The sequence below is a fragment of the Edaphobacter sp. HDX4 genome, assembly GCF_036877565.1.
GTDB lineage: Bacteria > Acidobacteriota > Terriglobia > Terriglobales > Acidobacteriaceae > Edaphobacter.
This window is the reverse complement of record NZ_JAEDXW010000007.1, coordinates 1-57,671: the sequence shown is the minus strand read 5'-3', so window position 1 is coordinate 57,671 and position 57,671 is coordinate 1. Positions and strand designations below refer to the sequence as shown.

General features: G+C 56.3%; 39 protein-coding genes and 3 tRNA genes (1 of these 42 running past the window's edge). 19 read left to right on the top strand and 23 right to left on the bottom strand.

Translation table 11 applies throughout. The features are described from left to right. The 4 genes from JAO29_RS08990 to JAO29_RS08975 form a co-directional block, all read left to right on the top strand. A protein-coding gene (locus tag JAO29_RS08990) for an FAD-linked oxidase C-terminal domain-containing protein (RefSeq protein WP_334267868.1) crosses the window boundary here: on the top strand, nt 1-376 show its 3' portion. The gene continues 1,088 nt to the left of window position 1, outside the view; the window shows 376 of its 1,464 coding nt (coding positions 1,089-1,464); its start codon lies beyond the left edge, outside the window; its stop codon occupies nt 374-376. Further along, nucleotides 376-1,596 (top strand): FAD-binding oxidoreductase, encoded by a 1,221-nt coding sequence (locus JAO29_RS08985; protein WP_334267867.1) that lies wholly within the window; start codon nt 376-378, stop codon nt 1,594-1,596. The genes JAO29_RS08990 and JAO29_RS08985 overlap by 1 nt, the downstream gene beginning before the upstream one ends. Before the next feature lie 4 nt (nt 1,597-1,600). Continuing rightward, complete coding sequence (locus tag JAO29_RS08980; RefSeq protein ID WP_334267866.1) at nt 1,601-3,001, top strand: heterodisulfide reductase-related iron-sulfur binding cluster; 1,401 nt, start codon at nt 1,601-1,603, stop codon at nt 2,999-3,001. Between the two features lie 157 nt (nt 3,002-3,158). Next, a tRNA-Asp gene (locus tag JAO29_RS08975) sits at nt 3,159-3,235 on the top strand. Nucleotides 3,236-3,271: 36 nt separating this feature from the next. On the opposite strand, the gene JAO29_RS08970 is transcribed toward JAO29_RS08975, so the two are convergent. Together JAO29_RS08970 and JAO29_RS08965 are read right to left on the bottom strand one after the other, a co-directional pair. Then, nucleotides 3,272-4,003, bottom strand: coding sequence for a tyrosine-type recombinase/integrase (locus JAO29_RS08970; RefSeq protein WP_334267865.1), 732 nt, complete (start codon nt 4,001-4,003; stop codon nt 3,272-3,274). 130 nt (nt 4,004-4,133) lie between these two features. After that, nucleotides 4,134-7,439 (bottom strand): carboxypeptidase regulatory-like domain-containing protein, encoded by a 3,306-nt coding sequence (locus JAO29_RS08965; RefSeq protein WP_334267864.1) that lies wholly within the window; start codon nt 7,437-7,439, stop codon nt 4,134-4,136. Between the two features lie 757 nt (nt 7,440-8,196). Between JAO29_RS08965 and JAO29_RS08960 the strand changes: the two genes are divergently transcribed. From JAO29_RS08960 to JAO29_RS08950, 3 genes are all read left to right on the top strand, one after another. After that, complete coding sequence (locus JAO29_RS08960; protein ID WP_334267863.1) at nt 8,197-8,877, top strand: response regulator transcription factor; 681 nt, start codon at nt 8,197-8,199, stop codon at nt 8,875-8,877. Beyond that, nucleotides 8,874-10,277 carry a sensor histidine kinase gene (locus JAO29_RS08955; protein ID WP_334267862.1) on the top strand — a complete coding sequence of 468 codons (1,404 nt, stop codon included), beginning with the start codon at nt 8,874-8,876 and terminating at the stop codon, nt 10,275-10,277. The genes JAO29_RS08960 and JAO29_RS08955 overlap by 4 nt, the downstream gene beginning before the upstream one ends. Nucleotides 10,278-10,354: 77 nt before the next feature. Then, a complete protein-coding gene (locus JAO29_RS08950) occupies nt 10,355-11,368 on the top strand; it encodes a YncE family protein (protein WP_334267861.1) in 1,014 nt (337 codons plus the stop codon). Between the two features lie 198 nt (nt 11,369-11,566). Here JAO29_RS08950 and JAO29_RS08945 read toward each other — a convergent pair whose 3' ends face one another. From JAO29_RS08945 to JAO29_RS08930, 4 genes are all read right to left on the bottom strand, one after another. Further along, entirely contained in the window at nt 11,567-13,096 is a 1,530-nt protein-coding gene (locus tag JAO29_RS08945) for a Do family serine endopeptidase (RefSeq protein ID WP_334267860.1), read from the bottom strand. 32 nt (nt 13,097-13,128) lie between these two features. Beyond that, nucleotides 13,129-14,445 (bottom strand): M56 family metallopeptidase, encoded by a 1,317-nt coding sequence (locus tag JAO29_RS08940; protein ID WP_334267859.1) that lies wholly within the window; start codon nt 14,443-14,445, stop codon nt 13,129-13,131. Beyond that, nucleotides 14,446-14,838, bottom strand: a complete 393-nt coding sequence (locus tag JAO29_RS08935; RefSeq protein ID WP_334267858.1) for a BlaI/MecI/CopY family transcriptional regulator — start codon at nt 14,836-14,838, stop codon at nt 14,446-14,448. It abuts the gene before it with no gap. A 77-nt stretch (nt 14,839-14,915) separates the two neighbouring features. After that, nucleotides 14,916-15,884: a LysR family transcriptional regulator gene (locus JAO29_RS08930; protein ID WP_334267857.1), complete on the bottom strand. Its 969-nt coding sequence runs from the start codon at nt 15,882-15,884 to the stop codon at nt 14,916-14,918. Between the two features lie 482 nt (nt 15,885-16,366). Between JAO29_RS08930 and JAO29_RS08925 the strand changes: the two genes are divergently transcribed. The 6 genes from JAO29_RS08925 to JAO29_RS08900 all read left to right on the top strand — a co-directional run bounded on the left by JAO29_RS08925 (nt 16,367) and on the right by JAO29_RS08900 (nt 27,747). Beyond that, nucleotides 16,367-19,399: a TonB-dependent receptor gene (locus JAO29_RS08925; RefSeq protein ID WP_334267856.1), complete on the top strand. Its 3,033-nt coding sequence runs from the start codon at nt 16,367-16,369 to the stop codon at nt 19,397-19,399. A gap of 81 nt (nt 19,400-19,480) precedes the next feature. Further along, nucleotides 19,481-22,537: an amidohydrolase family protein gene (locus JAO29_RS08920; RefSeq protein ID WP_334267855.1), complete on the top strand. Its 3,057-nt coding sequence runs from the start codon at nt 19,481-19,483 to the stop codon at nt 22,535-22,537. A gap of 217 nt (nt 22,538-22,754) precedes the next feature. Further along, on the top strand, nt 22,755-23,543 hold the full coding sequence (locus JAO29_RS08915) for a c-type cytochrome (RefSeq protein WP_334267854.1): 789 nt from the start codon (nt 22,755-22,757) through the stop codon (nt 23,541-23,543). A 29-nt stretch (nt 23,544-23,572) separates the two neighbouring features. After that, complete coding sequence (locus JAO29_RS08910) at nt 23,573-25,123, top strand: acido-empty-quinoprotein group A (RefSeq protein WP_334267853.1); 1,551 nt, start codon at nt 23,573-23,575, stop codon at nt 25,121-25,123. A gap of 488 nt (nt 25,124-25,611) precedes the next feature. Continuing rightward, entirely contained in the window at nt 25,612-26,571 is a 960-nt protein-coding gene (locus JAO29_RS08905; RefSeq protein WP_334267852.1) for a sugar phosphate isomerase/epimerase family protein, read from the top strand. A 30-nt stretch (nt 26,572-26,601) separates the two neighbouring features. Further along, nucleotides 26,602-27,747: a Gfo/Idh/MocA family protein gene (locus JAO29_RS08900; RefSeq protein ID WP_334267851.1), complete on the top strand. Its 1,146-nt coding sequence runs from the start codon at nt 26,602-26,604 to the stop codon at nt 27,745-27,747. 67 nt (nt 27,748-27,814) lie between these two features. On the opposite strand, the gene JAO29_RS08895 is transcribed toward JAO29_RS08900, so the two are convergent. Next, on the bottom strand, nt 27,815-30,145 hold the full coding sequence (locus JAO29_RS08895) for a GH92 family glycosyl hydrolase (protein WP_334267850.1): 2,331 nt from the start codon (nt 30,143-30,145) through the stop codon (nt 27,815-27,817). Between the two features lie 182 nt (nt 30,146-30,327). Continuing rightward, entirely contained in the window at nt 30,328-33,786 is a 3,459-nt protein-coding gene (locus JAO29_RS08890) for a TonB-dependent receptor (RefSeq protein WP_334267849.1), read from the bottom strand. Nucleotides 33,787-33,959: 173 nt separating this feature from the next. Here JAO29_RS08890 and JAO29_RS08885 point away from each other — a divergent pair, with 173 nt between their 5' ends. Then, a complete protein-coding gene (locus JAO29_RS08885) occupies nt 33,960-35,000 on the top strand; it encodes a LacI family DNA-binding transcriptional regulator (RefSeq protein WP_334267848.1) in 1,041 nt (346 codons plus the stop codon). Between the two features lie 59 nt (nt 35,001-35,059). Here the strand turns inward: JAO29_RS08885 and JAO29_RS08880 are convergent, their stop codons facing one another. The 4 genes from JAO29_RS08880 to JAO29_RS08865 are packed head-to-tail and all read right to left on the bottom strand — an operon-like array spanning nt 35,060 to nt 39,844. Then, the gene (locus JAO29_RS08880; RefSeq protein ID WP_334267847.1) at nt 35,060-36,886 is read right to left on the bottom strand and encodes an FUSC family protein; all 1,827 of its coding nucleotides are present in this window, start codon (nt 36,884-36,886) and stop codon (nt 35,060-35,062) included. An 11-nt stretch (nt 36,887-36,897) separates the two neighbouring features. Next, nucleotides 36,898-38,079, bottom strand: a complete 1,182-nt coding sequence (locus JAO29_RS08875; RefSeq protein WP_334267846.1) for an efflux RND transporter periplasmic adaptor subunit — start codon at nt 38,077-38,079, stop codon at nt 36,898-36,900. A gap of 18 nt (nt 38,080-38,097) precedes the next feature. Further along, nucleotides 38,098-38,361, bottom strand: a complete 264-nt coding sequence (locus JAO29_RS08870; protein ID WP_334267845.1) for a YtcA family lipoprotein — start codon at nt 38,359-38,361, stop codon at nt 38,098-38,100. Next, a complete protein-coding gene (locus JAO29_RS08865; RefSeq protein ID WP_334267844.1) occupies nt 38,354-39,844 on the bottom strand; it encodes a TolC family protein in 1,491 nt (496 codons plus the stop codon). Before JAO29_RS08865 ends, JAO29_RS08870 begins: the two co-directional genes overlap by 8 nt. A 123-nt stretch (nt 39,845-39,967) precedes the next feature. Here JAO29_RS08865 and JAO29_RS08860 point away from each other — a divergent pair, with 123 nt between their 5' ends. Together JAO29_RS08860 and JAO29_RS08855 are read left to right on the top strand one after the other, a co-directional pair. Continuing rightward, the gene (locus JAO29_RS08860) at nt 39,968-40,567 is read left to right on the top strand and encodes a TetR/AcrR family transcriptional regulator (protein WP_334267843.1); all 600 of its coding nucleotides are present in this window, start codon (nt 39,968-39,970) and stop codon (nt 40,565-40,567) included. A 776-nt stretch (nt 40,568-41,343) separates the two neighbouring features. After that, entirely contained in the window at nt 41,344-42,351 is a 1,008-nt protein-coding gene (locus tag JAO29_RS08855; RefSeq protein ID WP_334267842.1) for an SDR family oxidoreductase, read from the top strand. Nucleotides 42,352-42,443: 92 nt separating this feature from the next. Here JAO29_RS08855 and JAO29_RS08850 read toward each other — a convergent pair. From JAO29_RS08850 to smc, 8 genes are all read right to left on the bottom strand, one after another. Beyond that, nucleotides 42,444-42,518: transfer RNA gene (locus tag JAO29_RS08850), tRNA-Cys, on the bottom strand. Nucleotides 42,519-42,586: 68 nt separating this feature from the next. Next, nucleotides 42,587-42,661 (bottom strand) — tRNA-Gly (locus JAO29_RS08845). Between the two features lie 83 nt (nt 42,662-42,744). Beyond that, nucleotides 42,745-44,691, bottom strand: a complete 1,947-nt coding sequence (locus JAO29_RS08840; protein ID WP_334267841.1) for a hypothetical protein — start codon at nt 44,689-44,691, stop codon at nt 42,745-42,747. A gap of 32 nt (nt 44,692-44,723) precedes the next feature. Then, entirely contained in the window at nt 44,724-45,026 is a 303-nt protein-coding gene (locus JAO29_RS08835) for a helix-turn-helix domain-containing protein (RefSeq protein ID WP_334267840.1), read from the bottom strand. A gap of 50 nt (nt 45,027-45,076) precedes the next feature. Beyond that, nucleotides 45,077-45,613, bottom strand: coding sequence for a CvpA family protein (locus JAO29_RS08830; RefSeq protein ID WP_334267839.1), 537 nt, complete (start codon nt 45,611-45,613; stop codon nt 45,077-45,079). Further along, a complete protein-coding gene (locus JAO29_RS08825) occupies nt 45,610-46,506 on the bottom strand; it encodes a phosphoribosylaminoimidazolesuccinocarboxamide synthase (protein ID WP_334267838.1) in 897 nt (298 codons plus the stop codon). The genes JAO29_RS08830 and JAO29_RS08825 overlap by 4 nt, the downstream gene beginning before the upstream one ends. 42 nt (nt 46,507-46,548) lie before the next feature. Beyond that, nucleotides 46,549-47,178, bottom strand: a complete 630-nt coding sequence (locus JAO29_RS08820; protein WP_334267837.1) for a hypothetical protein — start codon at nt 47,176-47,178, stop codon at nt 46,549-46,551. Nucleotides 47,179-47,236: 58 nt separating this feature from the next. Next, on the bottom strand, nt 47,237-51,115 hold the full coding sequence (smc, locus tag JAO29_RS08815) for a chromosome segregation protein SMC (protein WP_334267997.1): 3,879 nt from the start codon (nt 51,113-51,115) through the stop codon (nt 47,237-47,239). Nucleotides 51,116-51,645: 530 nt separating this feature from the next. Between smc and JAO29_RS08810 the strand changes: the two genes are divergently transcribed. Together JAO29_RS08810 and JAO29_RS08805 are read left to right on the top strand one after the other, a co-directional pair. Beyond that, the gene (locus JAO29_RS08810) at nt 51,646-52,980 is read left to right on the top strand and encodes a hypothetical protein (RefSeq protein ID WP_334267836.1); all 1,335 of its coding nucleotides are present in this window, start codon (nt 51,646-51,648) and stop codon (nt 52,978-52,980) included. A 349-nt stretch (nt 52,981-53,329) separates the two neighbouring features. Next, on the top strand, nt 53,330-53,845 hold the full coding sequence (locus JAO29_RS08805; RefSeq protein ID WP_334267835.1) for a GNAT family N-acetyltransferase: 516 nt from the start codon (nt 53,330-53,332) through the stop codon (nt 53,843-53,845). Nucleotides 53,846-53,856: 11 nt separating this feature from the next. Here the strand turns inward: JAO29_RS08805 and JAO29_RS08800 are convergent, their stop codons facing one another. Next, nucleotides 53,857-54,651, bottom strand: a complete 795-nt coding sequence (locus tag JAO29_RS08800; RefSeq protein ID WP_334267834.1) for a TIGR00282 family metallophosphoesterase — start codon at nt 54,649-54,651, stop codon at nt 53,857-53,859. A gap of 184 nt (nt 54,652-54,835) precedes the next feature. Here JAO29_RS08800 and JAO29_RS08795 point away from each other — a divergent pair, with 184 nt between their 5' ends. Next, nucleotides 54,836-55,213 (top strand): RrF2 family transcriptional regulator, encoded by a 378-nt coding sequence (locus JAO29_RS08795; RefSeq protein ID WP_334267833.1) that lies wholly within the window; start codon nt 54,836-54,838, stop codon nt 55,211-55,213. Nucleotides 55,214-55,336: 123 nt separating this feature from the next. Here the strand turns inward: JAO29_RS08795 and JAO29_RS08790 are convergent, their stop codons facing one another. Then, a complete protein-coding gene (locus JAO29_RS08790) occupies nt 55,337-56,527 on the bottom strand; it encodes a hypothetical protein (RefSeq protein ID WP_334267832.1) in 1,191 nt (396 codons plus the stop codon). Between the two features lie 130 nt (nt 56,528-56,657). Beyond that, nucleotides 56,658-57,671: amino acid--tRNA ligase-related protein (locus tag JAO29_RS08785; RefSeq protein WP_334267831.1), on the bottom strand; the 1,014-nt coding region annotated here is incomplete at its 5' end.

Genomic DNA, 57,671 nt, shown 5'->3' with positions numbered 1-57,671 from the left:
AGCGCATCTGAGAGTTACGAATGTATTTCATGCCGGCGATGGCAATCTTCATCCGATTGTGCTGTACGACCGTGATCATCCGGGAGAAGAGGAAAAGGCGATTCAACTTTCTCTTCGCATTCTGGACGTATGCGTGGAGGCTGGAGGATCCATCACGGGCGAACATGGGGTTGGGCGAGAAAAGCAATGCAGCATGAGTTACATGTTCAGCGATCCAGATCTTGAGACGATGCAACGCGTGCGTCGTGCGTTCGACCCCCTTAATCTTGCGAATCCCGATAAGATTTTCCCGACGCCAAGGCTATGCGGCGAAAGATCGCGTGGGGCATATGCACCGCATCCTATAGAGGCCAGCGGAATCGCCGAGGTGTTTTGATGCCACTCTCTTCAATGAGCTGGAGGCAGGAGGCTCAAAACCAATTGGGTCGGATGCTTTACACCTTGACTGGCCATGAAGGCGAGAGGGTTGTGGCGACTCCACAGAGTGCCGAAGAGGTGGCGAGTGTTCTCGTTTTTGCGAAGGCACATCACCTCAACATCTGCCCGCTCGGAGGTGGCACGAAACAACAGTGGGGAAGGGGAGCCACGCCGCAGATATATCTTTCGCTGGCTCGTCTGAACCGGCTTGTCGAACATCCATGGCAGGATCTCACCTGCACGGTCCAAGCGGGGTGCACATGGTCCAGTCTTCAGCGCTCACTTGCATTGCACGGCCAGTTCATCGCAATGGATCCTCTTTTTCAGGATCGCGCCACCGTCGGGGGCATCCTTGCTACGAATGACTGTGGCTCGCTGCGGCAAAGGTATGGCAGTCTCCGGGATCTCGTGATCGGGATGACTCTGGTGCTGGCAGACGGGTCTATCGTCAGGACAGGCGGCAAAGTCGTCAAAAATGTCGCTGGGTATGACCTTCCAAAGCTGTTGACGGGAAGCTTAGGAACGTTGGCAGTTATCACGGAGGCGAGCTTCCGATTGCATTCTCTACCAAAATGTGTGCAGGCATTTACGGTAGATGCTCCTCGAGCTTCCACGCTTGCACCGCTGCTGGCGAAGATTCGTGCAAGCCACCTTCTGAGCCAGGCACTGCAGATCTCCTGTATTGAGAGACAGTTTCGACTCAGCATTGCTCTGACTGCCCACGCTGAAGCAGGTCAGGTGGCGATTCTCAGAAGTATGGTGGCGGAGGAGGGCCTTTCTGCTCAAGAGGATTCTGGTCCGGTAGGGGCAGCCCGAGAGTCATTGTTCAGGTCGAGTGCAACGGTACTGCGAGTTGCAACACTTCCGTCCCAGGTTTGTGAATTTGGAGATGGCCTTCAGGATTCGTTCTCTGGAATTGAGATCTCATCGGTCTCGGACGCGGTGGGTTCGCATTGGATTGCACTACAAGGCTCTGCGAGAGCCGTATCAGATGCGGTCAACAGGATTCGGACTCGTTCTGGCTATCCGGGACTTACGGTGTCGGCAGTTCAAATTGATGCGGAGGTTGATATCCCGGCGTTTGATATCCCCTCACGTACTTTCCAGTTGATGCGCGCCATCAAAGATCAGTTCGATCCGGATCATCTTCTTAATCCAGGCAAGTATTTAGGTATATAGCAAGATGGCTAACCTTACACAGATCGCGTCAGGCAATCAGCTTTCGAAGCGAAGCAGCTTCGATGATGACAACCCACCTTCGAAGGATCTCCTCGCGGATTGCGTGCATTGCGGATTCTGTCTGCCCGCTTGTCCTACCTATGTGCTTTGGGGCGAGGAGATGGATTCTCCACGCGGACGAATCTACATGATGGCGAAAGCGCGTGAGGGCGAAGCTCCTCTAGATAAACTATTTGGATTGCACATGGACAACTGCCTGGGATGCATGGCTTGCATGACCGCGTGCCCCTCTGGAGTTCAGTATGACAAGCTGATAGAGAATACGCGTTTTCAGGTCGAGCGGCATATCCAGCGACCGGCAGATGAACTGCTGTTCCGGAAGCTGCTTTTCGCAATCTTTCCTCATGCTGAACGCCTGCGCCTGTTGGCAATTCCTGCTCTGATCTATCAACGTTCAGGGCTCGGAAGGCTGGTTAGAGCGAGTGGAATTCTCAACCACCTTCCGAAGCGTTTCGCCGCGATGGAGGCTCTGCTTCCGACGGTTCCCGACAGCGCTTTCCATGGCCTGCTCTCGAGGACGCCTGCAATGCGAAGCGAGGCTGGCGAGACAAGGACGACGAAGCCGATCCGTGTAGGAATGCTTGCAGGATGCGTACAGCAAGTGTTCTTCCAACATGTTAATGAAGCAACTGTCAGAGTACTGGCGGCAGAAGGATATGAAGTCATCGTTCCTCCTGAACAGGAATGTTGCGGAGCACTGATGGTTCATTGTGGCGTGGAAGAAGAGGCACGCTCTCACGCTCGTCAAATGATTGCGACCTTCGAGCGCGCAGGGGTGGACTACATCGTCATCAATGCTGCCGGCTGCGGATCGACTATGAAAGAGTATGGTCATCTGCTGTGCGACGACCCTGAGTGGGCGGAACGAGCGAAAGAGTTCTCATCCCGTTGTCGCGACATCTCGGAGATTCTTCTTCTGCATCCTCCACGGCAGACAAGACATGCGCTGCCGGTTCGCGTGGCTTACCAGGATGCCTGCCACCTTCGGCACGCACAAGGAATCTATCAGGAGCCGCGATCGCTGCTCCGGCAAATTCCTCAGCTCGAGATTGCTGAGATAGCAGAGCCAAACTTGTGCTGCGGGTCAGCCGGTGTCTACAACCTGATGCATCCGGAGGCCGGTGAAGCTCTGGGAGATAGAAAAGTTGTGAACCTGCTTGCGGCTAAAGCGGAGGTTCTTGTCAGCGCAAATCCCGGCTGCCTGCTCCAGCTGCAGGCTGGTCTGCGCCGTCGGGGACTTCCAGAAGTGCCAATCTTCCATATGGTGGAGTTGTTAGATGCGAGCATACGTGGTGTGGACTTTCGTGCAATCCTCGCCCGGTGGAAGAGGAATTCGCAAAACTAGGGACCAGATGTCATCGCCTAGAGTTACCGCGAGGCCATATTGCCCTCTAGAGACAAAAGCTATTGGGACGGCTCCAGATTACGCATTTCTTATCATCTTCTGATAAACTCAAACCTATCGGCGAGTTGGTCCTGTTTTTTCAGTGTATCGACGAGCTGGGGACGTAGCTCAGTTGGTTAGAGCGCTGCCCTGTCACGGCAGAGGTCGCGGGTTCGAGCCCCGTCGTCCCCGCCACTAAACCTAAGAAATGCAAGGGTTTAGAGGCCATAACTAAGAATGACAATTCACAGCAAAGGGATGATTCCCGATAGCTGCTCCTCCAAGCAGCATTTGAGTCTGGCGTCCGCTTGCATTCCTTTTATCCGCGCTCACAGCCCTGGTGTAGATATCCATAGTGATGCGGCTGTTGGCGTGACGGAGAAGTTCTTGAGCGACCTTCACGTCTACCCCAAGTGACCGCAGGTTAGTCGCAAGAGAATGGCGAAACGAGTGAAAGCCGATGACTTTGCCCGTAATGCCAGCAGCTTTCAATGCAGGGCGGATGATCTTCTTTAACACCGTATCCGGCGAGACTGGCGCTTGGCCGTTCAATCTGACGGACGGAAAGAGGAAGTCATCATCTGCCCGGTACGCAGATTGTTTTCTCCAACGCTTTAGTTCATCTGCTACCGATGCGTGAAGAGGGACTGGCTTCCTGCTGGCCAGTGTCTTTACTTTACCGAAGCGATTACGCACGACGGCACGTTGAACCTGCACCTCCAGAGTAGTGAAGTTCACATCGCGCCACCGAAGCGCAAACATCTCAGAGCGGCGTAGTCCTGTACTACCTGCAAGGAGAACCATCGCCCGCTCTCGAACTTCGAGTTGGGGCAGAAGAGCTTGGAACTCCTCAGGGGTTAGGACATCAGGCTCACGCTGTCGAATCGCAGAACAGCGAACCTTGCTAATCGGGTTGAAGTGAATCCACTGATGGCGGATACCGTGCGAGAAGAATGCGGACATGATGTTCCGTATCTTGGTGCGCGTTCCTGGTGCCAGTGGAAGGAAATCGAGCTTGAACAGGGGTTCGACCCAATCGATAAGACGATAGCGGAAAGATACCAAATGACAAATTTCAGAGTCGTGACAAAAGTTAGAAGTGGATACGAAGGACGAATTCCATGGTGCGAGGATCGGTTGTGCTAGTTACCTGTCCAAAGGCGTTCTGGAAAGCACCGGTGGTCGGGTTGAAGTTCGCTTGATAAGAACCGTCTGCCTGCTGAGCGCCGAGCACAGCTCCGCTTGTAGCGCCGATCACGAACGGCGAAAGATGGTTCGGAGCGTTGAACATTTCAGCGCGGAACTCCAGTCCGATCTGTTCGTGGATGGCAATGTTCTTCTGCAGCGCTACATCCCAGTTGTTGAAGAGAGGGCCCTTGATGGCATCGTAGCCAAGATTGCCATAGGTTCCTGGCGCCGGAGCCTGGAAGGCGGCGGGGTTCAGATATTGCTTTCCCTTCTTGGCGTAGGGATTTCCCACCAGGTTAGGACGTTGCGCGACGTTGGCCGTCGTTACCAAGTTGCCCGCGACCGACAGACCGGAGGGTTGAATCACGTTAATCGGCAAGCCGCTTGAGATCCGGGTAATGCCGGAAAGCTGCCAACCGCCAAGGGCCTGCTTGTACCACTCGTGCTCATGCTGCCAGAACGGAATGGGATAGACATAGCTTGCGACGAAGATCTTCGGCTGGTTGTAGCTGGCGGGACCATAGTCGGCGTGGATGTTCGTGCTGTCCTGCGGCTGGTAGTCAAAGCTGGAACCGTTCGTCAGCGCCTGGGACCAGGTGTAAGACACGGTAGCAAGGCCGCCACTGCTGAAGCGGGTCTGCATGCGTACCTGCAACGAGTTATAGTTGGAGACCGCGCCGTTGGTGTACTGGTAAATTTCACCATAGCCCCTATAGGGACGCAGGGCATTACGCTGCTTAATCGTTGGATTGGCCTGCTCAGTACCCGCGGGTGCCTGGTTGAGGTTCTTGCGATAGGTGAGGTTAGTGGAACGCGAGCCTACATAATTGATCTCGAGCGAAGTATTGTTGAACAGCTTCTGTTGTATGCCCATGCTGTAGTTGTGAATCCGGGGCGGTGCAAGGTTGCGAGCCGCCGAATTACCGATGTTGGTCGGGGCCGACGAGGTACCGATACTTCCCAGACTATCGGCATTGCCGGCGCTGGCGAGTGAAGCGACCGCGGTGAACGGCAACTGTGAGGCCGCACCGTAGATGTAGTTGCCTTCCACACGCTCATAGGACATGCCGTAGCCGCCATGGAGAACGGTCTCCTGCTTGCCGCTCAGATCATAGGCAAATCCAAGTCGTGGAGCGAAGGTGTTGTAGACGGTGTTTACGATGCCTGGAGGAAGGTTGTGAAACAACGCCAGCACCTGGGGATTGTTGTAAACGGCCGGCGCGACGACCTGCTTCGCCTTGCTGGAGAAACCGGTGCCGGGTAGCACAAGACCATTGTAAGGTGACGGGTTGGAGGTGATGGATCCGTTTGCCAGGCTGATGGTTGCGGCTTTTGATTGGTCGAACAGGCTCGGATCGAAGAAGGCGGTGTTGTTGGGCCAACTGGAGATTGGCGGCATGTACTGCCATCGGAGACCAAGATTCAAGGTAAGTCGGCGGCTCACCGTCCAGTCATCCTGCACGTAAGTTTCGAACTGGAGAAAGCGAGCTTGAATCTGCGGAATGTTGCTGCCTTCGGTATAGCTGACGAAGTTGCCTCCTACAAGACCCGCCAGGTTGGCGAACGTAAAGGCTCCGTTTAACTGTGGCGGAGCGGTCTGATTTTTGCGAGCGCGCCAGAAGTACGCACCTGCTTTGAGAGTGTGATTGCCCAGTACGCGAGAAAAATCGTCCTTCATGGCGTAAATGCGTTGGTAGTTATCGAATTGTCTCGGTGTTACGCCGGGATTGCCATAGCCTGTAATCGTGATCTGCGGGATCACGCTCGATGCGTTGTACAGGGTCGCATAATTCATCCCATAGTCAGAACGGTTGATCGACTTGTTTCCAAACTGTGGATTTGCCCGGATGTTTCCGCCTTCATTAATGATGTTTCCAGAGTAGGAACCAGTTGCGGTGTTTACCGTTTTAGCGTTAAAGGTGTGAGTCCAGGACAGAGCGCTTGTGAGACCGGGGATGGTTCGGTCATAGATGACGAAGTTGGTTGGATTACCGATGTTCAGGACGTTGTCGTGAACGAAGTGTCCACTGATAGTGTTCTTTTCGTTCAGGTTGTAATCGATCTTGACCAGATACTCCGACTGATTATTGTTTCCCAGACTTAGATAACGGTAGTTGCCGCTAGGATCCTGCAGCACTGAGGCGGCCAGAGCGCGGCCGGTAGCGGTCGACGGGCCGGTGGCGATAGCGTTCGCGATGGCTGCTGGAGTTGGAACGGTCACATTCGTTACGGTTGAGGTACGCAGACGCTTGAATTCTTGCGCGGCGAAGAAGAAGAGCTTCTCTCGATTCTGGTTGAAGACACCGGGAATCCAAACGGGTCCACCGATGGTATAGCCGAAATCGTTATAGCGCAGAGGCGCCTTGATCGGAGCCTGGCTATAAGAGCTGATTGCACGGAAGGGATAGGCCTGAATCGCATCGTTGCGGATGTACTCGTACGCACTGCCATGAAAATCGCGTCCCCCGCTCTTGATTGCGACAGAAACGGTCGCACCGGCGGTGCCGCCATAGCTGGCGTCATAGCTGGATGCCACATTACGGAACTGCTGCAGTGAGTCTGGCGAGATGTTGACGAAGTTGTTGCCGCCGCCGCCGTTATCCTTGTTGTCGACGCCATCAATGAAATAGTTCGCCGAGTCGGTCCGGATACCGTTGACTGACTGCGAGTTGCCATTGACACCGTAGGTACCGAAGATGGCGAAGCCGCTCGCCACGGTTTGCGAGACGCCAGGCTGCAGAGTCAGGAGTTGGACATAGTTACGTCCGTTCAACTGGATCTGTGTGGCTTCCGTACTCGTGATAACGCCACCTATCTCGGCGCTTGTGGTCTGGATCGCGACCACCCCGGCTTGCACTTCAATGGACTCGGTAGCCTGACCGACGGCTAGTTGCACGGGAACATCCGGCTTGCCACCGATGTCAACATTGACTCCAGCCAAGACAGACTTTTTGAAGCCACTCACGGTTGTTGTAATGGTATAAACGCCTACCGGGATGTTAAGGACGGTGTAGTTGCCGTCCGCGTTCGATTTCACAGTTCGACTAATGCCGGTAGCTTCGTTGGTGACAACTATTTCTGCCATTGGCACCGCAGCTCCGGTGGAATCAGTGACGATACCAGTGATCTGCTGCCTATCCACTGACTGGCCCAGCGCCAGACTGGTCAGAACACAAAACAAGATCAAACAAGAATAAATGGCACGCTGCATATGGCTCTCCTGTAGTGCAATCCCCGATAATTACCGGAGCATTCGGTCCGACAATGGCAAGGCGTTCAGACACATGAGTAAATATCGTTCCCACGGATTCGGGGAATTTTTCCAGTTCGCTAAACATGAGGATTTATTATGCGGTGCAAAATATAGTTAGCTGTTTTACCGCTGTCAAGGAATCTTCCAAATTTATTTGGAACGTCTCAGTCTATCTGTGCACCTCATAATGAGGATGCCTGCGAGTGCAAAGAACCCACTTAATTCACATGGAGGGTTTGATGAGGCGGTCAGCAGAGAGGCACGCACGCCAAACTCATGACCTACGTGACGACGTGTTGACGTTGCCTCCCAGGAACGACCCGCTGTAGCCAATTCGCTCCGGTCGATAGAGGCTAAGTCTAACGAGATACGCCGGCCTTCGACTGGTCTAAATGTCGGACTTGCAGCGACCCTCGCGTTCGGATGAAATCGGGCCTAACGGCAATCGACTAATTGTGTCTTATTTCTTGTCGCGAACAAAACGGAAATCGACTAATATGCTGGCCCTTCATTCTGCCTTAACACGCGTCGCCCGGCAGCTTTACGAAGACACTAGAATTCCGTTCTATGGATTTCATTGATAGCGCTCAGGGTGCCCATCAATTGCTCGGAAAGCTTAGCATTCTCGTCTGATATGAGAGCCGCCAACGGGTTCGCCGAATGAGATCTTCCATTTTCAGCGACACTTAAGGTTAGGAGACGAAAATAGCGTTCTATGAGAGTGCTTTTGGTCGAAGATGAAATGCGGCTTGCGGCCAATATAGTCGCGGGCTTGCGCGAAGCTGGGTTCGCGGTCGATCATGCGGCTGACGGGCTCGAAGGGTCGCAGTATGCCGAACAGGACCTCTTCGATCTCATAGTTCTGGACCTCATGTTGCCGGGCCGCGACGGCAAAGGAGTTTTGCGGTCACTTCGGCAGAAAGGCATACTCACACCCGTCCTCATCCTGACGGCCCAGGAAGGCAAGACTCCAATCATTGAGCTGCTGAACTGCGGAGCCGATGACTATCTCGCCAAGCCCTTCGATCTTGGGGAACTAATAGCTCGCATCAAGGCGCTAATCCGCCGTTCCAAGGGAGCTGCCTCTCCGCAAATCCATGTTGCGGATCTGCAAATCGATACGGTTCGGCAGACCGTTACTCGGGGCGCTCAGGTGATCGATCTGTCTCCTACGGAGTACCGAATTCTCGAATACCTGGCCCATAAGCCCAGGGCGATTGTGTCCAAGAAGCAACTCCTGGAACATCTATATGACTATGACTGGGAGCATCATTCCAACGTAATTGAGGCACACATCTCTAATCTTCGACGCAAACTTACACAGCCGGGCAGCGAACCGATCATCGAGACATTGCGGTACCGCGGTTATCGTTTGCGAACAGAGGATTGGCGATGACAACAAACGCCTCTATTACTCGGCGACTCACGGTATCCATTCTCCTGTTGGAGTTGTTTGCGGCGCTTGCGCTGATAACCACCGTCACGAATCACGAACGCCATGTCAGATTTGAAACCTTCGATGCCAATCTTCGAGGCACATGCAACGCACTTCTTGGCGCCGTGCAAGAGGCGGATAGCAAAGACGGAAGCGTTCAGCTCGATCTCACAGGCATGAGCTTCCCATCGCGTGCGATTTACAGGGTAACTGTCGATAACGGTCAGATCCTTGGAGCGAGGGGCACTCTCCCATCAATCTCCGTCATCCCTGGCTCAGTCACCAGAACGAAGGTACAAGATCGTCCGTTCCGCTTCTATATGTTGAAGGGCGAGCGAGTGATCGACCCGGGGAGCCCAGGTGCGGTAAACCATCATGTTACGGTCATTTACGGAGTTCCAGAAGGTGATACCTGGCACGCTGTCTTCGAGGAGGCCCGATTTTTCAGTATCGCCACGGTCGCGCTGCTTGGCATCACAACTCTTCTGATCTCGTGGCTGATTCGACGCTTCTTGCTTCCAATTCGAGAACTAGCGCACGAAGCCGAGAAGGTTAGCGCAGAACGCTGGACGTTCCACGCACCCGATAGCAGCAAACGATTTGTTGAGCTACGTCCTTTGGCATCAGCGATCGAAAAGGCGCTCGCTCGCCTGGAAGGATCATTCCAACAGCAGCGGCGTTTTACGAGCGATGCGGCGCACGAAATAAAGACCGATTTGGCGATCATAAAGTCGTCTGTGCAGCTACTGAGCATGCGCCGCAGAACCGTCGAAGAATACGAGCAAGGCCTCATTTTGGGCTTGGAAGACATCGGCCGTTTGGAGAGCACAATCCAGAAGATGTTGGCTCTAGCGCGGCTCGAACAAGGGCCGAAAGCGGACAGGGAAACGAGCGATCTCGCCGAGATCGTTGAAGATGTTATTGTTCAAAGCCAGCCCTATGCGGACATCAAGGAAGTTGAGGTTATCACTGAAAACCTGCAAATTGGCGTAGAGGTCCTGTTGGATCGTGAAGATGCGATGATGCTATTTTCTAATGTCCTTCTGAATGCTCTCCAACACTCTTCTACCAACGGGCTTGTCAAAATCTCGATGATGACGGATAGAGAGACTGTTGTCCTGCGTATTCGCGATTATGGTGAAGGCATCTCTGAAGAGGATCGCCCTTTTCTCTTCGATGCTTTCTACCGTGGAGACGCATCACGCAGTCGTAAGAGCGGTGGTACAGGTCTGGGGCTTTCTATCTGTAAAGCCATTTGCGATCGCGCTGGAGGAAGCATCGGTATAGCGAACCATCCGGATGGTGGGGCGGAGGTGGAGATTCGGTTTCCCATTTTTTCACGGATCGCGAGGGCAACTTAAGTTCTGCTTAAGGCGCAACAACGAGACTTAGAGACTCCGGTGCATTCCGGCCGAGACTTAACCTGCGGAGTATTGTCATGCGTCCCAGCAAACTTGGATTAGGGATCTGTTTCCTCAGCATCGCGCTTGTATCGCATGCGCAAACTTACCATGTGACGGATCATTGGAAAATCGGTGGTGAAGGTGGCTGGGACTATTTGCTGAGTGATGATGCCGCCCAGCGCTTGTACGTGACACACGGCCCACGAGTGGAAGTGCTGGACACCGAGAACGGAAAGCCCGTCGGCGCTATTAGCGGCCTAAAGGGTACGCACGGCGTTGCGCTCAATCCAGACGGCAAGACAGGCTATATCAGTGACGGCGGCGGCAATGCGATTGTGGTGTTTGACCGTAGCTCGCTTGCGATTAAGGCGACCGTTCCTGCAGGCACGAATCCGGACGGCATCACCTATGAGCCATTGACCAAAACGATTTGGGTCTTCAATGGTCGCAGTAAGAACGTATCCGTGATGGACACCGCGACCAATCAGATTGTGGCGACGATTGCATTGCCGGGAAAGCCCGAGTTCCCGCAGGCGGATGGGAAAGGAAATGTCTTCGTAAACATTGAGGACAGGAACGTGGTTGTGAAGCTGGATGCGAAGGAAAAGAAGGTCATCACAAGCTGGCCCCTCACCGGGTGCGACTCGCCATCAGGAATGGCCATTGACCGAGCACAGCATCGCCTTTTTTCGGTATGCGACGGCAATAAGATGGCGATCTCCGATTTTGTCGGGGGAAGAGTGATTGGACTTGCGACGATCGGAGATTCTCCGGATGCGGCGGGCTACGATGCGAAGATGCACCTCGCGTTCTCCTCGAATAGACAGGGCACACTGTCGATCATCGACACTGCCAAGCCGGGATTCCCTACAGTGCAGACGGTGACAACTATGCCGGGGGCTCGGACGATGGCCTATGACGCGGTCACCGGCCGCATTTTTCTTTCCACTGCGAAGTTCGGAGCACCACCGGCTCCCAGAGCTTCGACGCCGCATTCCCGACCTGCCGCTCTCCCGGGTAGCTTCGAAATTCTTGTCGTCTCGCGCTGATTGGATCGGTGGGAAAAGAGGCTCCCGCTGGCGGCATCTTCTCTTTAGCTTAGGGATTCAGCAGAGCTCCTTCAGGAGCTAGCGCGGGACATTTTCCAGCAAACCTGATCTATTTATTCAATAAGGTAGCGTCGATTGAACCGATCTTGGCTCTCCGAGGCCACCGAAGAGAGGTGGCCTCGAAGAGATTCCAAGATGTTATCCGTTCTGGCTTTCGGGATGGATAGTGCGGTAGCTTGCGTTTCCCTTGGACCAGACGAGGAGAAGGATGTCTTTGCCGGCCGGGTTCTGATGCACCTCATTGACGAACTGGCTGGCAGAGGTGGTTGGATGACGATCGACTTCGAGGATGACGTCTCCAGGCTGAAGGCCGGCGTCTTCCGCGGGGCTGGCGGGGCGTACGTTTTGAACGACGACACCGCTGAGCTGGTCCGGCGCGTTGATTTGCTGCCCCACGTCGGAGGTGAGATCGCTGACGGCAAGACCCAGCTTGCCGCTCTGAGGAGAGCCATCGCCGTTGTTGTCAGCGATGTCGGTGTTCTTCTGGAATCGGCCAACCGTGACGTTGAGCGTCAGGGGTTTTCCATCCCGAAGGACGCCAAGCGAGATGTTGCTGCCGGGAGCAAGCTGGCTGACGGCGACCTGGAGGGCGCTCCCGTTGACGACCTTCTGGCCGTTGACCTGCGAGATGACGTCCCCCTGATGCAGACCGCCTTTGCTGGCCGGCGAGTTGGGGTTTACCTGAGAGACGATGGCACCGGTTGCTTCCTGCAGGTTGAAGAAGTGTGCATTGGCCGGCGTGACATCGTTGAGGCTGATGCCCAAATATCCGTGGTCAACTTTGCCGTTCTTCATCAACTGCTCCGCGGTGGAGCGGACGATCTGAGAAGGTATGGCGAAGCCGGCACCGGCGAAGGAGCCACTGTTGGAGATGATGAAGGTGTTGATTCCGACGAGCTCACCGTGAGAGTTGACGAGCGCTCCACCGGAGTTGCCGGGATTAATTGCGGCGTCAGTCTGAATAAAGCCACCGGGCTTGCGGGGATCGTCGGAGTACGGATTAGGGCGATCAACTGCGCTGACGATGCCACGGGTGACCGAGAACTGGAAGTATCCAAACGGGCTGCCGAAGGCTAGTACCGTCTGCCCGGGGTGCAGCTTGGCGGAGTCTCCCCAGGCGATGCTGGGAAGGTTGGTTGCGTTGACCTTGACGACGGCAAGGTCGGTCAGCTTGTCGACGCCGATCACCTTGCCGGAGAGGACGCGCCGGTCGTTGAGGGTGACCTTGATGTCGGTGGCGCCGTCGACGACATGGCCGTTGGTGACGATGTAGCCGTCGGGGGAGATGATGACTCCGCTACCGATGCCGTGTTCGATCTGTGGCTGCTGGGGCATGCCGCGACCACCAAAGAACTGGGCGAATCCGGGGGGAAGACCTTGCTGCTGGTCATCGGAGTCGGCGGTGTCGTTCTGGCGGCCTTTGCTGGTGACGGCGATGTTGACGACGGCAGGAGTAACGCGAGAGGCGACGGACTCCATTGCCTGGTCGAGCGAGGTCAGGGCGGAGACACTGTGGTCATCGAGCGGGGAGGCGCTGAACGCAGCCGCTGCATGCACACCACCGGTGCCAACGAAGATTGCGGCTCCCAAGGCAAAGCTGCCAGCAAGCGCCGCCGGAATGGCGAGCTTTTTGAGCTTTGCTACTAATTGATTAGTTGAAAGGGACATGGTTTGCTGCTCCTGTGTGTGGGAATGAGTGGTTAGAGTTGAAGAATCAGCCAGCCATTTCCAAAGGAAACGGCGGCATAAGAAGATTCGGGAATCTCGGAGATGGCGAGCATGGGACGCGGCTGCGCGGCGTTCGCCTTCCATCTGGTGAGTACCACCCATTGCTGAGGCCGGGGCCGCGCTGTGCGGTGAATCGCCTTGACCGGCACCGGACTGTGGTGAGCGGCTCTACGGTGGCTGACTTCCTGCTTCTGCGGTTCGGGCATAACTGCCTTAACGAAGGTAGGGGAGAAGCCGTCCCGCTGCGTTGATGCGTGAGACGCTTTCCCGTCGAGGGCTGCCGTAGTCTCGATAGGGGAGACGTCTGCAGCTGCCGGAGAGAAGCTGACCAGTCGTGGAGTGCCGGCGAGCAGAAAGCCACCACCAAGAAGAGCCGCCATCAGCGAGCCGGTGATTAGGTTGGAGGTGCGGCGCTTCATCCTTTCTTGAGGCCTGCTGAGAATGCGATGGACTCTGCGAGAGAGCTCGGACTGTTTCTCCCACGCCCCGAGGGCGAGGGAGACGCCGCGTCGAATGAGGGAGTGTTCCGCGAGACTGGTGAGGCAGGCGGCGTAGCTCTTGCGTGAGGTCGTGAAGTGCAGAACACAATCATCGCAGGCGAGTTCACGCTCCATGCAGAGACGCTGCTCGATCCAGAAGAGGACGGGATTGAGGGGAAAGAGAATAAGGGCGACCTTCTGGAGGAGATTGGTCCAGTCGTCGCGGCGGCGGAGATGCTCCATCTCGTGGAGGATGATCTGTTCCAACTCCTCGGAGGAGAGCCTGGCCAGCAGGCCGGAGGGAATGAGGACGCGCGGGTGGAAGAAGCCGACGACGCTGGGACGATCGACATCGGTGGAGCTGCATAGTTCTGCGGAACGGAGTCCGGCCTGGAGGAGATGCTGAAACTTAAGCGCCGATTTGATGGGCAGAGCGGCGGCGGCGATACGGCGCAGCTCGACGGCGCTGCCGACCAGCCGGAAGGCTCGGATGAAGGAGATGAGCAGCCACAAGGCCGCGATGGGTAGGCTCCAGCGGGGGTCGATACGGACTGAGGCTCCGTGAAACGGAAGCGAAGAGTGGTACGGCCCAAACGTGTAGCGTATTCCGGGAGCCAGATGCAGGGCAACGATGGTGAAGAGTACCGAAATCCAGATGGCGAATCGGGCAGCCGGCTTGATGCTGGGAAGAAGACGGAGACACAAAGCTACCACCGCGGCGAGGATCGTTCCCTGGGCGATGGCGTTTATGAGAGAGCCGGAAGCTGCGGCGGAGAGCGGCACGATGGTACTGATCAGATGCTCGAACATTCAGCGATCCTCCTCTTCGGGAGTGTTGGCGATGGCCTCTTTAAGTCGTCGGAGCTCTTCGGGAGTGACATCGTCGTCGCCGAGAAGCGACAAGAGCAGACGCTCACGTGAGTTTCCGAAGAATTTTTGCAGGAGCTGGCGAACTTCTGTGCGTCCAGCGTCGTTTTCGGCAACGCAGGGACTATAGAGAAAGGCGCGGCCTTCCTGACGGTGCCGCACATATCCTTTTTTTTCAAGGATTCGGACGGTGGTCAGGACGGAGGTATAGGCCAGCGGAGTAGTGTCGGCAAGGCCGGATACGAGGTCGGCGACGGCGGATTCTCCTCGTTCCCAGAGAATCTTCATGAGCCTGAGCTCCGCTTCCGTTAGCGTATTGGATCTCTTCGGTGGCATAGTCGCCTCTTGGTATGGACGGGCAACTAATGAATTAGTTAGCAAGGGAAGAAGGATCTGAGACGAACTGGATCGAGCTAGCTGGCCTCGCGGCGGTCCATCATGGCAACCTGCTGGCGCGTCGGCCGGGCGACAGAGGCAGCAAGACCGTATCTTTCAAGCGTGGAGGCAGCGCATTTGAGGACGATGTCGCGGAAGATCTTCATTGATGATGATTCATTTGCCTCCATGGCTGAGAGGCCCAGTTGAATCTCGGGAAGTGGCTCGCGGAAGGGAAGCGCGACGAGGTGAGGGAATTCGCAGGTGGCCATAGAGGCACTGACGATAGCGACGCCTTCGCCGGAGGCAGCGTATGCAAGCTGGACGGAACAGGACTGGGGAGACTCGAGGATCCTTGGGACTATGCCGAAGGGGGACAGAAGTTTATGGAGAAAAGGCTGATGGTAGCGGCAGTCGCGAAGCCTGGAGGCGATGATGCTGGTGTGGCGAAGATCTTCGACGGAGATGGATCTTCTTTGAGCGAGGGGACTCTGCCGCGAAACCATGGCGATGAGCGGCTCATGACAGATGGGGTCGAAGATGATTCCGGGTACAGGAAGAGATCCGACCATGAGGAGAGCGTCAATCTTTCCTTCGGAGAGTCGCGCCATCTGCTGCTCGGTAGTAAGTTCGCTTACTTCGAGATCGAAGTCGGGATAGGCGGAGGTGAGGGTTCGAATGACGGCGGGAAGCAGGATGAACTGACCGACTGGACCGCAGCTTACGCGGAGACGGAGACGGGTATGCAGGCTGCTCAGGCATTCCTGCGCGGCTCCAACCGTGTCCATAATGCTTTGGGCGTACTCGCGGAAGGCGCAGCCCGCCTCGGTGAGGCGCACGCGCTGGCGATCGCGTTCAAAGAGCTTTACACCAAAGGCTTCTTCGAGCGATTTGATCTGAAACGTAATCGTTGGCTGACTCATGTAGAGCGCACGAGCCGTCTTCCCGTAGTTAAGCAGGTCCGACAGAGTTAAAAAACACTGGAGTTGTCTGATTCTAAAGTCCAAAGTAGGGCCTCGGCGTGGAAACCAATTGCACTGCTGCTGGCGGTTAGAAACCCAGAAAATTGGTCAGGATCTTTAGGGGGAAAGAAGCGGCGTCTCGGCCGTAGTTCCATCTTAGGCGGAGCAACCGATTTGTCAATGCTTTGTAAACAAGCTCAAATTTATTCCCGATCTTACGAAATTTCTATCAGAGCTAAAAAAAATTCAATTAGACAGCGCCGAAAAAACGCTCTAGTCTCCGGTTATCCATTGCACGAAAAACCAGATACTGAGCTAGACCGCATACGGGACGTGTATGCGATGCCGCCTAACGCTTAGCTATCCACGTGGTGTTCGTTCCCAGAGTTCCCCTGGGATGAGGTCGCGACCTCCTTCGCAGCCCCGACGCTGTGTTGGTGACTATCTTCTCCAAGCAAATCAAGACACGGTTCCCCTGGCCAACAGCCGGGGCCTATCCGCTTTTATCCGAGATGAGGTTCCCAATAATGAAGATGGTCTTTCGGTTTTTTCTACTTGTATTCTTCTCCCTTTCTGTTGCTTCTTTCAGCCGGGCGCAACAGACCGGCATCTCCGGGCGTGTGACCGATAGCCAAGGCGCGGTGATAGCCGGCGCATCGGTCGAGATCAGGCAGGTCGGGGGGGGCATCCTCACGACGAAATCGACGGATGCGGGCACTTACCAGGTGCCTTCCCTACGCGCGGGTGACTATGTCGTAACAGTTTCGGCAGAGGGATTCAGCTCAGTCCAGACCAAAGTGACGATGCTGGTCGGCCAGACACCGGAGATCGATACAACACTTCCGCTGGCGAGCACAAATGAGTCTGTAGTGGTTCAGTCGGACGATGTGGCGGTGGATACTACCTCCTCGACGGTGGCCGGAAACATTACGCCAGATGAAGTGAAGGACATGCCGATCAATGGCCGCAATTACATGGAGCTAGCGCAGCTGGTTCCGGGCGTGCGTGTCAATGCGATCACGAATGACACTCCCCTAGGAGGAAACAACTCGGGCAAATTTCAGATCAACCTGGACGGCCTGCAGGTGACGCAAGACACGGCCGATGCGAGCTTCGGACAGCCTCGCTTTTCGCCAGATGCCATCTCGCAGTTTCAGATTATTACAAACCGGTTCGATGCGACGCTGGGTCGATCTTCGGGAGTCTATGTGAATGTCCAGTCAAAGGCGGGCGGAAATGATATCCACGGTTCGATCTTTGGATATTTCCGCAATGATGCCTTCAACGCGTCGGACCCGATCGTGCATAAGGTGACCGCACTGTCCGATCAGCAGTTTGGCGGCACGTTCGGTGGTCCGATCATGAGAGACAAGATGTGGTACTTCGGATCGTATGAAGGGGAGCATCAGTCCAGCAGCGTACCGACGACACCGATTGCGACTAATATCCCGGTGGTGGCTCCGCAGACGATTACCGTGAACGAATATCTTGGCCGCGGAGACTGGCAGCCCACTGAGAAAGACCGGTTGTTTTTGCGGGGAAATGGATTCACCTTCAAGAACGACAATGTGGTCGCTTCCGGATCAACGGATCCGTCGAGCTTCTCCTATGCGACACGAATGAATTATGGCTTCCTGGCAGACTGGGACCGACAGGTCAGTTCCAAGTTGGTGAATTCACTCCATGGAGGCCTAAGCCACTTTGAGTGGCAGAACCTGCCGGAGTACGAGACGCTTGCGATCACATTTGCCGGAGTGACGAATCGTCCCGACGGCAGCACCGGAGGAGCGCTCACGATCGGCGGACCTTACAACTATCCGCAGATCTTTCGCCAGAATGTTCAGCAGTATCGTGACGATGTTTACTATTTGACCGGTAAGCACTCGATCAAAGCCGGTGTGGAGTACATGCACACGGCGCATACTGGCTACTTTCAGCAGAATGTGCGCGGCACGGTAGGTTCTGCGAACTGTTCACCGGTCGACTATCAACTCGCATTTCCGCATGGAACGACCGACCCGGGCAGTTGGAACTACACGGAGCTGAATCGCGCGTGCGCCAGAGCAACGCTGACGCAGGGTGCCGGTAACTTCAACGTGGATATTCCGCGAAACCAGATCGGCTTCTGGGTGCAGGACGACTGGAAGGTGCTGACCAGACTGACGCTGAATCTGGGGGTGCGGTACGACAACGATATCGGCGCGTTCGCTCCTAATCTGAAGTTGAACAACGGCCTCTTGACTCCGACCAGCGGAGACAACAATAACTTCGCACCGCGTTTGGGATTTAACTACGATCTCTTCGGAACTGGCCGCACGGTGATCCGTGGAGGAGCGGGAATCTATTACTCGGATATCTCGGCCAACCAGACGATCGACATGCAGATCTTCAACGGAGTAGCGTCGCAGCAGAACTCCATTACGGGTACCGTCGCTGCACCGCTGAACCTGCAGAATCCGTTTCCCAGCTCCGTAACGAGTCCGAGACAAGCGGTTCAACCTCTCGGGCCGAAGGTGATTACACCATGGTCTTTACAGATAACGGCAGGGGTTCAGCAACAGCTTGATCGCAAGACGGTGCTTGCAGCCGACTATATTCATACACGTGTTTATCGCGACTGGGTCCGTCTGAACTCTAACCTGATTCAGAATCCGAACAACCCGCAATTCAACCTGAATCCCAGCGGGGTGTATGCGCCTGGTACAGCGCTGAATTGCCCGAGCGGGGGCGTGACACCGGATACAAATCCGATTGCAGGAAGACCAAACGTGTGCGCTGCGAATTTCACAAACATCAATCAGTTCTTTACTCCGGATTCCGTGGGATCGATCTATGACGGCCTGCAGATGGGAATTCGCCATTCGCTTGCCGGGGGATTTGTAGGGGGTATCGCTTATACCTACTCTCGTTATAAGAACAACTCGGAGTCGCCGTTCTATTATCCGAACAAACCCTTCATCAATGGTCTGCACGACGAGTGGGCGAATGCGCAGGATGACCAGAGGCATACGCTTACAGTGAACGGAAATTACGAGTGGAGATACGGGCTGTCGCTGTCGGGTCTGTTTCACTATGGATCCGGCAACGCGTTTCCGACGGCTGTAGGTACGGCCCAGCCGACAGGATATGCGCCGAGTTATAACCGTACTTTTGGTGCCGGGGTGACTCCGGTGGTGTACAAGGCGGATGGGACACCAGCCACTTCGACAACCTGCCCGACAGGATCGACGACGTGTGTGCGAGTGTATAACGATCCCTCGGATAACTTCCTGGACGCGTCAACCGGATATTGGATGACGAAGCGCAACGCATTCTATGGAAGGAATGTATATCGCATGGACAGCCGGCTCCAGGAGCGGCACAAGTTTGGAGACCGGTACTCCGCTGTGCTTGCAGTGGAGGCTTTCAATCTGTTCAACCATTCGAACTACGGCAGCTATAACGTAACAGTTACGTCGAGCGCGTACGGTACCCCGACGCAGACAACGTCGGCTGCAACCGGTGTGCCTGTGGAATGGCGTCCCCGGTCGCTGCAGTTCCTTGCACGATTGGAGTTTTGATTTGGCGCAGCTGTCGTGAAGTTATCTCCTAACAACGACGCGCAGTGGAGATCCACTGCGCGCAAACCTTGAGGACACTCCATGCTTCGTGCTTTATCCCTTCTGGTTCTTTCGGCTGCCTTTCTCGTTGCTCCTGCGACAACCACTGCCGCGACGCCGTTCAAGACGATCAAGATTAGCGAAGGCACAGACATGCAGGTGACGGTGTCGCCGGATCGCAAGACCATTCTTGCGGATATACAAGGGCTGATCTATGCGATTCCGTTCAGCGGCGGGGAGGCGAAACAGCTGACACAGCCGATCCAGGAGGCATCTCATCCCGGCTGGTCAGCAAAGGGAGATCTGGTAGTCCTGCAGAGTTATGCCGGAGGTACGTTCCATATTTGGACGATGAAGCCGGATGGGAGCGCATTGAAGCAGGTGACCACAGGCCACGGGGATGACCGCGAGCCGAGCATCTCCCGGGATGGAACGACGATCGCTTTTGCGAGTGATCGGGCATTCAAGGGGTCCTATGACATCTGGACGGTGCGTACGGATGGTAGCGGGCTGAAGCAGGTTACGAACTCGCCTGCGGATGAGTATGAGCCGAGCTGGTCTCCTGACGGCAAGCAGATCGCCTTCGTCTCGGGGACGGGGATCCAGGGTAGGGAGATTGCCTCGATCGATCTGGCATCAGGGCAGAGGCATACGATTGTTGCGATCGATCCGGGTAAGGGAAGACTGGAGGCTCCGAGCTTTTCTCCCGATGGATCGAAGATATCGTACACGCGTTTCGAGGGACAGGGCCTTTTTGTGAACGCCGGGTATCTGACGGTTAGTCCTCTCGCCAATTCAGCAACTCCGCTCTATGTAAGCAAGTCTTCCGATGCATTCCCATTTCCTGCGACGTGGCTCTCCAATTCAGAGCTGGTCTACACGGGGAACGGAAAGATCCTCCGCGCGGATATCGACGCTTCAAAGGAGACATGTATTCCTTTTACAGCGGAGATTCACAGTATCCGCCCGGTTTATATCCACAAACACTATGACTTCGACGAACAGAGCAAGCATGCGATCAAAGGGATCTATGCACCCGCTCTTTCGCCCGATGGGAAGCAGGTTGCTTTCGTCGCCCTAAACCAGCTCTATCTCATGACGATCGGCCAAAAGCCGATGGCAATCACCGACGATAGCTTTTATAAGCAGGGTCCGATCTTCTCTGCGGATGGGAAGTGGCTGGCGTATGTCTCGGATCGGGGCGGGATAGAGAATATCTATCTGCACGATATGTCCCAGAAGGATAGCTCGGTGGATCGACGTGTGGCGCCGAGCGAGAGCGCGCAGATTATGCCGGCGTGGTCGCCTGATGGAAAGATGATCGCTTTCCAAGACCAGACCGGAGGGACGTTGCTGGCGGATGTGGCAACGGGGAAGATCTCTCCACTCGCCCCCTCGACCTTCTTCCCAGGGCGTGCCTCCTTCGCTCCGAATGGAAAGACAGTTGCGATCGCCACGATTCACCCTTATACAAAGCGCTTTCGAGAGGGAACGAGCGACATTCTCACAGTGGATTTAGCGACGAAGGCGACCAAGTTCTATTCTCCTGCGCCGTATGAATCGGTCACGACGAGAACCGAAGATGGTCCTATCTATGCTCCAAATGGAAAGGAAATTGCACTCGTGTTTCGCGACCTTCTCTACACGATGCCTGTCGATGTGGACGGTCATCCGTCGGGCCCTGCGGTGCAGCTTAATGATGAGACGACGGACGCTCCTACATGGTCAGGTGACTCTGCTCATCTTCTCTACCTCTCGAATGGCAAGCTGAGGCTGATTGACCGCGCGACGAAAAAGGTAACTCCTGTTGCTGTTGACCTAAGTTACAGCCAGGCCAAGCCCAGCCAGAAGCTGCTGATTCACGCCGGACGCTTCTGGAAGGGAAAGGGCGCGGAGGAGTTGAGAGATGTGGACATCCTGATAACGGATAACCGAATTACCAGTGTCAGCCCGCATTCGGCTACGCCTCCTGCTGGTGTCACACGGACGATCGAAGCATCGAATTCTACGGTTATGCCGGGGTTATTTGAAAACCACGTCCATGCCGACTCCGACAACGGAATCTACTACGGAGACCGTATGGGACGGCTATGGCTCGCATATGGCATCACTGAGCTTCGTGGACTCGCTGACAATGCTTATCGTGCCGTCGAGCACAAGGAGGCTTATCTCTCCGGTGCTGCCACGGGGCCGCGGATCTTCAACACTGGGGAGGCGGTAGACGGTGAACGCGTCTACTATCCGATGATGATTGCGACGACTTCGGAGGCGCAGCTTCACAGAGAGTTTGATCGACTGCATGCTTTGGATTTCGACTTTGTGAAGCTTTACGTTCGGCTTCCGTATGCGTGGGCGAAGGAAGGCATCGACTATGCACACACACAGATGGGCGTAGAAACGGCTTCCCACTATCTGCTGCCGGCGGTAGCCTTGGGCGAGGATGGGATGAGCCATATCTCTGCGACCGCGCGAACGGGGTGGGCTTATTCGCGGTCGTTCACGGGGCACTCCTATGAAGACGTGACGCAACTGATGGTGGATTCTAGAATGTGGACGATTTCGACTACATTCTCGCAAGCACCCTATGCCGATGATCCAGGGATGGCCTCGGATCCGAGACAGAAGATCGCACCGCCATGGGAGAACAAACGGCTTCGAACGGCGATCGAGACGGCGACGCATGCTGATCCAGCTGCGGCACTGGCCCATCTGAAGGATGAGGAGTCAACGGTTAAGAAGGTCTTCGACAGTGGCGGCTTGATTCTTGCAGGAACTGATTCGCCATTGGATATTCCGGCTACCAGCCTGCATATCAACTTGCGCGCACAGGTGAAGTACGGAGGGTTGAAGCCGTGGCAGGCGCTGGAGACAGTGACGTACCTGCCGGCAAAGGCATTCGGATTGAGCGAAGATCTGGGAACCCTAGAACCTGGGCGGTTAGCCGACCTAATTATTGTTGCCGGGAATCCTCTTGAGAACATCGACGACGCTGCCCGGGTGGAATGCGTCGCAAAGAACGGGAAACTGCAATCCGTCTCTTCCGTTATGGCTCCGTTCGGGAAGTCGGCGATTGGAGAGGACATTTGTCCTACCCATTAATCTAGCTGTTATCCGTATCCGAATAGTGACGGTGCCCGCGGTAAGCTTCGCGTTAAAGCGGGCGCTTTTTTCCGCTTACGCTGGTCTGGTATTTTCTTACGTGACGTTGACGGATGAATGCGATAGGGTGGATAACACCTTAAGCACGATAGCTTGCGTTCTTCGCAACAGAAAAATACCTTGGTGCTGTAACCCGCAGGAGATGAATACGGACAAGATGCGAAGTACGATGCTGCTTTGGGGCGCGCTAGCAGGTGTGCTTTGGGTGGGAAGATGTTTTTCTCCTTACAGTGCCAATGCACAGGCGCCTGCACCCACCACGCCAGAGATGGCCGCCCACATCGAGGCGGGCAATAACCAGTTCCAACAGAAGTGCGCTTTCTGTCATGGCCGTGATGCGGCTGGCGGTGAGACCGGCCCTGATCTAACCAGATCCAAGCTGGTGCATGAAGATGTGAACGGAAACAAGATCTCCGACGTCGTGCGGAATGGGCGTCCGGGCAGGATGCCGCCGTTCGATCTTTCGAATCAGGATATGAGCGATGTTGTCGCCTTCATTCACGCCCAGCAGGCGAAGGCTGCGAAGGAAGGGCAGAGGAAGGGTGTCGACATCTCGGACCTCCAAACCGGTAATGCTGCTGCAGGAAAGCGGTATTTTGACGGTCCTGGAACCTGTGCGAAGTGTCATTCCGCCACCGGCGATCTTGCTCACATCGCCACAAAGTATGAGGGACTTAAGCTGGAAGAGCGCATGCTCTATCCTTCTGACGCCAAGAGTACAGCAATCGTAACGCTGCCTTCAGGCAAGGTGCTGCAGGGCAAGGTCGAATACCATGACGAGTTCACTCTTGGGATCAAGCTTGCAGACGGAACGTACCGGTCATGGCCTGTGACGCGGATCAAACTTAAGATCGACGCTCCACAGGAGGCTCACGCCGAGCTCTTCAGCAAATATAGGGATGACGACATCCATAACTTGATGGCCTATCTGCAGACTCTGCGTTGAAGTTCTTGGAAAAGGTATAGAGAGAAGCTATGAATCGAAGGAAGTATGCGGGGACATTTGCAGGTTCTATCCTGGCGCTGGTACTCGGAGCGGGGGGATTTGCTGTAGGGCAGGGACCTGATAGCGCAACGCTGCTGAAGCCTGGTCCTGACAGCTGGCCGCTCTACCATGGTGACTATACCGGGCAACGGCATAGCAAGCTGACACAGATTAATCCGCAGAATGTACACAGTCTGAGCCTCGCCTGGGCCTTCCAGACGGGCTCGCAGGCTGGACTGAAATCTTCTCCTCTGCTGATCGATGGAGTGCTTTACTTCACCGTGCCGGACAATGTGTGGGCGGTAGATGCGAGGTCCGGGCATCAGCTGTGGCGCTACACCTATCCACAGAACAAAGGCCTTCATATTGGTCAACGCGGCGTGGGCGCATACAAGGGGTGGATCTATTTCCTCTCTCCGGATGGACACTTGGTTTCGCTGGATGCGAAGACGGGGAGCGTACGCTGGAACGTTGAAGTAGCCGACGTGTCGAAAGGTTACTGGACCACGATGTCTCCGTTCGTCGTCGGTAATCATGTGATCATCGGAGTTTCGGGGGATTTCGACAATCTCCATGGATATTTGAAATCCTTCGATCCTGAGACGGGCCAGCAGCAGTGGCAATGGAACAGTACACCGAAAGAACTGACCGGGGGCATGACCTGGATGACAGGGACATACGATCCTGACCTCAACCTGATCTATTGGGGGACGGGTAATCCCACTCCTGTGCTTACGGGAGCGACGCGGCCCGGTGATAACGCGAACACGTGCAGTATTGTTGCGCTTCATCCCGAGGACGGCACGATGGCATGGGCCTTCCAGGTATCCCCGCACGATACCCATGACTGGGATGCTGCAGAGGTGCCAGTACTGGTTGACGGGACCTTCAAAGGACGACCGGAGAAGATGCTGATGCAGGCGTCTCGAAACGGATACTTCGTTGTTTTGGACCGAACGAATGGGAAGAGTTTGCTGACAACGCCGTACAGTGCTGTCAACTGGTCGCTTGGATTGGACAAACAGGGCCGGCCGATTCCGAATCCTGAGAAGGAGCCGGCTCGAGACGGCAGGCTGATCGCGCCCGACGAGGCTGGCGCCGCGAACTATCGGTCGCCGAGCTACGATCCGAAGACGGGCCTATTTATCGCAAGCGCACGTGATGCCTACAGCATCTATTTCTCAAAGCCGGCGGATGGGACGTATGGATGGTCTGGCGCTGACTATGGTGTGTGGTCCAAAGGCGCGATCAAGGCAATCGATTATCAGACGGGAAAGATTCGCTGGACTCACGAAATTGGAACGAGTGCGTCGGCCGGAGTTTTGACGACCGAGTCGGGAGTCACCTTTACGGGAGATTCCCACGGGAATGCACTGGCCCTCGAGACTGCGGATGGAAAGACGCTGTGGCACTCCAACACGGGTGCGAGCATTGCGACGTCGCCGGTCAGCTACGAACTGGATGGGAGACAGTATGTTCTGATCGGCAGCGGCGGAGTGATGTTCGCCTGGGCTCTGCCGGATCAGGTGGCGGCGAAATAGTTCCTTACGTGGGAAGCGTGAAGGAAGAGATGAGATCACGAGGGGCGGGAGAGTACTGTTCTCCAACTCCTCGCGTTTATTTGGATGGTGAAGCTGCCGGGTACACGCCGAGAACCGCGAAGGGTTCGTTTACAGCATGCACAATCTACCAGACGGCTGCCATTGTCGATATGTGTCTACAACTATCTCTTCCTCTCAATTGTCGGGAACAGGCGTGGTGACCTCACGAGAGTAGAACTCTGTGGATTAGCCGTTGATTGGAAGTATTCTTATCTGCGACGGTGCAACCACGCCTGCCGAGCTATGAAGACGTGAACGTACCGAAGAGGTGAGTCGGGGCCTTTGTTGGCGAGAGCACCTTGGCAAGAGTGATATCTTACGGCAAGTTTTCTAAAAATATGGGAAGTGATTTGCCATCCAGGGAGGGCCGGAGAGTATTCTTTTGTAGCGCGAAAAAACCTAGAATCCTGAAATTTGAGGAGAGAAGCATGAAGGTTGGAGTCTTCACACCGTTATTGTCACAGCTGTCTTTCGATGCGGTGCTGAACAAGCTGAAGTCGTATGACATCGACACTGTCGAGCTGGGAACAGGTAACTACCCCGGTGATGCACATGTGAAGTTATCCATGCTGGATCATGCAAACGAGCTTGCGGAGTTTCAGAAGAAGTTGAAGGACCATGGGGTCACAATCAGCGCGCTCAGCTGCCACGGTAATCCGCTACACCCGGATAAAGCGCAGCGTGAGGCGATGGTAAAGGTCAGCCGCGACACTATTCTGCTGGCTGAGAAGCTGGGTATAAAGACCATGGTGGATTTTTCTGGATGCCCAGGCGACTCACATGCCGCGACGTCGCCCAACTGGATCACCTGCCCGTGGCCGCCTGAGTTTCTGAAGGTTCTGGACTGGCAATGGAACGAGGTTGTGGCACCCTTCTGGGTAGAACACGCAAAGTTCGCGGCGGACCACGGCGTACGGATTGCAGTGGAGATGCACCCTGGATTTGTCGTCTACAATCCGGAGACGCTACTCAAGCTCCGTTCGATTGCAGGACCGAACGTGGGATGTAACTACGATCCCAGTCATATGTTCTGGCAAAATATAGATCCGATCGGGGCTGTCCGAGTACTGGAAGATGCAATCTTCCACGTGCATGCGAAAGACACGCAGATCTATACCGCAAATCTGGTGAAGACAGGCGTTCTAGATACCAAGCCATACACAGATGAGCGAAATCGAAGCTGGATCTTCCGGACGTGCGGATATGGGCATGGTGCGGAGTGGTGGAAAGAGTTCGTCTCGACTCTACGAATGTTTGGCTACGACGATGTGCTCTCAATCGAGCATGAAGACAGCTTGCTTTCGCCCGAAGAGGGACTGACCAAGGCAGCCCGTTTTCTGCAGGATATCGTGATCCAGGAAAAACCCGCCGCGGCATGGTGGGTATAGATACAAAGACAATCGGGGAGAGTGGTGAGCGTGAAGCGTTTGAAGACTGCAGTGATTGGAACTGGATTTATGGGACGGGTTCATCTGGAGGCTCTGCGCCGCGTAGAACATGTGGATGTTATCGCGGTTGCAGGCAGACAGATGGAATCTGCAAAAAAGCTCGTGGAGGCCTATGAAGTGCCCTCTGCGTTCACAGATTACAACGAGCTCCTTAAGATTGCGGACCTTGACGCAGTTCATGTGTGCACACCGAATGTGCTGCACTATCCCATTGCAAAGGCGGCTCTGCAGGCGGGAAAGCATGTCTTGTGTGAGAAGCCTGTTGCCGTATCTACACGGGAGGCTGAGGAGCTTACGGCGCTGGCTGCGGAGACGGGCCTTCGCAATTGTGTATGCCACAATCTCCGCTTTTACCCTATGGTGCAGCAGATGCGAAGGATGTGCGAAGCCGGTCAGCTAGGGGAGATTCTCGTCGCACAAGGGACGTACTCGCAGGACTGGATGCTGTACGAGACCGACTGGAACTGGCGTGTGGATGAGAAGGCCTCAGGTCCCTCTCGAGTGATGGCGGATGTCGGATCGCACTGGTTCGATATGGTGGAGCACATCACGGGATTGCGGGTAGAGTCACTTTGTGCCGACCTGCAGATTTTTTATCCAACACGGAAACAGCCGAAGCGGAGCGTGGAGAGCTTTACGGGGAAACTGCCTAGCGCAGAAGATGTGGATGACACACCGGTGACGACTGAGGACTTCGGCGCTGTAATCTTCCGCCTTGGAGATTCGGCTCGTGGAGCGATGACGGCGAGCCAAGTGTCAGCGGGTCGCAAGAACGGCTTGAGCATCGAGATCTTCGGGACGAAGTCATCGGTCGCCTGGAACCAGGAGCGGCCGGACGAGCTCTGGATAGGAAATCGCAACACGCCGAACCAGATCATCATCAAGGATCCGGCGCTGCTACTTCCGGCTGCCGGTAAGTATGCGGATCTACCCGGAGGGCATAGTGAAGGCTATGATGACACCTTCAAGCAGGTATTCCGGCGATTCTATGCGTCGATTGCAGATCCGTCCCTCTCCCCGGAGTATCCGCAGATGGCGGATGGACTTCGCCAGATGAGGATACTCGACGCAGAGCTCGCTAGCTCGAAGAGCCGCTCATGGGTGAGTCCGAAATGAATCTCTTCGATTGATTTTCGAGCTATCGACTTAGCAAACGACCCACCTTCGTGTGGGTCGTTCGCGTTTATGGCGTTTGTATGGTGCCAGGCTTATCAGACATGGAGGGAGGCGGTGCACCGGTCTCCCAATGAACGGGGTGATCGGTCATGGTGAGATGAAGTTCTCCGCCGTTCATCAGTTGCTCGTGTGTGAACCAGGAACGGTCGTAAGGTTTGCCGTTCCATGTGACCTTTTCCACATAGATGTTTGCTGTCGAGGTGTTCTCCGCAAGGATTGAAAACGTCTTGCCGTTGGCAAGATGCAGGGTAGATTGAGGAAATGTCGGGGAACCGATGAGATATACATCCTGGGCTGCGACAGGAAAGAATCCCAACTGATTGAAGACAAGAAACGATCCCATCGCGCCGGAGTCATCGTTTCCTGGCAGGCCACCTGTGCCCGTGTGATAACTCGCCGGAAGGATGGACCTGATCCGCTTTGCGGTGCTGCTTTGCTGGCCAATCCAGTTATATAGATAGGGCGACAGAAAGCCCGGTTCGTTGCCAACGTCGTAGCGGTACCGTCCTGCGATATCTGGTGCAAAGAACAGATCCAGACGATGCTTGAATGCGGAGGCGCCTCCGGTTGTCTTGATAAGCTCGCGAACGTCCTGTGGGACATAGAGAGAGTAGGTCCAGGTTGTGGCTTCGTAGAAATTATCCTGATACCACGTACCCACCAGGTGCGGATCGAAATTTTCCTTCCATTTGCCATCCGCATGACGAATCCAGATGAATCCTCTTACGTCTCCACCTTCTGTATGATCAACGGCATCCGGATCCCAGAGCTTCTTCCAGTTCTGAGCCCGAGTGAGAAACTTCTGGGCATCGGCGTCGTGGTGCAGTCCGTGTGCCATGAGCGCGACCGCATAGTCGTTGGCTGCATATTCCATGGAGCGGGAGCCGGGTCGGTCTGGACCTCCGGCGGGGTCTGAGTGTTCTATCGATAGATAACCAAGCTGCTTCCAATCGGCCATGTCACCACGGCCAAAACGAACTGGTTCCGGAGAGTTAACGTCGGCATCATGGACCATAGCCCCGTAGACGCGTTCCCAGTCGAGGCCGGGAAGATGCTTGAGGAAGGCGTCGGTGAACATCATCTCGGCGTCCGAGCCGCCCTGGGTTCTTCCTGAGAAGTTGCCTGACCTGCCGTCAAGGAAGAAATGATCGTGATCCTGAATATCGAGAAGAGATTGGAGGATGGAGACCACTCTCTTCTGATCGAGAAGGGTCAGCAGCGGGGTCGAGGAGCGAAACGTATCCCAAATGCAGTAGAAATCGTCGTAGTAAGGAGCGGAGCTACTCCATAAAGGATTTTCCCCTGTGCGATCCACTGGCATAAGCATGGAGTGGTAAAGGCCTGTGGCGAACTGTTGCCGTTCGCTTTTTGTCCCTCCCTTAATGTTTACAGGGGAGAGTGCTTTATTCCAGGCGCCGACGGCAGCATAGCGTGTGTCATCGAAGTCGAAGCCTGATATCTCATCGAGAGCATTTTTTTTGGCCTGTTCGATGGACACGAACGATATGCCCACCTTCGCCATGACGGGTTTCTGGCCAGGTGCGAACGTCAGGTAAGCTCCGGTGCTGACGATGGGGGCAGGCGGGTTGGGCAAGGTGGCCATTGTGAATGGCATCTTGTAAGCTGCAGTCCGGGAGCCAGCACGGACGGTCTTGCCATCTTCCCAGGTACCACTGCTCGTTGCAGGAGTGTCGGTCAAGAGATAGAAGTACACCCTCATCGGTGTGGTCTGGATATTCCAGCCCATGACGGAGGCCTGCATTCCTGCGATCTCAGTAGGTGAGATGACATGGACTTCCGTGGAATAGACGACCTGGCTTTCATGGTAACGATGTGGAGAGTCATGCCGACGCATGAGGAGATGGCCCACATCTACCAGCAACGTGCGTTCCCCTGATTGGGGATAGGTGAATCGATAGATCGGTGTGCGACGGGCGGTGGTTACTTCAGCATGGATCCCTGAATCTGCCAGTGTCACCGCATAGTAGCCTACCTCGACGTGCTCTCCCTTGCGTGGGGATGCGCTGTGCGCGGGATCGGCTTTCCCCACCTGCGGCTGGATGAGAATGTTCCCGTACTTGGGCCCTCCACCGGTACCCGAAACATGCAACTGGGAGAAGCCATTGAGATCTCCGGTAGCCTTCCATCCTGCATTGCCTTCATTGTCGCCGTAGTCGGGACCGGGTTTAGCCATCCCAAAGGGAAGGGTGGGGCCGACGAAGACATTGCCGCCCTTATCGGCGCCGAGCATCGGATCGACGTCCAATGCGGTCTGAGCAAACAGCAGAGAGGATGTCAGAAGAAGGAACGCCGCGAAGCACGTGAAAGAAATTTGCATATAGAGGTGAGCCTTCTTGGAAGATACAGTGGGCTGGGGAGTTGACGTGATCACAGGCGGTCCAGTTTAGTTCGCGCTGCCCCGTTGAGCCTGGAGGTTTCCCTCCTAATAACAGGAACTGACGTGAACAGATCCCGCAACATTGTTGCGGGATCTGCGGGGTGTTCGGCTACGAGTTGTTATTAGAATGCGTAACGCAGGCTGAACTGGAACTGCCGCTCCGAAGAGTAGGTGCCCCCCTTAGTCGTAACCTGACCGAAGGTGCTACTGGTTGGGCTCATATCGGGATCGTCATAGTTCGGGTGATTGAGATAATTGAATGCCTCAGCTTTGAAGACCACAGCATGGTTCTCGTGGCTGGGGATGATGTGGAACTCCTTCTGCAGTGCTGCAGAGAAGCTATTGAACCCCGGGCCACGGATGTAGCCGCGAGTACCGCGCGGAGCAAAGGTGCCGGGAGCTGCAGGTTTGAAAACACTCGGGTCAAACCAGGTACCTGTCTTGCCGAACTGGTGTGGCAGTTTCGGATCGGCTGTTATGACGTAGAACTGATTGCCTGAACCGGGCCCAACTCCGGCCTGATCGAGGTTACGCGACACGCTCTGGGGATGCCCCGATTGCGCCTGGATCGTTCCGGAGAACTGCCAGTTGCCCAGCAGGGTGCGACCAAAGATATTGCTCATCCCGTTCGCGAAGCCGATGTCATACACATAGTTGAACACGAACACGTGACGATAATCGAAATCGCTGGGACCGTACATGAGACTGTTGTCAAAAGCATTGACGATGTTCGTGCCGTTCGACGAACCGTAGTCAAGGCTCTTGGACCAGGTATACGCCGCACCGAAGAGCAGTCCCTTGGTGACGCGGCGCTTCAGGTTGACCTGCATGGAGTGATAGAAGGAGCCGCCAGTGTTCTCAGCTTCAATGATGGTCGAGAAGCCCTTGTAAGGGCGCAACGAGTCAGGGTTGATATGGTTGATGAGGTTTGGTGTACCAGGAGCGACAGTACCTGTCGGCAATTGGTTGATGTTGGCCAGCTGTTCCAGATGGTAGCCGCGACGACCGACATAGCTCAATGTGAAGACCGCGATCTTGTTGAACTCATGCTCCGCGGTCAGATTCCAACCCCATGCTTCGGGGCTGGGGTACTTATATGCGTGCGAGGTAAAGGCCAGCGGAAGCTGATTGACGCCGTTGCCACCGGGTGTATCCACGGCACCGTTAGTCACCGAAGAAGCAGGCTGGAACGGAGCGTTGCCGCCAACGTGAACGGTATCGCTGATGCCGAGACGTTGAACGTATCGTCCCCCACCCGCGCGAAGCACTGTTCCGGGTGAGATCTGATAAGCGAATCCAAAACGAGGCTCGATGTTCGTGTACACAGTCGGAGAATAGTTGGAGTCGTATCCGCGGAAGAGCCGCTGATAGTTGCCGTTCAGAATCGAGTCCGGCACATGACCTTTGGCCGAACTTGGGAAGCCACTGCCGGGGATGACAACGCCGTTATAAGGATCGCCGCCGGTGAGGAACCCCGTCTGGGAATTAACCGTAGGAGCCAACGTTGGATTGTAGTTGGCGGGGTTGAAGAATGCCTGATTACCCCACAACGCATGATAGGACTGCATGATGTCGTAGCGAATACCATACTCAAGCACCAGCTTCGGATTCACACGCCACTGGTCCTGCCCATACATGGTGTACATATTGCCGCGGAACAGCGTGTAAGAACGGGTGCCGATCTCACCATAGGTATTGAAGTCACCGAGAGCAGCATTCGCAGCTGCGATCTTCGACGTAACGGCCTGTCCGTCACCGAAGTTGAAGAGGCCGTTCTGATTGTTCGTTGTTCCGGGACGCGTGTTGTCGACACTGATCTGGTCGTAGTTGTTCTCGCCAGCGTACTCCCACTGGAAGCCGAATTTGATCGTGTGATTACCCCAGACTTTAGTGACGTTATCGCCAAAGTCATAGACGATACCGCCGGAGCGCGATGGATAGGGTCCGCCGTCCAACGTAGTGAAGCCAGCGATCTGAATAGTCGGGATCTTGTTCGGCACAACCTTGTCGGCAGCACCGAAGAGATACGGGTAATTGATGCCGTACTTGGTACGGTCGAACAGTCCTGACGTGGTATCGATGCCAATCGTGACGTGGTCGGCTGCACCTGAGGCATAAGCGTCATTAACCCACGTAGGGCTGATCGTCCAGGTCCAGTGAAGGACGCCGATCTGATTCGGACGGTTGAAGATACGAGGGTTGGTATTGAAGTTACCGAAGTGCGGCTCGTAGTCGTTGTAGTTGTAGTTCAACATGCTGAAGCGGAAGTGATGCTTATCGGTCGGAACCAGGTCGACCACAACAGAGTCTTTGCGCTGACTCTCGGTATAGAGCCCGGCATCGACCCAGTTGTAGCTTGGTGCGCTGACATTGGGCAAAGGATAGGCGCGCAGGAGACCGGTACCGTTCTGACTGAGTTGCCCCTGAGGGATGATATTGCCGGCGTACGGCGTTCCCGTCGTCGGATTCACAATCTGATTATTGACGCAAGGGCCTGTTGACGATGGATTCCCATTAGAATCCTTGCAAGAATAAAAGATATTGGGTGAAAGCAGTTCGCTAAAGTTGCCTTGACGCATCAACGCCGTAGGCGTTTTATTGAACACCACGTCGTTGTGGTTGTACTTCACCCATTCCTGACCGACGAGAAAGAAGAGCTTGTCGTGGTTCTTGTTAAAGCCGCCAAAGAAGACAGGGCCATTAAGATTCCAGCCGAACTGGTTATAGCGGAAGGCGCCACGGGCCGTGCCAGCCTGGTTGTTCTTCCAGGTATTGGCATTCAGCGCGTTGTTGCGGAAGTACTCGAAGGCGCTTCCGTGAAACTCCGAGGTGCCGCTCTTGGGGACCATGCGGATCTGGCCGCCGGAGGTGCGGCCGTACTCCGCTGCATAGCTCGTCGTCAGCACCTGAATCTGCGAGGTCGAGTCCACATCGGCGACACCGACGCTAGTACCATTGGATCGCGTACGCACCATCGGTGCACCATCAAAGGTGATCACGCTCTCCTGACTGCGTGCACCGCTAACATTGATACCGTTGTCCAGACCAAAGCTGAATGCTGCCATCGAGTTACCGCGGACCACGCCCGGTTCCATCTGGGCTAAATAGATTGGGTTGCGTCCGTTCAGCTGAATGTTCTTAACCTGCTCCTGCGTAATGAGCTGGCCAACGGCTCCGCTCTCGGTCTGCACGACGTTCGCGTTGGCTTCGACGGTGATGGAGGTATTTGTGTCACCGACTCTCATGCTGAGATCGATACGCCGGCCGATGTTGGGGTCGACGCTGATATCGCTTAGCGCCGTAGTCTGAAATCCCGGTGCTTCCACCTTCATGCTGTACCGGCCCGTAGGCAGGTTTGTCAGATTGTAGTTGCCACTATCATTGGTGGTAGCGTGGATATCCGCCCGGGTGCCTTCGTTGTGCAGGGTTATGTTTGCATTCGGGACGATTGCTCCCGAGGAATCAGTTATGGTCCCCGTGAGTGAGGATGTATCAGATTGAGCGTGTAATGGAATCCCGGTTAAAAACAGACAACTAAAGACGACCAGTAGTGCTTGCGCACACCGCCTATATATTTTCACTTCTGCCTCCTCGAAAACTACAGCAAAGGTTGTTTATGATTGCGCTATCACAGCCGCACATCTGTTTACGCGCTCCAATAGAGGGTTGTCAATATGTCGGCACTGAATTTATGGTGAATCGAAACTGTGGCGGCTCTGCTGTGGCATGATAGCCCTCTCATAAAGGAAGAACGGTGAGCCACTCGTCCCCGAACAAACGCGCGACGCTCCAGGATGTAGCCCGCGCTGCAGGTGTTGGACCGATGACGGTCTCGCGCACCATCAACGGACACCCCTACGTGGCAGAGGAGACAGCAAGGAAGGTCCAGGAAGCGATCAGGCTCCTGGATTACCGCCCCAACCATGCTGCTCGAATGCTGACGGGCAAGCTTTCCCGCTCAATCGGTCTCATCGTTCCAGATATCTCCGACACTTTTTTTTCCGTGGTCAGTCATGCGGTCCAGGAAGCGGCGCGGGAGAATGGGTATTTGGTATGGCTGGCGGCGTCCGATGAAGATTCCTCCATTGAGGCTGCCCAGGTCGAGATGATGATGCATCATCCTGTCGATGGAATTCTGCTTGTACCTTCCGACAGTCGGGCGAAGTATCTGAAGGCAATCGCCACGGCACCTACTCCAATCGTTACTATCGACCGGCCTATGGAGATTGCTACATCGGATTCTGTAGGAGTTGAGAACCGATCGGGTGCTCGATTGGCCATCGATCATCTGATTGGACACGGTCACAGAAAGATTGCATGCGTGGCTGCCAACTCGCACCTGTTGACGATCAAAGAGCGGATTAGCGGATACAGGGAGGCGATGCAGCGAGCTGGGATGGAAGGAACACAGGAGTTTATTCTTCCCGGTCGTAGTGCTGCTCGAAGGATCTTGACAGAGATGTTTGCTTCTCCCAATCGGCCAGAGGCGCTCTTTACCGCAAACAATGCGTCGACCATCTGGGTGATTGAAGCACTCAGGGAGATGAACATTCGGATGGGGAAGGACATCGCCCTCGTTGGATTCGATGATGTGGACTTTTTCACGTTGATCACGCCGTCTGTCACCGCTGTCAGGCAGCCCGCGTCAGAATTGGGCAGTGTCTCGACCCGTCTATTACTGCAGCGAATCAAAGGAGAATTCAAGACTTCCAGCGTCAGGACAGTTCTCCCGGTCACGCTGACGGTCCGCGAGTCATGCGGATGCAATCTAAAACGAGGAAATACAGGAGAGTGAAGGTGCGACTCGGCCGGATTTCGCTTTGCTTCCATCCCTCGTACTTGTCTGTGCCCCGTTTAGACCTCTGAGATACGAAGCGCGGCAGAGTAGAACCTGGCAGACTGCTCTTCAATCTCCTGCATGATACGCCTGCTCCGCCTCAGCTCCTGTTTGCGATGTCTGCCTCCCTCAAAATGGGCCGCGCTATCAAGCTGCTGCATATTGGACAGTTCCTCGGAGACGATGGATCGCAGCCTTGCGAAAGTACGTTGTCTTTCTCCGGAAGCAGGCTGCAGCAGAAGCTCTTCGATCTGAGACGCCGCTTGATGAATTCGGCCATAAATTGCAATAAGTGCGTCGCTGGTGCGAGTGGGCCATAGCTGGTCAAAGATGAACCACATCACCAGAATTCCTAAACCGATGCCAATGACACGGTCTCGTGCAGGTGCAATCTGCGTTGCAGCACTGAATCCAGGCAACGCAGTTAAGAAGAAAGCGAAGCCGATCTGAACGCCTACATAACCTATCTGGCGACTTCGCAGTACCCAGCCTGAGATGAAAGCTACAGGCGCCACAATCAGGATGAGGGCAGTGATGGAATCCGTGTTAGGGAAGAGCAAGGATACCGTGGCGATCGCAAGTGATCCCCCGATAGCAGCTCCGACGAATCGATAGAACTGCTTCTGTCTCATGGCACCGGTAGAACTAAGTCCGGTGAATAGAACCGTAACAACGCATGTCAGAATGCCGGGCCACGCGATTGCGTTATAGAGGATGTAGCAAAGGGTCGCAGCAAGTGTCAGCTTCAGCGCGTAGAACGCTGCTGCCGGAGATGTGAATGCGTCCGGTAGTAGGTGAGTGAACGGCTTGGGCGGATTTTTCGTAGCTCTCGCATACTCAAATTGCGGTGTCACACTGTCGGGATGGAGAGACTGGGCGTACCTGATCATTTCCAGCTGGATCTCTCCGAGTAGGACAGAGCTTCTGGCAGGCTGCGCGCGGGGTGTTGCGTGCGCCCTTTGTTCATGTAGGTTCCTGCAAATTTCAGCTATATAGCGGCAGCTGTCGCGATCGTCCTCCGTAGGAGGACTGACCCGGCGGAAACCCAGGGGTACGCTTCTCTGCAGAACATGCGTGAGGAGGGCGATACGATAACGAATTCCTAATGAGATTTGAGTGGGTTCGCCGCTATCTTTGACACGGTCGTAGAGCTGATTCAGGTAAGAGTCGCCTGCGTGAGCGAACTGAATCAAAAGCTGGCGAGCCGAACGAAGCTCATCTCTCTGCGAGACCGACTCGGAACGAGACAGGGCAGCAAAAAAAAGTTCAAGTGCCTTGAGCCGCTTCTTTAGTTCCCGATCCAGATCCTCCACCGGGTGGCGAGTGCCAAAAGCGTATTCAACAGCAACGGCACACAGAACTACAAGGCCGAGAGATGCCACATTCGATAGCGAGGCCGACACAATCGCATTTGCGGTTCGGTGTGCATCCCAGCCGGCCAGATCCACGAAGCCATAGAAGCCGAAGATGGTCCAAAATAGTGGATTCGTGCTGGCCGCCATCAGGAATGCCGCCACGAAGACTCCGCAAACCACCCCAACAAACCGCATGATCTCTGTACCATCGGTGATCTGGACCCAGAATAAACTCGCGATACATGCTAGAAGAGCTCCCAGAAAAATCTGCACGGCTACTCGAAGAGTTAGGCCCGGCCGTTCGCGCTGCATCAGGAAGAGCAGTGCCAGTGCCAGCGATATTCCTGGAACACGCCACGTCATTGCGAGCGTGAGAGCCATGACGATCCCCAATGTGTCCCGCAGGCTTCCCGTTAAGCGCCCGGGATAGGGGGCGAGTTCTCGTCTTATAGTCGCAGCGAAACGATTTCTCGATGTCCGCGATCTCATGTGGGTATCCTTCATCGGATGACCGTGATCGCAGTGGCGCCTACGCGGAAGAGATCAGGGTTGGGATCGGTCACGCGAATCCGTACAGGAAAGCGGGCAGACAAGTGTACCCAGTTGAGCGTTCTATCGACAGCAGGGAACCCATTCGTCACGCCACCGTCTTCAGGGAAGATGCCACGTCCGACGCTGTCGACAACGCCATTGAATCGCTGGCTGGGATGCTCCATAAGATAGACCTCTACATGCATTCCCGGGCGAATGTGCTTTAGTTTCGACTCCCGATAGTTGGCCAGAACCCACCATGCGGTCGTGTCGATCAATGTGAAAATGGAGGTGCCGGGATGCGCGTAAGCTCCCTGAGAGATATTCATGTTAGTGACGTATCCGTCGAACGGAGCGCGTACCTGGCACCACTCCAGATTCAACTCGGCCTGATGAACCTTGGCAGCCTTGTTGGGCCGCTGCGCCATCAGGGTTTCAAGCGTGTCGACCGTGTGCTGAGCCTCTCCGAGCTTCGATTGCGAAGCTTCGAATCCTGCCGCTGCCTCTTGCTTCGCCGCTAACGCCATCGACTCTTGTGCTTGGGCCTGCAGGAGTTGTGATGACGCCTGATGTGCCGTCTCTTGTGCAACGCGAAGAGCCGTTTGTGCCTGATCGACCTGTTGTGTCGTCACGTAATGTTTTGCCAGCAGCGGCTCGATTCGGTTGTAATCATTCTGCGCAAATTTCAGCTGGGCTTCCGCGGACATCTGTGCAGCCTGAGCGCGCTCGACCGCAGCTTTAGCCGACTGCAGGCCTGCCACGGCTGCAGTAATGGCACCTTGCGAGCCCATTATCCCTGCGCGTGCGGTGCCCACTGCACTTTGTTCCGTTGCAATGTGGCGTCGTTCGTCGTTAATCTGACCTTCGAGGGTAGCCTGTTCCGCTCTGGCTTGTTCCAGGGCGTATTGATACGGCCGTGGGTCAATCTCAAAGAGTAGGTCCCCTTTGTGAATCGCCTGGTTATCTTGCACTAACAACCGGACCACACGGCCTTCAACCTCAGGAGCGAAAGCGATGGCATTCGCGCGCACTGTCGCATCATCCGTTCGTGGGTGACGATCAATCATGATCACGGCAATGCTGAGCAGCACGATCGCGAGGACGACGATTGTGATTCCCAGAATCCGACCGAATGTTTTCTTATCGTGCATCAACATAGGGATTCCTTATCAAGCGAAGAAGCAGAGCCAGAGAAGGCAGGTAAACAGCACAACCATGCCTGGATAGATGATGGCGGGGTGTCCGACTGTATGCACCAGCCCATATCGCCGGAATCCAGCATGTGCCAGACCAGTCAGAGCTATGCCAGCAACCAGCGAGATCATCCAGCCGGGGAAGTAGGAGCCGACAATCTCTACGTTCGGGTTTCGGCCGCAACCAGCTAAAGGCAGTGCGAACGTCGTAGAGACAAGGAAACATGCTTTCTTATTCATGTTGAACTCCTGCAGATGCGGGGGATTGCTCCAGCAGGTCGCCGGTCGCGTAGCTCAGGCCGACCGCGCTTTCCAGGCGGCGTGCTCTCGCAGATACAGTCTCCTGGCGAGCCTGAGCAAGCTGCCGTTCTGCCTGTACTACGTCCACTAATGAGCGAACGCCATACTTGAATGCATCGAGCGACGAATCATACGAGGTTTGTGCCGAAGCGAGGAAGCTTTCGGACGCACGCTCCTGCGCAAGCGCCGTCTTATAGTCGACAAATGCTTGCCATACTTCCCGGGTCACCGCATCCCGCGCTGCACGCTGATGCTCGGCTGCAGACTGTTCTCTCGCAAGCGAAGCGTTGATCTGGTGTTTGCGTGCGCCATTGAACACATCCCACCGCAGCTGGCCGGAAACTGACCACGTGGATACGCTCGCAGGGCCCAGTTGGCCGTAATCAGCGGTAGGCCATGTGGACGTCTGACCTCCCGAAGCGTCCAATTTCACAGTCGGCAGATAAGTTGTCCGGGCGCTGTGATACTCCTCGCGTGCGCTCTTTAGATTCTGAGCCCAGGCTAGAAGGTCGGGCCTGGATTTCGCGGCTTGCTCGATCAACGATTGGACGGAAACATCGAATGCCTCTGTCGCCTTGGGTCCATCGACTGATATCTCGATCTCCGCAGAGGGTTCCACACCGATGGTTTCCGTTAGGGCTAATTTTTGTTTCTGAACCGCACCCTCCGCGGCTGCGAGGTTGAACCCAGCCTCCGCAGCTCCGGCCTGAGCGTTCTGAAGATCAGGTAAGGTTGCTCTGCCGTTGTCGAACTGAGACTGTGCATTCTGTTCGAGAGTATTCGCTGTCTCAAGAATGGTGCGCGCCGCGTCCAGCTGTCCAACCGTCTCTTGCGTCCGATAGAACTGCTGCGCGGTCTTGAACGCGATCGTCTGATGAATCCGACCAAGTTGCAGGGTCGAGGCGATCTCCAGAGCCTTCGTGCTTTCGAGACGAGCGTGCCGTCCGAAATCCAGCAGAGAGTACTCCAGCTCAAGCTGCGCAAGGGCAATTGGCTGTTCCACAGTCACGTAGCCTCGCGGAGCAAGCGGCTTGGGGAAGGGAACGATATTGCGTTGATCGCTGCCTTGGGCTGCAAAGCTGAGCAACGGCAGATATTCCGCACGTTGCACGCCCACACGTTCAAAAGCCAGTTTCGATTCTGCCCAGCCAATCCTGGTCTCAGGGCTGGCGCTTTCAGCGATATCGATCAGTTCCGACAGGGTGTAGGCGTGACCCTTGTCAATTGTCGGAATCGGTCCCGTCCTGTGCGCGGCGGTAATGCAGCGCACGGCATCCCGCGTCGAGACAATCACGGTGCAATCCGATGCGGCACCCAAGGATGGAGACGGAACGCCGGATGAAGCGGCAGCCTGAACCGAAGCGTGTGTTGGAGGAGAATCCGCTACCTGCTGCGCGAAAGCTGTTCCAAGGGAAACGGCCACGCACAAAACAGAACATTCAATGAGGTAACTGGTCAAACTTTTAGGGAGTATCATTTATTTGCCTGTTTACGCCGTAAACAATATTAGTGTACACCGTAAACAGTGGCGAGTACAATAGACATTATGAAAGAGATAGTACAGCCAGCCAATCAGATTGGTCTTAGGGAGCGGCTCATCGAAGCTGCAGGCCGGCTCTTTGTTGAACACGGATACGAACACCTCTCGATGAGGCGAGTCGCGCAGGAAGTAGGCTGCTCCCAAATGGCGATGTATCGTCACTTCGCCAACAAGGAGGCGTTGACGCAACACCTCTGTGCTCAGCTCTATAGCCAGTTCACACAGAAGATGCATCGGCAGATGGACGCCGCCGATCATCCTTGGGAGCGAATCAGGATCTTCACCTCCGCCTTGATTGAGTTCGCCTCTGACTATCCCGGACACTATTCTCTTATCTTTCTTCAGCGTTATTCGGATCCGGGCGTGATGGCAGAGCGGGAGCGTCTAGGGCAGGAGTTTCTTCGAAGCATCCGAAAGATCATTCGCGAGGCCCTTCCTCCGAAGACGGCAGCTCAGGAAGTGGATATACGACTGCGGCAGATTGTCAGTTGTCTGCATGGAACGGCTGCCTTACTTATTGCTCATCCAGAGGCCTACGGCCTGACCAGGCGCCGGGCCGTTCGGGATGTAGAGGACACCATAGCTCGTTTACTTCAACTCGACTGAATTCACCTGGATCAGGTCCGAATGGCTGACGAAACGACCTGGTCCGAAGCGAAGGTGCAGCGGAGACTGCTGTCTCTCATAATTTGATAACGACAAAAAAGAACCCCGCAGGTTATGCGGGGGCTTAGAACCGTTTGTATCTGCAATCAACATATCGTTCCGGGGCAGACTCGCATATCACCCAAAAGGGTCATGTCGACCGGAGTGGCACAACCCAATCGGCCCGTGCGAACCGAGACACCTTGTAGATCGGCAGGATCTCCACAATAGGAGAGGATGAGACCAAATGGCGATCAACAAATTCAGAATTCACGCTCTTCGTGCGTCGGCCGATCTATTGAGTAGTTAATAGAAAAATAGGTGATTTTCTTCTCCACCGAGGTGTATTCAGGCTGCCTCGGTGGTTTTTTCCTCTCTAGCACGCGGACGGAGATACCTTCTGTATCGGCACCTCATGTCGGATACTCGACAGATCAGGCTAATGATGTCTGCGGCGATCCCAAACACCACATTCTGAGTACCGGCGCTCGGATTTTTTTTGAACCTCGGCTTCGGTACCGCGGCTTGGCCTCGGTAGCTGGCTTAAAAGGTGCATTTACCCGTTCGATCAAGACTTTCGTCGGCGGGATGAAGGCGCCTTCCCAATCTGACTGAACGTAAAGTGGCATCAAGCAACGCCTATGCGGTGCAGATACTCCATCTACAGGACGGAGGCTGATCGCGAACGGTATCCCTCATGTCGCACGCCCCACCTCAACGCATGGAGAACCATGGCTATGATTTCAGATAGACATTCCCTTTCGCGCCGTAAGCTCGTGACGAACCTTGGAGCAGGACTTACCGGCGCTGCACTGACGGGTGCGCTTCCCGCGGCCGAAGCTCAGACGGGAGGCGATTCGGCTGCTCCCTTTGTCGATCCGACCTCCAAATACCCGAAGCCGCCGTATCCAGGTCAGTCGCAGCCATGGCCTGGTTTGGCGAGCAAGATGAATCCTCGTCCTGATCATGGCGAAACCAGCTACAAAGGATCGGGTCGTCTGGCCGGACGTAAGGCGCTCATCACCGGAGGAGACTCCGGCATGGGCCGCGCGGCGGCGATCGCGTATGCGCGTGAGGGAGCGGATGTCGCGATCAGCTACTATCCCACCGAGGAGCCTGACGCCGCCGAGGTGATCAAGCTCATCAAGGCCGAAGGCCGCAAGGCAATTCCGATCCCAGGCGATCTCCGTGAAGAGAGCTACTGCAAAGAGCTGGTGGGGAAGGCGGTTGAGTCACTGGGGGGCCTCGATATCGTGGTCTCCAATGCAGGGCGTCAGCAGCAGTGCGAGGACATTCTGCAACTCACCTCCGAGGCCTTCGACGCGACGATGAAGACGAATATCTACGCCCCTTTTTGGATCATCAAAGCAGCTGTTCCCCACCTGCGGCCAGGCTCGTGCATCATCGGTACCACCTCCGAACAAGCCTATGATCCTTCTGCCAATCTGTACGACTATGCGCAGACCAAAGCAGCGACCATGAACTACGTGAAGTCACTCGCGAAGCAACTCGGCCCCAAGGGTATTCGGGTCAACGGCGTTGCTCCTGGGCCTATCTGGACACCGCTCCAGGTCTCAGGCGGCGCTACCCAGGATCACCTGATCCACTTCGGTCAGAAGTACCCGCTGGGGCGCGCCGGGCAACCTGCCGAGCTCGCAAGTATCTACGTGCAGCTTGCGGCCAATGACGCCAGCTACACGACCGGCAACATCTACGGAGCTGGCGGCGGTAATGGTCAACCATAGCTCCAAGATGAGTTCACGGCTGGTGATAAATAGCGAGAACCACTTGCAGCGGCTATGAGCGTATGTCGGTTATCTCTAAGTGTTAGAAGAATTGGAGGCGCGGGTCGGGATCGAACCGACGCATAAAGGTTTTGCAGACCTCTCCCTTACCACTTGGGTACCGCGCCTCGGTAGGCTGCTCGTGAACTTCAGCCCTGCAGTTTGTATGGGAAGTGTAACTCAGGCAGGGATGTTTTGGAGCGGGAGACCGGGGTCGAACCGGCGACATCTTCCTTGGCAAGGAAGCACTCTACCACTGAGCTACTCCCGCTCTCACAATCCAAGTATAGCGATCCTCCGTCTATGGGTCAAACTCCGCGGTGCCCCGCAAGTGCTTGAATTTTACCCATCTTTTCACTCCGGCAGTCGCTGCTCGAAGGCGATCCGAGGACTGGCTATATTGTTCTTCCGGTGACGGACAACATGCGGCGTAATCAGAAGAACCAGCTCGCTTGTGTCATACTCCGACACCTTATTTCCAGTTGCCGTCTGAAACCCTGGAAGCTCCCCAAGTCCGGGAAGCCCACTCACGGCCGCCGACTCGCTGCGGGAGAGGGAACTGGCGAGCATAGCGCTTTCACCATCCCGGACGGTCACAGTTGAGACATACTGACGGTTCGCAAGAACCGGGATGTTGTTCAGGGCTCCGCCAGCGAGTGCTTCTATCTTGAGGTCGATCTGCATGCTGACCTCGCCCGATTTCTGGACCGTGGGAGTCGTCTTCAAGGTGAGCCCAAGATCCTCAAACTGGATCTGGGGAACAGTGACGCTGGTCGCCTGACTGATCAGAGACTGAGCGCTCACGCCGTTCACTGTGACTCCCGCAAGAGAACTTTGAGATCCAGTGATTCCACTGGTGTAGGTTGACGTGGTAATGGGGTAGCGCGTTCCAGACCTAAAGGTCCCGGTCTCCCGATCGCCGAGCCGTAGCTTGATCGTGTCCAGTGCGCGGGTATCACTTGAATTCAACGCCAGATTGAAGGTTGTTGCGGCGTTTGTTGTGACACCGGAGAGCGTCAGACCACCCCCGAAGAAACCGATCGTGTTGGCGAGAAGTGAGCTCTGGACCGCTCCAGAAGAGATCAACGCGAGCGCAATCGTGATGTCATTGGCATCTGCTGGAATCAGTCCTTGAGCGATCGCCTGATCAACGAGAGACTGGTTTGCAGTCACGATATTGTGAGCTTCGCTCTCCGCGTTATAGACGCCAAGCTGTTGGGGGAGCTGAACTCCAATGTTGCGCTGTCTGGTTCTGTCGACGGTGTAGAGATTAATGTCGAGCACAACTTCCGCATCCCCATCGACGAGGTCGCTCACCGTCTGGTTGATCGCTAAGACAGTATCTTCCGGGGCTCGGATAGCGATGCTTCCGCCATTGCTCTGAACGCTCGCCTTCTTCACGTCGAAGACGCTCTGAACGACTGTTCCCAGTTCCTTCATCTGCGCTGAGGTAAAGCCGGGAACGTAGATGGTCTCTTCGAGTTGTCGTTCCAGCCGTTGCCGGTTCTGCTCCGTGTCCTTGGCGATCAGAACCGTGTGCTCATCCACGGGAGTCGCAAAGGTGTGCGTCATGCTCAGCACAATATTCGAAGCTCGAAGGTAAGAAACCTCTGTGAGATCGAGCCGCAGGTTCTGCCGTTCCACCGAATCATCAAACACAACCCGGATACCGTACTGCATGAATACGTCACGCAGTATCTGCTGCGTGTCTCCGCGAAGGCGGAAGTCCTTTACTACAGGAGAGGGAGCGAGAGTGATAGGCCCGGCGATATGGTCGATGTCGCGGGAGTATGGACTGGGCTTCACATTCTGAATCTCAATCGCGCGATGAAGTTCCGGCTTCGAATTCTGCGCATTCAGGTGCTGGCTGACGATAGTGTTGTTCGGATCCAGCTGATGTGCCTGGGCAAGCAGATCGTCGGCCCTTTCGCCATGTCCCAGAAGCCGCGCTTGTCCAGCCCGCTGGACAAGTTCCGTGACTTGATGTTCGTGGGCAAGCGCAGCTGCCTGAACATAGTCGCTCCTGGATGGCACGATCTGCGCCGCCTTGAGAAACGCCTTCTCGGCGCGAGCAAGCTGTCCCCGATCCAGAAACTGCGCGCCCTCAAGATAGGCATCCTCGGCATCGTTCAGCTCCCGCTTCGTGTATTCCTTGGCCGGTGTGGTGCCATCGGAAGAGTTTTTCGGAGAAGCTGTTGCGACAGCAGGCTGCTGCGCGATCATCGGAGAGACGATCCCGGCCGACAACGCCCATGTCGCTAGACAGAAGAGGAGAGCGCTGCGTTGTGAGAAAAGATGCATAGAGGAGCTACGGATTAGACTCGCCTGCTGCCTTAACGGATACCAGTCGCTCCCCGGCTGAAGCCAGGAGCGATGCTCTGGATCCGTGGACGCTCGCTTACGGGCGGACGCCTCATACCATTGCGAATCTGGGTCGTGTCCATCTCCAGCTCTGCCAGGGTACGGCTCAGGGTGTTGCGATGCATGCCGAGCTCCTCGGCAGCCTTGCACTGATTGCCTTTGTGTTGCGCAAGAACTTCAAGGATGTAGCGCCGCTTGAACTGGCGGACCGCATCAGAATAGGAAACTCCGGCACTGTGCATCTGAATGACAAGACCGTCCAATTCGCGCTTCAAAGGCTTACTCCTCGCTGGTCGTCTAACTGCGACACTTCCCCATTGTGACCCTAAGGACGCGATTTGATCCAATCGTCTGCGTTGTGCTTGAGTTCGGATCCACCGGCCAGGATTAGCTGTTCGAGGTCGTGAGGTACAACGAAGGATACCGCATGTGAACCCGCAAGGAAATAGGGTATGAGACGAGAATTTTTCAGCCACTCGGCCGTGGGAAGAAAAGCGGTTAGGGCCGTCAGGATAGCGAAACCCAGCAGGAATCCTCTCACCACACCGAAACCGGCTCCCCCAAGTCTGTTCAAAAACCCGAGACCGATCGCGTGCGCCGACGCATGCACGATGCGCCCCAGGATCGCGGCGATCACCATGACACCGACCGCTATCAGAAGAAATGCTGCGACGCTGGCGAAGGCCGGATTGCTGATTACTCCTGACAATCTTGCGGCAACAACCCGATAGTTCCATGCAGCAAGTACGGTGCCGCAGACCAACCCCGCAAGTGAAAATAAGGCAAGCACAAGACCGCGAAAGAGCCCCTGGATCGCCGAGATGGCGACGATCGCGATCAGTAGCCAATCCAGAGGGTTCATAGCTCCGAGCGGCCGGTAATCAGCCGGAACGCCTCGAGGTATTTCGCCCTTGTCTTTTCGATAATCTCTTCGGGGAGCGAAGGCGCCGGATCCTGTTTGTTCCAGCGAATCGATTCAAGGTAATCCCGGACATACTGCTTATCAAAGGAAGGCTGAGCGCCTCCTGGAGAATACGATTCCGCAGGCCAGTAGCGCGAGGAATCAGGAGTCAGTACCTCATCGGCCAGGATGATCTCTCCGTCGACGACTCCAAACTCGAACTTCGTGTCCGCCAGAATCAATCCTCGGCTCTCGGCATGAGCCGACGCTTTTTCGAAGATATCGAGCGTGAGCTTCCGAAGCGCATTCGCGTTCTCCGCACCGACTGCAGCAACTACATCCTCGAACGAGATGTTTTCATCGTGACCGCCGGTGTTGATCTTTGCTGCCGGGGTAAAGATCGGCTCCGGCAGTCGGTCCGACTCGCGAAGGCCCGACGGCAATGCGATCCCGCAGACCGCGCCCGTTGCCTGGTAGTCCTTCCACCCCGAACCTGACAGATAAGCCCGCACGACGCATTCGACAGGGAACATCGTCGCGCGGCGCACCAGCATGCTTCGCCCCTCAAGCTGATCTGTATACGGTGCGAGCATGGAGGGGAACTGCGCAACATCCGCGGTCAAGACGTGGTTCTTGACGACATCCTTCAGGAAGTCGAACCAGAACAGGGAGAGCTGGGTGAGGATGCGTCCCTTGTCCGGAATACCACTCCCGAGCACATGGTCAAATGCCGAGATGCGGTCGGTTGCAACGAACAGGAGTTCGTCTTCGCTAAGAGAGTAGATATCACGAACTTTACCGCGTGCTGTAAGCGCAAGCGATCCGAGGCTGGTTTCCAGAAGTGCGTTCCGCATAACACTTTTGACGGTATCACCTTCGCGCCTACCGAAAATGCCTTAACGCAGGGGGAGAATCACATCGATTGGGGGCTTACCATCACCGCGCGCCGGGCAATGGAAGTGCACCGTGCGTTTCTCCGGATCACTCTGCACCGTGGCTTCCTGGGGAACGCATTCATCGTCGCCGAAGGAGGCGCGCTGCGAATAGTGACGCAAAAACGGGAGGAGTCTCGGCTGATAGAACACGATCAGGTCGAGGCCTGAGTTTCCGGCCCCGTCGGTGTCCCACGAACTCTTCTCAAGAATGTAGGGACCGCTCAGCTGCGAAATGTCCGCCCCGGACCAGTCGAAGACGCGCGTCAGTGGGATCAGCAGCGTGGAGCCGATCAGCGGTACAAGCAGGATCAGGGCGCTGACCGTCGTAAGCCACTGCGGGCGCATCAGGCTGAACCTCGCCAGGAGAATCTCATACCCGGCAACTGCCAGCCAGCTGATCACGGCATCCATGCGCGTAGAGGTCGTGCTCCACTGCGTCGCGATGAAACCGATGCGCAGCAGAACCATCGCAACCGCCAGCCCCAGCACAGCGCGACGTAGCCACCAGGGTAACCTCCACCAAAGCAGGCGAAGCACCAGCACTGCTCCGGTGAGCAGGCCCAGCAGTCCGAAGGTTAGAGGTAGATGCATCGTTTGCAGGGTATCTGGAGGGGACGGCTCAGCCGCAAAGGCTAAGTCGTCCCAGTTCTCAGGCTACCGCACGGCGCGTGGTGTTGTCGTCGCGGCGGTTCAGGTTGACGCTGACGACCTTGGACACTCCCGGTTCCTGCATCGTCACTCCGTAGATGATGTCCGCCTGCGCCATGGTTCGTTTGCTGTGTGTGATCACAACGAACTGAGTGCTTGTGCTCATGTCGGCGATCAGCTTGGAGAAGCGCCCAACGTTCGTCTCGTCCAGTGGAGCATCCACCTCGTCCAGAATGCAGAACGGGGCAGGCTGGTACTGGAAGATGCCGACCAGCAGCGACAGCGCCGTCAGTGCCTTCTCTCCACCCGAAAGCAGCAGCACATTCTGAAGCTTCTTGCCGGGGGGAGACGCCACGATATCGATTCCGCTCTCGGCCGAGTTCTCGGCATCCGTCAACTTCATGAACGCCTGCCCGCCGCCAAACAGCTTGGAGAAGGTAATTGAGAAGTTCTCGTTGATGACCCGGTAAGCTTCGTCGAACTTCTGGCGGGAGATCTCGTCGATCTCCTTGATCGACGCCTGGGTGTTTTCGATGGAATCCAGCAGATCCTTCCGCTGCGTCTCGAGAAAGGTGTGACGCTGCGTCGTCTCGTTGTACTCATCGAGCGCCATCATGTTGACTGGCCCCATGGCTTCCAGCTTCTGCTTCAGACCGCGCGAAGCCTCTTCCTCTTCGTGCAGGGCATCGCCTTCGATGCGGGCAATGGCCTCGTCGCTGCGAAGAGTCCCCGCCTCGACCCCAAGATCGTTGAGGCATGTGGCGTCGATATGCTCGATGTCCGAAGCCAGTTTGGCGGCTCGGGCGGTGTGGGCGGCACGCTCTTCGCGCAGCCCTTCGGTCTCGTGTCGCAGTGTGCGCAGGCGCTGATCAAGTTCTGCCATTGCAGAACGAAGCTCCGTCGCCTGAGCGGTCAGGCTTTCACCCTCCGCCAGTGCGTTGGCGCGCGTCTCGGCCAACTCTGTATGCTGGGTGGCCAGGCTGGAGGTCTCTTCTTCGCGCCGCAGCTTCTCGGCAGCTGCCGCGGAGAGCTGCTGCTCAATCTGCTGGATCCGCTGATTCTGGCCGTTGTACAGCCGTGACGTCTGATCAAAGTTCGCCTGCGCATTCCGGCGACGCTCCTCCAGGCCGGCCAGCGCTGCCGAGGCTTCTGCTGCGGACTGCTGAAGCCTCTCGCGACGGCTGCGCAACTCGTCCAGCTGCGCCTGCAACTCTGCGAGTGAGCTTTCGAGTCCGGCGCGCTCAGTCTCAAAGGTGGCAGCTTCCTGCTGCTTCCGGGAGATAAGCTCCGTCTTCTGGTTGCGGGCATCGCGATTTCGTTCCGTCGCCAGCGACCACTCCTGCAGCCTGCGCTCGATCCGCGCCGCCTCCGACTCCATCTGACGAAGCGCCGCTCCGGAGTTGGCCGCCTCCCGTTCGGAGTCGCGCCGCTCCTGCATTCTGCTTTCGATAGTAGAGTTCAGTTCTGCAATCTGGTGCTGCAGCTCCGCCGTCTGTAGATCTGCCTGCGTCAGCGCCTGCTGGGCCTGATCGATCTTCTGCTGCACCTCGGTTAGCTCGCGCTTCAGGGCCAGCGGACCCTGGGCTCTCGGGCGACCGCCCGTGACCGTGACGTTGTGGAAGGTCTCGCCCGTCGGCGAAAGGAAGAAGGCGTGCGGATTCGATAGGGCAAGCGTGCGTGCCGTGTAAGAATCGGGAGCGACGTATCCTTCGCGGAGCTTGGGCAGGATCACTTCGAGCGATTTGCCAAATCCATCCAGAACGCGAACGCAGTCCCGTAGCGGCACGACGCCTTCGATGTGAGTCGTGTTGCCTGCAGCCTCGCTGGCCATCCCCTCCGCGAAGGAGAAGTTTGCCTGGGCATCACTCGGGTGAACGAGGAAGGTGGCGCGACCCGCGACATCGGTCTGCAAAAGCTGCATTCCGGCATCGGCCGCGTCCCAGCTCTTGACCACAACGTAGTTGAGTTCGTCCCGCAGAAACTCATCGACGACGCTCTCGTACTTGCCTTCGACTTCAAGGAAGTCCGCCAGCGTTCCGACAGGAGCTACAGTCCCTGACTGTGCGGCGGCGCTGGACTTGAAGATATTCCGTACCGTATCGGTGGAATAGCTATGGTCGCGGATCAGGCCCTCAAGCGAGTTCCGACGGCCATTGAGCGTCGCCAGTTCTCCGCGAAGCTGATCGCCACGCCGTTTGCTCTCGTTCTCTTCCTTGCGGCGAGCATCGATCTGGAGCCGCATCTCTGCGATCTCCGTCTCCAGTCGTTTCAGGCGTTCCGTCACCGACTCGAACGACAGCCTGACCTGCCCGCGCTGCAGGCCCAGTGTCTCCAGCTCCTGGCGAGCTACCTCGGATTCACGTTCCAGGCGCTGTGCTTCCTGCTCAAGACTGGCCAGAGAAGCGGAGGCCTGCGCCTCCTCGTTTCGGGTCTGGGATGCACGCTGCACCAGTTGCAGAGTCTGTCGCCGGTTCTGCTCGGCCTGCTGCTCGGCGCTCTGCAGCGCGCGCACGGCTTCCTGTGCCTCGTTATGCTGCTGTTGCACGGATTCGCGTGAGCTTGTCGCCTCGGTCGTCGCATTCTCGAGGAAGCTGCGATGCTGCTCCAATTCGCCGGCCAGCGAGGTCAACTGCTCCCGCGCCTGAGCAAGCTCATCCGAACCGCTGTCAAGCCGCTGCGTCAACTCTGCAACTCGATCTTTGTTCGACGCAGTGCGCGCTGCAATCCGTTCCAGCTCTACCGCCGACTGGTTGGCTCTCGATCCCGTCTCGCGAATCTGTTGATCCAGCGTGTAGCCGCGGCTGATGCCCTCGGTGTGCTCGGCGTCCATCTGCTCGATCATCGCGGCCTGGCTGTCGATCTGCGTGGCCAGCGCGGCGATCTTCTCGTTGGCCTCAGTGGATTCGGCATCGAGCTGCGCCATCCGGCTCGCCAGCACAACACGCAGACGTGTACGGAGTTCGTCGCGCAGAGCGCCGTAGCGCTCAGCCTTCGCAGCCTGACGCTTCAGCGTCCCCATCTGGCGCGTCACTTCTTCGAAGATGTCGTTGACTCGTGCGAGGTTCTGCTTTGCGGATTCGAGACGCAACTCTGCAAGGCGCTTCTTGGTCTTGAAGCGGGTGATTCCGGCTGCCTCCTCGATGATGCCGCGTCGATCCAGCGGCTTGGAGCTGAGCAGCTGGCCGATTCGCTCCTGGCCGATGATCGCGTAGGATTCTCCGCCAAGGCCGGTCCCCATGAAGATGTCCTGAATATCACGCAGACGGCAGATCTTGCCGTTGAGCAGGTATTCGGACTCTCCTGAGCGGAACAGGCGCCGTGTAATGGTCAACTCACCGGCACGCACAGGTGCGCGGTTGAACTTGCGGCGGCGAATTTTGAGAACAACATTGCTGGACCCTTCGGGAGTTTCGGCTGGTACTTCTGCCGCTTCGCCCTCGATGATCGTGCCCGGCTGTGCCTCAACGACCGCGTCCTCGGTCTCTTGTGCGCGCTGCTGACGCAGGGCGGCCTCGTCCCAGTCACCTAATTCCGCGGTCTGCGCGGCAGGGAGCTCGTCCGTGACGACGACTTCAGGGCCATCCGGGGAGAGGGTGGCTCCGTCGTACACCTCGGGATCGACCAGGGTGAGAGAGACCTCGGCCATTCCGGTTGGCTTGCGGTCGCGCGTTCCGGCGAAGATGACGTCTTCCATCTTGATGCCGCGAAGGCTCTTGGCCGACTGTTCGCCAAGCACCCATGTGATGGCGTCGGATATATTCGATTTGCCGCATCCGTTGGGGCCGACAATCGCGGCGATGCCTTCACCGGAGAGCTGAACCTCTGTCCTGTCGCAGAAGGATTTGAATCCGAGGATCTGGACTTTTTTGAGCTTGAGCAAAGTCACCTCTCTGCTGTGCGGTCGTTTTCCATCGGGGAGAGCACAGTAGTTAAGACTGAGCTAACTGTAGCGTTATGGCGGCCCGGAATCAACGGTCTCAACACTAGCTATTGTGGATAAGGAGTCCCTAACACTACCAATGGGTTGTCACCGCGAGATTACCGTGGTGCGGCGTATGTTTCTGCAGAAAATTGCGTCGGTGAATGTGAATCCCGCCAGATTTGGCAAAAACCCCCTCAATCAGCAGGGTGGAGGGCCTCCTGCAGACTGCCTTTCCAGGAGCTTGCTTTTCCCGACCCTTGCCATGGAGCAACGGGGTTTCTATAATCCGCATCATCATGCCGTGATGGATCATGCAGTTGAAAACCTCTGGATCGCTGATCAGATCTGACGGGGCTACAGCTGAAATATGCATCCTATTCGTCATAATTGTCCTGATGCATAGCAATTGTGTTATATCGGTCTGACCATCTGGCAACAGCCGGGCGGAAGATTAAACGAGAAGAAAAGTTTCTGAGGAGTGTGTGGGAATGAAGAAGGTAGTCGTTGCGTCTCTCCTGGCGGTCGCTAGCGTTGCATCGGGTGCACGTGTTGCGGTTGCACAAGCCCCGGCCCCGGCAAGTCCCGGCGCGAATGCGCAGCAGGCGGGGAGCGGAGTCCAGCTCGCGCCAGCCGAATACAATGCATATACAGCGGCGATTGCACAGAGCACACCTCAGACGCAGGCTCCTGCGCTGGAGTCCTTTCTGCAGACGTATCCAAATTCTCAGGTTAAGAACGATGTGCTTCAGCGCCTGATGCTTGCTTACAGCGCCTTCGATCCGGTAAAGACGCTTGATGCCGCGGACCGCTTGCTGCAGGTCGATCCGTCCAACATTCGTGCGCTGACGATGGAGGCCTACTTCCATCTGCAGAATGCCGATAAGAGCACCGATCCGACTGCGAAGCAGGCAGAGCTTGATAAGGCTGCTGACGCCGGCCAGAAGGGCCTGACCGCCCCGAAGCCGGCCGCTATAAACGATGCCGACTTCGCAAAGCTCAAGGAAGCTGCCGATCCCGTCTTCCATCGCGCCATTGCGACCGACGCACTCGCCAAGAAGGACGCTGCAACCGCTGTTACGCAGCTAAAACAGAGCCTCTCCAGCGTTCCTGTAGAGCAGACCAAGACGCCTGGACCGCTGCTGACCGACACTTACCTGTTGGCTCAGGCTTACTACCAGATGACTCCGCCTGATCCGCTGAACTGCGCCTGGTACGCGACTCGCGCCGCGACCTTCGCGCCGGAGCCGTATAAGACGCAGATGATGCCTCTGGCCAAGTACTGCTACAAGAAGTATCACGGTGCTGACGACGGCTTCGATACGCTGGTGACTGCTGCGCAGCAGAGTCTTGATCCGCCGGCAAACCTCGCCACGACGATCACGCCTGCTCCCAAGCCCGCTGACATCGTGAAGCAGGTGATCGCCAGCACTCCTGACCTGGCGACCCTGGCCGTAAGCGACAAGGAGTTCATCCTGCAGAACGGGACTCCGGAAGATGCCGCGAAGGTATGGGATACGATCAAGGGCAAGACAGTTCAGTTCCCGGATGCAACCGTCGTGTCCGCCACTGACAATTCTCTTGTGTTGTCTGTCTCGGATGACGCCGTGCAGTCCAAGACCGCTGACTTTACGGTCAACCTTACCGCTCCGCTGAAGACAACTCCAGCACCGGGAGACAAGGTCACGGTCAACGGAACCTACGACTCGTTCACGCCGAATCCGATCATGATCACGATGATCAATGGATCGGTTGTGGAGCCGAAGAAGACACCGGCCAAGCCCACAGCAACGCATCACCGTTCGACCACCACTCACCGGCGCTAATACGCCGGGTAGGTGGTAAAAACCTGAGAGGCAGCCGAGCGAAACGGCTGCCTCTTTTTCTTGTCCTCGTGCATGACCTGGAGATCCCACCCACCCGTCTTTTTGCGCAAAGTATTCGAAACAGGCGAGATGGGTCCGGACTTCGTGTTTTCTCCACGTGGTCCGGTTGCTTTATTTTGGACCCAGCATAGAACAAGGGGCTACTTTCAGAGTACCTAAAGACGTGGATCAAATCGGCATCTCTATATCATTAGAACGAAACAACTTAGGGTCAGATGACAGTTGACAGGCATTTGCGCTCCCTTCTGAGGGGTTTGCCGCTGTTGCAGATCTGGGATAGAACGGTTTCATGAACCTACAGCCCGCATCGGAGGCCGATCTCCCTGATATTGTGGCCCTTACAAATCTCGCCTTTCGTGGCGAGGTGGGATGGACGCTCGAGAGCAGATACATCGAAGGGGAGAGGATCAGTCTTGAAACCCTGAAGGACGATCTGAAGTCCTGTGCGGAAGCACTTTTGTTGATCTGGCGGGATGAGAGCAGCGGGGAGCTACTGGGGTCCGTCTGGCTGGAGCCGAAGGACAAAGAGGTCTGGTATATGGGAATGCTGGCGGTTCGTCCGGAGCGCCAGGGCCAGCAGCTTGGCCGCAGGATGCTCGAAGCCTCCGAGGAGGCGGTTCGGCAGCGAGGTGGAGCGCGGCTGCGCATCTCGGTTGTAAACGTGAGAGACAACCTGTGCGCATGGTATGAGCGCCGCGGTTATGTGCGTACCGGCGAGCGCGAGCCGTTTCCTTACGAAGACGAGAAGGTCGGCAGGCCGCTGCGGGACGACCTCGAGTTCGTGATACTCGAAAAGGTTCTCTGAGGCGAGTTCCGCTACTCACCCAGCAGGAGGTGCTGGATGGAGTAGGCGCGGCCGGTTGCTCCGTCGCAGCCGATGAGGACGGCAGCCATCTTTGGATTCCCCTTGGCGGCCTCGAACTTGCCGGGCATACCGGTGAGGAAGCGGTTAAGGACCAGCTCGGTCTCGACTCCGATGACCGAATCGTACGGGCCGGACATGCCGACGTCGGTGATGAAGGCGGTTCCACCGGGCAGGACCCGGGCGTCTGCGGTGGGGATGTGGGTGTGGGTTCCGAGGACCGCAGTGACACGTCCGTCGAGGTACCAGCCCAGCGCGACTTTTTCGCTGGTCGTCTCGGCATGGATGTCGAGCAGGATGATCTTCGCGGTGAGTTTGCTGATAAGCTCGTCGGCCTTGCGGAAGGGATCGTCGCAGGAGGACATGAAGACGCGGCCCTGCAGGTTGAGGACGGCATAGCTCTGGCCGGAGGGCAGCTCGCCCTGGTAGACGCCGAACCCGGGAGTCCCGACGGCGTAGTTTGCGGGACGCAGCACGCGGCGCCCGCGCTCGTGCGAGTCGGCCGGCACGGTCATGTACTCGAAGATCTCGCGTTTATCCCAGATGTGATTGCCAGTGGTGATGACATGGGCTCCCATGTCGAAGATCTCTTCGGCAAGGGAGGGGGTGATTCCGAAGCCGCCAGCGGAGTTTTCGCCGTTGATGACGATGAGATCGACGGAGTTGGTTTCGACGATGTGGGGAAGGTGCTCGCGGACGATATGGCGGCCGGCGGAGCCAAAGATATCGCCGACAAAAAGGATATTCACCTTGAAATTTTACATGGTGAAGCGGACTAGCCCGAACCCACGGGCGCGAATCGCGAGGAGGTATGCGGAGAGGCACTTTGCTTGAGAAGCAGATTTCTCCACTGCGCCGCTCATAAGTGCATGAGCGGCTTCGGTCGATCTCTGTAAACGGCGGCGTGGCTCCTGTTGTGTTAGCTTGCTTTCCATGGCGCAGAGTGAACGTTTTCAGTTAAGCCTTCGGGTGCTTGCGGTGCTGGCAGAGGAACCGGGATCGATGAAGACCTCGGCCGAGATTGCCGACAGCCTGAGGGAGAGCGCGGTGATGGTGCGTAGAGCCTTCCTTCTGCTGCAAAAAGGTGGGCTGATTGAGCAGAAGAAGGGGCCGAACGGGGGAGCGAAGTTGAAGCTTGCTCCTAAACAGATCGGGCTCGGGGAGGTCTTTGCTGCCACCTCGGGGGATTGGCTAGTCGTGGAGGACAAGGCAGTTGCCGGGTTGATGAAGAAGGTGCGTCAGGATGCGGTGGACGCGATGAACGAACACTCGCTGGCCGGTGTGGTCAAGCGGCTGAAGAAGGGAAAGTGACGTCGCGGTTTTGCGCGATGGGCTGCCTAAGGCGCGTGGACGATTGATAGGTTGCGTGTGGAACCGCAGATCCTTCGACTACGCTGCGCTTCGCTCAGGATGACACGGGTTTTGCTTCTGTTCTTATCGGCTGTGCTGGTTGTGGCGGTGCTTGGCCCAGAGGAAGCGGGCGAAGAGATCGGTGTCGCCGGTCGTACTTCCTTCAGTGGCGGCGGCTGTTGAACCGACAGTGACGGCCTGGCTGACGATCTGCTGATAGGCGTCGGGGCGGAACTCGGCCAGAAAGAGGAAGCCGTTTTTCACATTGTCGATTGCGGCGGTGTGGGCGGTGTTGCCGGAGGTCCCGTCGACTCGGCCGGAGTAGCTTCCGGGCGCGAGCGTGATGATGTCGGTAAAGGTATTGGCGAGCCGCGTCATCTCATCGCGCGTGACCGGATAGCTGCCTTCGAGGTACGAGAGGTAGAGCCCGGCGACGTCCATGCGAGCGTGGGTACAGTCTTCGCCACCCCTGGCCGGTAGAGCGTAGGCCCAGTTGTAGGCCGAGCGGCCCTGCCTGGTGGTGACATTCTGGACGCCTTCGGTGAAGAACCACGGGATGTTGTCAGCGACGATCTGGTGATAGCGCGTGGCGCGGGCGGCGTCGTCGTGCAGCAGGGTGTGCGCGCTAGAGAGCATCTGGAAGCCGTAGTTGAACATCATGACCTGGTTCCAGGGGATGGGCGTGCCGCCCTTGTAGGGTGAACCGGCGGCGAAGTACTGATGGTTGCCGTGCGAGAGGTCGAGCAGGCCGTTGAGGATGTGGTGGTCGATGGCGAAGTCCGCCTGCTTGACGTAGGTCTTCGCACGATCGAGATAGGTGGCCCCAAAGTGGTGTGGGTCGCCGGCGGGGACGGTCTTGTTCCAAAGCGAGCGCGTGTGCAGGATGGTGACGGCGCAGTTGCCGAGATTGCCGATCATGTCTCCCTGCTCGCCGCCGGTGCTGAGCTTCGGTTTGGAGAGATCGTTGGGCCACGCTGGATCGATACGGTTGGTCCAGATCATGTGCTGGCCAATCGGTTCGGGTGCGAGGTCGTTGCGCTCGGCCAGCTGCGCATCGCAGAAGCGGACCATCTGGTCGGCGAGCTGGCTGGGGGCGATCTGCGAGCCGCTACCCATCTGATCGATGAGCCCGAGGGCACGAACCGCCTGTCCTGAGGTGCCGTAGGACCAGGCGTTCTTCTCGTTCGAGGCAGCGGGTTGCATAGTGGAGATGTAGTCGAGCAGCGAGCCGGTTTCTACGTTGCTGACGGGGCCGTCCAGGCTGGTGACCTTCATCTGTGCGGTTGCGAAAGGAGAGATCAACGTGAGGAGCAGAAGAGTGGCGGCGCGGCGTATGGGTACCTTTCGCGGGAGCCGGATTGGCTTCCACGAATTTTACTCATGAAATGAATGTTTTGTCTGCGGATTATTCTGCTGATTCCCCGTGGGGCTGCTCTTCCTTCTGAGCGACCTGCTCGGCGGTCTTCTGGCGCGGCCGCATGAGGGGGAAGAGAATGACGTCGCGGATCGACGAGGAGTTGGTGAGTAGCATGGTGAGGCGGTCGATGCCGATGCCTTCCCCAGCGGTGGGTGGGAGGCCGTAGCCGAGGGCGCGGACGTAGTCGTCGTCGACGGCGGACATGGCTTCTTCGTCGCCGCGCTCCTTCTGCTCGATCTGCTGCTGGAAGCGGTTGTCCTGGTCGATGGGGTCGTTGAGCTCGGAGAAGGCGTTGCCGACCTCGAAGCCTCCGATGTAGAACTCGAAGCGCTCGACCCAGTCGGGCTCGTCGGGCTTGATCTTCGAGAGCGGGGAGACCGCCAGGGGGAAGTCGTAGATGATGTGTGGATCGATGAGGTGTTTTTCCCCTACTACTTCAAAGAGTGTGGCAATTGCAGTTCCATAAGACTGCTGACCTCGCTTAAGCATCTGCGATGTTAGCGCAAGAAGATTGCGATCAAGTCTTTTTGAGGCTTCGAGTGTTTGAGGTTGCTCGGAAAGAGTTGATCTTACCTGACTCACCGTCACGGGTGATCCAGATGCATCTAGTGCACGGTCGATTAAGCTTCTGACTGTTTCAGCACACTGGAAGTCTTCTATGGCAGGCTCCGCACCATATTCGGGAGGCCAAAATTTGATGATGGCGTCGCGCATTGAGAGCTTGGTCCACTTCCCGAGGTTGATCTCCTTGCCGTTGAAGTGGGTGATGAGGGAACCGTTGACTTCCATTGCAACGAACTTGATGAGCTCTTCGGTGAGGTTCATCAGATCGTGGTAGTTGGCGTAGGCCTGGTAGAACTCGAGCATGGTGAACTCGGGGTTGTGGCGGGTGCTTACGCCTTCGTTGCGGAAGTTGCGGTTGATCTCGTAGACGCGGTCGAGGCCTCCGACGACGAGGCGCTTGAGGTAGAGCTCGGGGGCGATGCGGAGGAAGAGGTCGAG

What these genes read in the sequence shown, in the direction of transcription:
- JAO29_RS08875 (WP_334267846.1), bottom strand. Translation starts at nt 38,079, where the DNA reads ATGCACGATAAGAAAACATTCGGTCGGATTCTGGGAATCACAATCGTC.
- JAO29_RS08870 (WP_334267845.1), bottom strand. Translation starts at nt 38,361, where the DNA reads ATGAATAAGAAAGCATGTTTCCTTGTCTCTACGACGTTCGCACTGCCT.
- JAO29_RS08985 (WP_334267867.1), top strand. Translation starts at nt 376, where the DNA reads ATGCCACTCTCTTCAATGAGCTGGAGGCAGGAGGCTCAAAACCAATTG.
- JAO29_RS08825 (WP_334267838.1), bottom strand. Translation starts at nt 46,506, where the DNA reads ATGCGGAACGCACTTCTGGAAACCAGCCTCGGATCGCTTGCGCTTACA.
- JAO29_RS08880 (WP_334267847.1), bottom strand. Translation starts at nt 36,886, where the DNA reads ATGAGATCGCGGACATCGAGAAATCGTTTCGCTGCGACTATAAGACGA.
- JAO29_RS08810 (WP_334267836.1), top strand. Translation starts at nt 51,646, where the DNA reads ATGAAGAAGGTAGTCGTTGCGTCTCTCCTGGCGGTCGCTAGCGTTGCA.
- JAO29_RS08855 (WP_334267842.1), top strand. Translation starts at nt 41,344, where the DNA reads ATGATTTCAGATAGACATTCCCTTTCGCGCCGTAAGCTCGTGACGAAC.
- JAO29_RS08805 (WP_334267835.1), top strand. Translation starts at nt 53,330, where the DNA reads ATGAACCTACAGCCCGCATCGGAGGCCGATCTCCCTGATATTGTGGCC.
- JAO29_RS08945 (WP_334267860.1), bottom strand. Translation starts at nt 13,096, where the DNA reads ATGTCCCTTTCAACTAATCAATTAGTAGCAAAGCTCAAAAAGCTCGCC.
- JAO29_RS08970 (WP_334267865.1), bottom strand. Translation starts at nt 4,003, where the DNA reads ATGTCCGCATTCTTCTCGCACGGTATCCGCCATCAGTGGATTCACTTC.
- JAO29_RS08950 (WP_334267861.1), top strand. Translation starts at nt 10,355, where the DNA reads ATGCGTCCCAGCAAACTTGGATTAGGGATCTGTTTCCTCAGCATCGCG.
- JAO29_RS08895 (WP_334267850.1), bottom strand. Translation starts at nt 30,145, where the DNA reads ATGCAAATTTCTTTCACGTGCTTCGCGGCGTTCCTTCTTCTGACATCC.
- JAO29_RS08790 (WP_334267832.1), bottom strand. Translation starts at nt 56,527, where the DNA reads ATGAAGGTCACCAGCCTGGACGGCCCCGTCAGCAACGTAGAAACCGGC.
- JAO29_RS08915 (WP_334267854.1), top strand. Translation starts at nt 22,755, where the DNA reads ATGCGAAGTACGATGCTGCTTTGGGGCGCGCTAGCAGGTGTGCTTTGG.
- JAO29_RS08935 (WP_334267858.1), bottom strand. Translation starts at nt 14,838, where the DNA reads ATGCCACCGAAGAGATCCAATACGCTAACGGAAGCGGAGCTCAGGCTC.
- JAO29_RS08955 (WP_334267862.1), top strand. Translation starts at nt 8,874, where the DNA reads ATGACAACAAACGCCTCTATTACTCGGCGACTCACGGTATCCATTCTC.
- JAO29_RS08905 (WP_334267852.1), top strand. Translation starts at nt 25,612, where the DNA reads ATGAAGGTTGGAGTCTTCACACCGTTATTGTCACAGCTGTCTTTCGAT.
- JAO29_RS08940 (WP_334267859.1), bottom strand. Translation starts at nt 14,445, where the DNA reads ATGTTCGAGCATCTGATCAGTACCATCGTGCCGCTCTCCGCCGCAGCT.
- JAO29_RS08920 (WP_334267855.1), top strand. Translation starts at nt 19,481, where the DNA reads ATGCTTCGTGCTTTATCCCTTCTGGTTCTTTCGGCTGCCTTTCTCGTT.
- JAO29_RS08860 (WP_334267843.1), top strand. Translation starts at nt 39,968, where the DNA reads ATGAAAGAGATAGTACAGCCAGCCAATCAGATTGGTCTTAGGGAGCGG.
- JAO29_RS08795 (WP_334267833.1), top strand. Translation starts at nt 54,836, where the DNA reads ATGGCGCAGAGTGAACGTTTTCAGTTAAGCCTTCGGGTGCTTGCGGTG.
- JAO29_RS08840 (WP_334267841.1), bottom strand. Translation starts at nt 44,691, where the DNA reads ATGCATCTTTTCTCACAACGCAGCGCTCTCCTCTTCTGTCTAGCGACA.
- JAO29_RS08910 (WP_334267853.1), top strand. Translation starts at nt 23,573, where the DNA reads ATGAATCGAAGGAAGTATGCGGGGACATTTGCAGGTTCTATCCTGGCG.
- JAO29_RS08925 (WP_334267856.1), top strand. Translation starts at nt 16,367, where the DNA reads ATGAAGATGGTCTTTCGGTTTTTTCTACTTGTATTCTTCTCCCTTTCT.
- JAO29_RS08820 (WP_334267837.1), bottom strand. Translation starts at nt 47,178, where the DNA reads ATGCATCTACCTCTAACCTTCGGACTGCTGGGCCTGCTCACCGGAGCA.
- JAO29_RS08965 (WP_334267864.1), bottom strand. Translation starts at nt 7,439, where the DNA reads ATGCAGCGTGCCATTTATTCTTGTTTGATCTTGTTTTGTGTTCTGACC.
- JAO29_RS08980 (WP_334267866.1), top strand. Translation starts at nt 1,601, where the DNA reads ATGGCTAACCTTACACAGATCGCGTCAGGCAATCAGCTTTCGAAGCGA.
- JAO29_RS08830 (WP_334267839.1), bottom strand. Translation starts at nt 45,613, where the DNA reads ATGAACCCTCTGGATTGGCTACTGATCGCGATCGTCGCCATCTCGGCG.
- JAO29_RS08960 (WP_334267863.1), top strand. Translation starts at nt 8,197, where the DNA reads ATGAGAGTGCTTTTGGTCGAAGATGAAATGCGGCTTGCGGCCAATATA.